Origin of the sequence: Paenibacillus terrae (genome assembly GCF_005217525.1) — a bacterium.
In the GTDB taxonomy this organism is placed as follows: Bacteria; Bacillota; Bacilli; order Paenibacillales; family Paenibacillaceae; genus Paenibacillus; species Paenibacillus terrae_C.
Window position 1 is genome coordinate 153,182 of the sequence record NZ_PNXQ01000002.1, and the last position, 56,380, is coordinate 209,561.

Genomic DNA, 56,380 nt, shown 5'->3' on the forward strand with positions numbered 1-56,380 from the left:
ATGTTTGTCCGGCGAGTCACGAATTGAATTACCGAACCACAGACCGCAAGGGTTACCGGCAGTATGCTTCCGATCCAAACCATTGTAAAGGTTGTCCGTTGCTAAGCCAGTGTACACAATCCCGAAACCACCGAAAGGTGGTGACCCGGCACGTCTGGGAAGACAGCAAGGAATGGGTGCGGAACAACCGACTTAGTAAGTCTGGCAAGAAGTTGTACCGCAAACGAAAAGAGACGATAGAGCGAAGCTTCGCGGACGCTAAAGAGCTCCATGGGTTTCGCTATTGCCGTTTGCGCGGACTTCCGAACGCCAGGGGACAGGCTCTGATGACGGCAGCTGTGCAGAACATGAAGAAGATGGCGATCCACCTGGATCGCCTAGAAAAGCGGGGGTAATCTCCTCGTTTTCCCGATCTTGCATCTGCCTGAACATAAAAAGAAACCCAAGGCCGTAAAATGACCTGGGTTTCTCGACAATCTGAAAGTCTGCCCTTAAGGCAGGCTTTTCAGTTTTTCTTTTTTAGTCGCCTCAACATGGTTTATCTATACATAAGATAGCAAAATAAACTAGAGCTTACAACTCCCACTCTTCCCGCAAAAGCCCCATTCGGATCGAATCATAATACTGTCCATTATAATATCTGCACTTTCGAAGCCGGGCCTCTAAGGTCATCCCCAGCTTTTCCCCAACCTTCATCATCCGGTGGTTTCCTGACCAGGTTGTAAAGCCTACTCTTACTAGAGGCAATGTATTAAACAAATGCGTGATCCATAGTCGGAGTGCCCTCGTACCATAACCACCGCTCCAATACTGCGAATCATAAATGCCAATTCCCATTTCAAGCCATTGGGAAGGTTTATGCTCCCAATAGTAGCTAACCGATCCAATGATCTTACCTTCCACTTCAATGATCCAAAAGTCATCTTGTCCGATTCGCTTTTCCTTCTATTTTAAATAATCGTCAAAAGAAAGTGGCTTATGTTCATAATAAGGCGCATCCCATTGCTTCCATTCCGGTGCTTCTTCTTTATAAGTTAATGTCCAAATAGCCTGTAAGTCTTCTTCTGTAACGGGCCTAATGGTTAAATCCTTATCCGTATACAACGAACACACTCCTTTTATAATAAAATTCATTCTATTTACATTGGGCTATATCGGACTTTATTGTATCTGCTTTTGCATGATTTCGAATTTCTATTTTCGTCCTTCTTTGCAGCAAGATATGTAATTCGAGTTGACAAACAATCCTAAATGATATATCTTAATATCAAGATAATAAATATAGAGGAAAGTTTATGACTGTTTATTTTGCTTTTACTTGCTAATCATATAAAACCAAGGAGGACAATGACATGAAACTGTTAGGATTGCATCACGTTTCGGCGATTACGGCGGCGGCGGCTAAGAATGTTGATTTTTATACTCAGGTAATGGGACTTCGACTCATTAAGAAAACGGTGAATCAGGATGATGTTAGCGTCTATCACCTCTTTTATGGAGATGAGCGTGGAACGGCTGGCACCGAAGTCACTTTCTTTGAGATTCCGCATGCGGGGCAAACTCGTACGGGGAATAACAGCATTTCGGCGCTCTCCCTGCGTGTACCGAATGACAAGGCGCTGGATTACTGGAAAAACCGTTTCGAGCAATTGGATGTAAAACATGGGGAAATTACGGATCAAGCGGGACGTTTGGCGCTTTCGTTTGAGGATTTTGAAGGGCAGCGCTTCTTCCTGGTTTCGGATGAGCATGACAACGGAGTGCGGGGCGGTACGCCTTGGGAGAAAAGCCCTGTCCCTGCTGAATACGGTATCGTCGGACTTGGCCCGGTTCATCTGACCATTCCCAAAGCGGAAAGCACGATCCTCATTCTGGAGCAGGTGATGGGCTTCCGCAAAAAAGGCTCCTATCCTTCCACCGTTGCGGGACAGCCTGATGTGGTCATCTATGAAACCGGCGAAGGCGGTACCGGGACTGAGGTTCATCTGGAAGAACGCAATGATCTTCCACAAGAGCGCCCGGGACGAGGCAGTGTGCATCATGTAGCCTTCCGTGTTGCGACTGAGGAAGAGCTTAGACAGTGGGTTGATCGTATTAACCAACTGCAAATTTCCAGCTCAGGGTTCGTGGATCGCTTTTACTTCCGTTCATTGTATTTCCGCGAGCCGAATGGCATTTTGTTTGAATTGGCAACCGATGGACCCGGCTTTGATACAGATGAAGAACTGGAGTTTCTGGGTGAATCGCTGGCGTTACCGCCATTTTTGGAATCGCGCCGCGCTTCCATTGAAGCCAACCTCAAACCGCTGAACACCAAGATTTAATAGAGCTCTATTTGCTCTAAAATCACACAAAGCCGGGACTTCTACATCATGTAGAGGGTCCCGGCTTTTTCGTGCAACAGCTCTATTTTCACAGAAAAGGACGGCTCATCTACAAGCCTTCCAGCCTTTACAGGTAAGCGAAATGCCCTTTTTGGTTAAGCTTACAGCTTTTTATCATCCACACTGTTCAGCCATGCTTCGATTTCTCCGATTACAGAGGCGATACAGCCATCCCGGAACGGCGAGATTAGTCCAGCCAGCTCAACCAATCCGGTAAAAGATCGACTTCCCCCGGCACGGCACAGCTTCAAATAATCTTCCCATGCAGCTGTCCGGTCGATACTCATGCGCTTCCAGAACTGAAACGCGCAAAGTTGCGCGAGTGTATAGTCAATATAGTAGAACGGGGATTGAAAAATATGCCCCTGTTTGTGCCAGAACCCGCCCTGCTCCAGATACTCATTGCCTGCATAGTCCAAATGCGGTTTATACTTGCGTTCAATGGAGCGCCATGCGCTTTTACGTTCGGCTGGCGTCCAGTCTGGATGTTCATATACTGCATGCTGAAATTCATCCACCGCTACGCCGTAAGGCACGAACAACAACGATGAGGACAAATGTTCAAAGTGATATTTATCCGTATCCTCCTCGAAGAACAGCTTCATCCAAGGCCATGCGAAAAATTCCATGCTCATGGAATGAATTTCAGCCGCCTCCATGGTTGGCCAGTGGTACTCGGGGATTTCAAAATGTCGACTTTCATACACCTGGAAAGCATGACCTGCTTCGTGCGTCAGCACGTCGATATCACCGGATGTACCATTGAAATTGGAGAAAATGAACGGTGTGCCATACTCGCTCAAAAACGTACAATAGCCTCCGCTTTGCTTGCCCTTTTTGCTAGTCAGGTCCATCAACCCACGTTCGATCATAAAACTGAAAAATTCATGAGTTTCCGCTGAAAGCTCCTCGTACATACGGGCTCCATTACGAATGATCCACTCCGGGTCGCCTTTGGGTGTAGGATTGCCTGACAAAAAGTTAAAGCCTTCATCATAATAGCGAAGCTGCTCCACTCCGATTCGCTCGCGCTGGCGTTCCTTGAGCTTGGTTGTCAGTGGAACAATATGCTTCAGTACTTGTTCGCGAAAATTGGCAACCATAGTCGCATTGTAATCCGTACGTCCCAAACGGGCATAACCCAGCTCTACAAAGTTATCGTAGCCCAGCTTGTGCGCTATGCGCGTGCGTACCTTAACCAGTTCATCGTAAATTCGATCCAGCTCATCCTCATGCTCGCTCATAAATTGATACTTGGCCTCAGAGGCCTGTTTGCGTGTCTCCCGGTTTGTAGCCATTTCAAAAGGCAGAAGCTGCGACAATGTACGTTCTTCCCCCTCGAACGGGATCTTCGCTGAAGCAATCAATTGAGAGTATTCGGAGGTCAGCTTATTCTCCTGCTGCATATCCTCAATAATATCCGGGTGGAAAGACTTGAGTGAAACCTCGGCGATACTGAAAAGCTGGCTCCCCCACTGGCTCTCTAGCTCGGATCTGAACGGCGAGTCCACCAATGCCCGGTAGTAATCGGTTACATACTCCTGAATGACCGGTGTGAAATCATCAGCGTACTCTTGCTCTGCTTTGTAAAATGCGTCCTCCGTATCAATGGAATGACGAACCTCCACCAATTGCAATTGCGTTTCCACGTTACTGCGCAGCTTATTAATGGCATGAATGACTTCATTTTGACGCTCTACGCTGTCCGCTTCACGAAACTGCTGCAAAAGCGTTTTAAACCGCTGTTCAATTCCAGCTTGCTCTGGTCGGCTGTAAGCCATTTGGTTGAATACTGTCATTGCTTCGAATCCTCCCTAAATTTAATAAATCTGATGCCTATTATACAGTACGATTAGAGTAAACTGGAAGATATAATTCCAAAAAAATACAACGTCAAAAGCCGCAATACCATGTATTGCGGCTTAAAACTCTAGCCTAACGCTAAATATATCGTAGATGCACTCCCTATAGCAGCCATTTGAGGAGTTTGCAAAATCCTGATTTTATAAATGCATTCATGCTTTACTGATTTTGCAAACGATGTGCCGCATGCAAAGTCGGGCCGACGAAGTCGTTCAGCTTGAAGCTGCCTTCAATCGCCTGTGTAATAAATTTTTTGGCCTGATCCACCGCTTCACGTACGGTCAGCCCCTGGGCCAAGCCAGCCGTTACTGCTGCCGACGTGGTACAGCCTGCACCATGGGTGAAGTTTGTTTTCACAACATCCGCCTCGAACCAGTCGAAGGTAATTCCGTCATATAACAGATCCATCGCTTTACCTGCGCGAATTTTGCCACGGTCCTTGATCAGCACGTGCTTCGCCCCGCGCTCATGTATAATCGCAGCCGCTTCCTGCATCTGTTCCAGCGTCGTAATCGGTCCATTCTTCGCCAATTGCGAAGCCTCGAACAAATTCGGAGTTACCAGATCAGCGCCTGGAATCAGAAATTCCAGCATCGCTTCTGTATTCTCCGGCTGAAGCACTTCATCCGTACCTTTGCAGACCATAACCGGATCTATAACGACCCGTTTAAGATCGTACTTGCGCAGATGGCTGGCAACCAGCTCGATAATATCAACGGAACCGAGCATACCCGTTTTCATAGCGTCAAAGCCAATACCCTCCAATACCGTACGCAGCTGTGCTTCTACCACATCCAGCGCAACAGGATATACAAGATGGTCCCAGGTTTTGGGGTCCATGGCAACTACCGTTGTCAATACATTCATTCCATAAACGCCAAGCTCCTGAAAGGTTTTCAAGTCTGCCTGAATACCAGCGCCGCCGCTGGTGTCGGAGCCAGCTATCGTTAATGTTTTGGGAATCGTCATTTTACATGCTCTCCTTCACTTACTGTGCTGCATTTATCCTAATCCCGCATGCGAAACTTGTCAACGCGCAATGCGTTTAGTAGCATTAAAAAACGAGAACGTTCCCTTTTGATAGAGAACATCCTCGAACGAATAGGATTGATGAAGGTTAGAATTACAAAGATTACATATATCCGCCGGTACTGTGATCATAGGCATGATTCTTTTCATTTTCACGCACGCCCAGGCAAAACTTCTGATACAGATACTGCTGTTCCAGGGTAGAAAAATTCCGGTGCTGCTCAAACAAAGCCATGCAACCGATAATATGCTCAGTGTAGCTATTGTCTACAGACAACTGTAAGCAATGCAGTGTTTGCTCCAGTCCTTCCGCATAATCGCCCTTGCGAAAATGATATTCGGCATACACCTTGCAAAACGAGGCGAAGCGGAATGCATTAAAATGCTTTCGGTAGTGAGTGTCCCATTGATCCGGGGCAAGCTCCCAGAAGCTCTTGAGTTGCTGGCTGAATAGCCCCAGCTCGGCATCCACAAAATAACCGAACCTGTTCGCTGATTCAAGCAGCGTATTCAAGCCTTCCAGCGTTTCGTCCGGATGCTCGCGCAAATACGTAATATATTCATAAATTGCAGAGGTATTGCCCATTTTAATTTCGATACAAAGCCGATTGCCTTGAGCATAAACTCGATGCATGTCCACTACTTTCTGGCCTTCCGCGTCCAATCCTTCAAACCAGCTCAAATCTGCATACCCATCTATCCATTTCTTGGATTCCTCGTACCTGCCCTGAAACTCATAACAGCTGGCCTTGAGTAGATGACCCTGTGCATAATAGTAGACAAGCGGCTTGAGCAACTCCAGATGCTCATCTCCAAAGCGATTCCGATTGCGGTATAGCGCCTGAGCCAATTCTCGCAGCTCGTCTGCATACATTTCCATCTCGGACCATTGCATTTTTAACGCAAACACTTGAGATAGCATATGTAAGCCTTCCAATGCGTATGTTTCCGGCAGACGACTACGGTACAAATGGAATTGCACAGCAGCCTTCAAGCTCCGCTTGTTATCCTTGATCTGAATCTGGAATATACGGAAATAGCTGATCGCTAACCGCTCGGAGTGGGTATATTTCTCACTCTCGATGACGCAATTGTACAGAAGCATGGCGGCTTCATATCTGTTGTCCTCAAACATCGCTTCTGCGGTCTCAAAAATAGCCGGAATGTTCGATAAATCATCCATCAGATAGCCAAGTACGCTGCAAATACATTCCAGCTTGTTCAGCTCTGAACAGCGGAGCAGAAACGGACGTAACCTCCTCCAGTGAGGTAAGGAATGAATAAAACATTCATCCACATACATCTCGAACAAGGCCCCTTCCTCCAATCCCATAGCCCCAGTAATCAGGTCAAGCTGATTAACAGAAATCGGCCGTGGGGGATTCCGATTAAGTATACCGCTAAGTGTACCCGGATTTACCTTGGAAGCGTCTGCGAAACATTGCATGGAAATACCTTCACGCTGAATATACTTTTCAATTTCTGCACGAATCGTGGTGTTTTTTTCCAAAGGGACACCCCCTCCATCAAATGATGGTGACTTTTTCTTTACCTTTTAAACCAAAATTTGTTTAATCAAAGTATATGTCTAATTATAACGGAGGTCAATAACTTAAACTCGACTCAGGGCATATAAAATTACGAGTTTCGTACGATTTCAAATGATCCGTGTGCAAAAAGACCGCCCCCGAAGGGACAGTCTTTGCTCATCATTTGATGCTATAGGCTCATAAAGAATGGAAATTAGTCCGCTTTACCCCGTTGGATATGTTGTCATGTATTTGTTCAAAAAATTCAGGATCGCCCGAAATCCAGGGCAAATTTGGCGTATCCCTCTGCGGTCAATCCTTCATAAAGCAACTCTGGATAGGCTTGCGCGGCATCTGTTGCTTGCGGTGAGGTCAGGAATGTCACGTGCGGGCGGCCCGGCCATGGTGAGAGGGACCAGTGACCGTCTGCTTTGGGCGTCAACGTCTTCATATGCCGCACATATTCAGTCAGCACATGCCGATTTTCATCCGGTGAAGCGAGTACGATTCGTTCCCCACCCGGATTGACCAATGTAGAGGAAAACGCACGATAATTGTTCGTGACAACCAAATAGCTTCGCTGCATATCCATCGGCGCTCCATCCAAGGACATATGAATGATTCTGTGCGCATCCGGTTCCTTCAATATTCCAGCAGCATCATATCTGGCGGGCTGCGTCACATCAATCTGGTACCCAATCCCGTCAATGATATCGAAGTTAAAGCTCGGAAAATCCGAATCAATCAGCTCTTGCTCCTGTTCTGCATAAGGATCAATTTGTCGGAATTGTCCAGCAGACCATTCGAGCCATTCCCGAATTTCTCCCCCGGTCAGTTGGACGACATGCAGCGTGTTTGGAAAATTGTACAGGTCGGCGATATGCTTGATCGCCAAAGTCCCCTCTGGAATATCGGTATAATACGAGGGACCGTATCTGCCGCCTGTTTTAAAAGGAGCTGCTGCCGACAAAACGGGCAGACCTTCGTACTCACTCCCCTGCATCTGCTGCTTCACATACCAAATTTGCGCGTCGTTCACGAGTTGAACGGAAGCATCGTCCATCACCTGGGCAAAAAAGCTGTTTACTGCTAACGTCGTCTGGCCAACAGGTGCGCGAATATAGTCCAGTGTTTCGGCATGCTCTTCCGCAACCGCCTGCTGAATGGCAGTATCCGGCTGCACCAGTGCTTGCTTGCGTACGGGATCATACACCGGACGTACCTCTGCAGAAGAGGCAGCCACTTGCCACGCTCCGTCTATAAGGATCAGGTCCAGATCTATGACACCCAGATGATCTCCCCAAAAGCCCGGCTCTACCGCCGGAATATCATGGATGGTGCCTAGCTCCACGTTAACACCCGTTTTACCAACAAACGAAGGGCCGGGGAATACTTTATGCGCATGACCAAACAAAATAGCGTCGATCCCTTCTACATTGCTCAGATGCAGCACCGCATTTTCCATATATGGCGTTTCAGGAATATCTTCGAAGCCCGCGTGAGGCATGGCAATAATCAGATCGGCTCCCTCGGCCTTCATTTGCGGAATAAACCGTCTTGCGCTCTCCAGCATATCCTTGACGATAATTTTTCCTTCCAGCCATGCCTTGTCCCATTGCATAATTTGCGGAGGCACAAACCCGATAATCCCCACCTTCAACAGGTGTTTGCCGCCTGCTTCATCCTCCACCGTCTTATCCAGTATCAGATAAGGTGTAAAATAATTTCGTTCTTTTTCTACGAATGTATGGCTATCTGTAAAAATATCTGTCTCCACCTGCATATAGATGTTGGCATTGATATATGGAAATTCCGCTCCTTGAATGCAAGTCTGTAAATATTCCAATCCATAGTTAAATTCGTGATTTCCAATATTGCCCGCTTCGTACCCAAGCAGATTCATCGCTTTGTAGGCGGGATGCACGGCGTCCGGATCCTGTTGGAGACGCTGCACAGCATAATCCCCCATCGGATTGCCTTGAATAACATCCCCGTTATCCAGCAGCAGGTGGTTAGGTACTTCGGACCGAGCCGCCTGAATTAGACTGGCTGTTTGCGCAAGACCGTACTGAAGCGTTTCCCGATCCGTATAATAATCGTAATTCCACAAGCTGACATGCAGATCGGTCGTAACCATAATACGAAATTTCACCCTCACAGGACATAGCGTCTGCTGTCGTACCTCTTTATTGATATCTGAAATATCCAATCCTGTTCTCTCCCTCAGCTTCGGTCTTAGAGCTTGAACAAGTCTAACAGGGTACTGTTAAGAGAATGTTAAATGAACAGAAATGAGAGAGTATAAGATATATTTTACATACTTTTTACCAAAGTCAGGAATGGTTTTTACCCTAGTGACCGGACTAACTGTTAAGATTCTGTTTGTCACAGAATTTACAGACTTTTTCAATTTTATTTTCGTTATTACTATTTTAGGGGGAAATTATTTTGTTTAAAAAAGCACTGACCTTGTGCATGACTTTCACACTGGCTGCGGGTCTCGCAGCATGCGGCTCCAATGCGAGCAATAATAACAGCGCGTCTACTCCAGGCACAGATGGCACGAAAAGCGAAAGCACAGCCTATGTTCCTACAGAGTTAAAAGTGCAGTTCGTTCCTTCCCAAAATGCAGATACGCTCGAAGCCAAAGCCAAGCCGCTCGAAAAGCTACTGGGCGACAAGCTCGGAATCCCGGTAAAAGTAACCGTGTCTCCTGACTTCAACACGATTGTGGAAGCCATGTCCTCCAAACAGGTAGATGTAGGTTTCCTTCCACCGAATGCCTATGTTCTGGCACACGATAACCGTAAAGCGGCTGACTTGCTGCTGCAAGCCCAACGCTACGGCATTGAAGACGGTACAGGCAAGGATACAGCTGAAAAAGTAAACTTTTATAAATCCATGATCGTGGTGAAAAAAGATTCTCCGATTCAAAGCCTGGCTGATCTGAAGGGTAAAAAAATTGGCTGGCAAAATGTAACCTCCTCCGCAGGCTATGTGTATCCTGCAGCAGAGCTGAAAAAAGCCGGCGTGGACCCGGACACGGATGTCCAGGGTGTAACGATCAAAGGCCATGATGCCGCTATTCTGGCGCTACTGAACGGTCAGGTTGATGCTGTAGCTGTTTTCCAGGATGCACGCAACACGGTAAAGAAGGAAATTCCGGATGTATTTGAAAAAACACGTGTCATTCATTACACCGCTAAAATTCCGAATGATACGGTCAGCGTACGTTCCGATATGGATCAAGCGTGGAGAGACAAAATCAGCCAAGCCTTTATAGATATCGCCAAAGACCCTGCGGGCGGCGAAATCATTAAAGAAATATACACGCATGTAGGCTATGAAAAGGGCGACGATAAAAACTTCGATTCTGTACGTGAATATGCCGAAGCCGTCGGCCAAGCGATTAAGTAATAGGAGCAAACACGTAATTGTAATGAAGCAACAGCTACGAAACAGGCATTACGAATGACAGGGCAGCACCGTCCATGTATTCATGGCGGTGTTGTTTTCATTCCACCCCATCGGGGGGAGAAAGTTGGGAGCATATGATCGAATTCCGCAATGTATCGAAAACATACTCGAACGGCACCAAAGGGTTGAACAATATTAATCTGACGATTAAAGAGGGCGAAATGGTCGTCATTGTTGGCTTGTCCGGTGCGGGCAAGTCCACTCTGCTGCGTTCTATTAATCGACTGCATGATATTACCTCCGGCGACATTGTCGTGGGCGGCAGGTCTGTCACGTCTGCCGGAAGCAGCGAGCTGCGCCGCATTCGCCGTGATATCGGCATGATTTTTCAAAGCTTCAATCTGGTTAAGCGGTCCACCGTGCTCCGCAATGTACTTTCCGGCCGCGTCGGCTATCATTCGACGCTCAGAACCATTCTTGGCCTCTTCCCGAAGGAGGATGTCGAGCTGGCCCTAACGGCACTGGAACGCGTGAACATCCGCGAAAAGGCCTACAGCCGGGCCGATGAGCTGTCCGGCGGACAGCAGCAGCGCGTATCCATCGCCCGCGCTCTGGCCCAGGAGGCCAAGATTATTCTGGCGGATGAGCCTGTCGCATCGCTTGATCCGCTGACTACCCGCCAGGTCATGGACGACCTCCAGCGGATCAACCGCGAAATGCAGATTACAACCATCGTCAATCTGCATTTCATTGATCTGGCGCGCGAATATGCGACGCGGATTATTGGGCTGCGCGCCGGGGAGGTCGTCTTTGACGGCACGCCGGAGGAAGCTACGGATGACGCCTTTGCGGAAATCTACGGCCGGGCCATCAAGCATGATGAGCTGCTGGGAGTGGGATCATGAAGCCCGACTCTACTACCCAGCCGCTCTCTTCGACGCCGCCGTCACCTCAAGGCGGACCGCCGCATCCATCCAAGCCGCCCGCAGGGCCAGCCCTGCCGGGTCGTTACAAGCGTTACGCCACCTGGATAATCTTTATTGTGGTGCTGGTGGCATGCTCCATTCATACGGATGCCACACCTTACCAGTTGATCGTTGGCTTGCCGGAGATGGGCAAATTGCTGGGCGAAATGTTTCCTCCTGACTGGAGCTACCTGCCCACCATCTGGAAGCCGATGCTGGAAACCATCCAGATTGCCATTGTCGGCACGACACTGGGTGCGTTGCTGGCTATTCCTGTCGCGTTACTGTGCGCCTACAATGTCATGCCGCGCAAGCTGATCTCGCTGCCGATGCGCACAATCCTGAACCTCGTGCGGACCGTTCCCGATCTGCTGTTTGCCTCCATCTTTGTGGCGGTGTTCGGCATCGGGCCGTTCGCAGGGATGCTCGCTCTGCTCTTCTTCTCCTTCGGTATCATAGCGAAGCTGACGTTCGAGGCGATTGAAGCGATTGATCCCGGGCCGCTGGAAGCCATGACTGCCGTTGGCGCGAGTCGCATTCAGGTGATTGCCTTCGGAGTAGTACCGCAGGCATTGCCCTATTTTGTGTCCTACTTGCTGTACACCTTTGAGGTCAATGTACGTGCGGCTTCTGTTCTGGGGCTGGTCGGCGCGGGGGGTATCGGCCTGCTGCTCGACCGTTCACTCGGCCTGTTCCGGTATGACCGGGCAAGCATCATTATTCTACTGACCCTCGTCATCGTTCTGGCGATTGATTATGGAAGTAACCTGCTACGGAGGAAATTATTATGAATGATCCTACGCTTCGCAGACCTGTTGGCTCCCGCCTGCGCCTATGGGCGATAGCTATTCTGCTAATCATTATTTATATTTGGGCTTTCCGTGGGATGCAGTTCGAAGGATTACAGGGAACCGCCAAAAACGTTTCTGTCGCTATTTTGGACGGCTTCCTTCATCCAGACTGGTCATTCGTCTACATCCCTGAGGGAGAGGACTTGCTGCGCGGGCTGCTGGATACACTGGTTATCTCCGTTCTCGGAACCTTTGTATCCGCATTTGTCTGTCTCCCGTTTGCCTTCTGGGCATCCAGCAACATGACTCGGTTACGCCCCTTGTCGGGCAGCGGTAAATTTGTACTCAGCGTCATTCGGGTATTTCCTGAAATGATCGTCGCAATTCTGTTCATCAAGGCCGTTGGACCCGGCTCATTCGCGGGTGTGCTTGCCCTCGGTATTCACTCCATCGGCATGCTGGCCAAGCTTTTTTCAGAAACGATCGAAAGCGTCGATCACGGGCCACAGGAAGCTTTGATCGCCTGTGGCGCCAACCGTTTGCAGGTGATTTTCTTCGCCGTGCTGCCGCAGGTGATTCCACAGTTCCTTTCGTATTCGCTCTACCGTTTTGAAATTAACATTCGTTCCGCTACCACGCTCGGTCTGGTCGGTGCAGGCGGTATCGGTACTCCGCTGCTGTTTGCGCTCCAAATGCGCAACTGGAACCGCGTAGGTGTCATTTTGCTGGGCATTGTGGTCCTGATCATATTAACGGATCTGATCTCCGGCTGGCTGCGCAAGCGGATTGTATAATCGACAAGATTGAAAATGCCAAAATAGCCTCTCCTGTGTATAAGGGACAACATTACGCTCCCGTTACGCAGAAGAGGCTTTTCATATTCATCAAATGGCCGCCAGCTCATCCATCGTCCGCCGGATTTCCCCTGCCGTATTGTAAAAATGCGGAGCCACACGGACCACATCCTTCCGCGCCGAAACGATGATATTTTGGCTTCTCAAACGGCTCTCAATCGCTGGTGCATCAGCTACCTCAACAGCCACAAAACCAGGTAAAGCGCCCTCCCCGGAAGGCAAGCGTATGCTTAACCCTTTGCGGCGTCCATACTCCATAGAAAATTCCAACAATTCGCTCATATACGCCTGAATATCCGTGACTCCGATTTCCAGCAGCAGTTTTAAGGCTGCATTGGCGGCAAAGATACTTATGAATGAAGGCAATCCCGTCTCGAAGCGTCGGGCTCCCGCCGCCAAAACCGGGTGCGCAATATCAAACCGGGAAGCGGCCTCCTGTCCGAGCCAGCCGGTAAGTCTGGGCTTGAAGCGGTCTATCCAATCGTTGCTCACATAAAGAAAAGCGACTCCCGGAATCCCCAGCATATATTTGCGGGCTCCCGCCACCAGAATATCCACGTCCATCGCTTTTACATCCATAGGTATGATTCCCGCAGACTGATAGGCATCCACAAACAGCAACGCCTGATTTTGGTGAGCCACATTCGCCATGGATTTAAGATCCTGCTGAAATCCATTGATATAGTTTACATGGGACACCATAACGAGCGCTGTATTTTCGGTAATGTGTTCCTTATACTGCTGCAAAGTAACCTTACCATGGGTGGAGGGGATACAACGAATGTGCTCACGGAATCTGTCCTGCGCTTGCCAGATGTGCCCTACCGTGGGAAAGTCACTGTCCGCGTACACGATTCCTTCTTTGCCCGATACATAAGGAAGTGCAGTTGCCACCCCTGCAATCGCCTCAGAGGCTGAGGACAGCACCGCAATCTCGTCAGGCTGCGCCCCGATCAGTTTGGCAAAATGTCCCCTGGCTTCCTCCAGCCGTGCCATAGACAGGTCGCCGTTATGCCCATGTTGCAGCAAACTTCGATGGTATTCCTCAATGGCGGCTGAAACCGGCCTGGATATGGCTCCTTGGGAGCAGCTCCCTAAATGAATATGTGAAGACAGCACTGGAAATAGCTGACGGTAGGACTGAAACGGATGTTTCATAATTCCCTTCGCTCCTCTTCGGCACAGCTATGTGCCTTGATATGTCATTTTATTATCCATATAAGCCATCTTAGAACAAGGGCCTCCCTTCCCATCTTATCGTCAAACATCGACAATAGACGCGAAGAGAGACCCTGTGGGATCAAGCACATTCCTTCATTTTATTAATGAATCCGTTTGCGGCCAAACCAGCTTTTAAGCACCAAGGTGGCGAGAGCCAGCAGCAGCAGCAGCGAGGCCACCGCAAAGGATGCCGAGAATTGATATTCGTTATACAAAATTTCCACATGGAGCGGCAGTGTGTTTGTCTCTCCACGGATATGTCCCGAGACGACGGACACCGCCCCGAATTCACCCATGGCTCTCGCATTACACAAAATAATACCATACAGAAGGCCCCACTTGATGTTCGGCAGCGTCACCTTCCAGAAAATACGCCAGCCGCGTGCGCCCAGCATGACAGCGGCTTCTTCTTCCTGCTGTCCCTGATCCTCCATCATTGGAATAAGTTCTCGCGCCACAAAAGGAAAGGTGATGAACAGCGTCGCCAAAATAATGCCCGGCAAGGCAAAAATAATTTTGATATCATGCTCGTCCAGCCACGGGCCAAGCCAGCCCTGTGCGCCAAATACCAGCACATACATCAATCCACCGACGACAGGAGAGATGGCAAAGGGTAAATCAATCAGGGTGACCAGCAAGCCCTTGCCGCGAAATTGAAATTTTGTAATCAGCCAGGCGGCGGCTACGCCAAATACCGTGTTCAGCGGTACCGTGATTGCTGCCACCAGCAGCGTCAGCCGCAACGCCGACATGGCGTCCGGGTCGCGTAACGCTTCAACATATACGCTCCAGCCCTGCTTGAGCGCTTCGGTAAGCACGACGATCAGCGGCAGTACCAGTACCCACAGCAAAGCCAGAAAAGCGGCACCGATCAGCGCCCATTTCACCCAAGGGGCTTCAGTTGTGACCCTGTTGGGCGGTGCAGATGAAGGCACAGGTGCATGGGAAAGCACTTGTCCGGTTATCGCTTGTGACATGATGTTTTTTCCTCCTTAAACTGCGGATGTACCGCTATCGTGTGAACCAAACGCATACTGTCCTGCGTGATAACGTTAGACGGTACGCCGCCGCGACCAACGCTGAATGCTGTTAATCACCAGCAGCAGCAGGAATGAAATAACCAACAGCAGCAAGGCTACCGCCGTAGCTCCTGCATAGTCATTTTGCTCCAGCTTGGACATAATGAGCAGCGGAGCGATCTCGGTCTTCATCGGCATATTACCGGAAATGAAGACGACTGAGCCGTACTCCCCGATGCCACGGGCAAAGGCGAGCGCAAAGCCCGTCAGCAGCGGCGGCACAAGCTCCGGCACAATAACGCTGCGGAAGGTGCGCCATCTGCTGGCACCCAGCGTAGCAGCGACCTCCTCCTCGTCCTTGTCCAGCTCCTCCAGCACAGGCTGGACCGTCCGCACGACGAACGGGATGCCGATAAACATCAGCGCGAGCGTAATGCCCGTCTGCGAGTATGCCATCTTCCAGCCAAGCGGTTCGAACAACGAACCGATCCAGCCATTTTGCGCATATAGAGCCGTCAAAGCAACACCCGCAACCGCCGTGGGCAAAGCAAAGGGCAGATCAATCACCGCATCAAAAATCCGTTTTCCCGGAAATTCATAACGCACCAGCACCCAGGCGATCAGCAGGCCAAGGAACAGGTCAATCAACGCCGCAGCGGCAGCACACAAAAAACTTACCTTATAAGAAGCCAATACCCTGACGTCAGTCGCCACATCCCAAAACTTCCCCCACGTCAATCCAGTTGAGTTCAGCAGCAATGCCGATAAAGGCACCAGCACCACCAGACTGAGGTACAGCACACTATATCCCATCGTTAAACCGAATCCGGGAAGTACGCGTTTTCGGGTGACCTGCACTTGACTCATGTTCTGTCCATCCCTCTCTGCAACCTATTAACTTCCAGGCACATAAATTTGGTCAAAGATGCCCTTGTCGCTAAAATGCTTTTGCTGCGCCTCCTTCCATGTTCCGAATACATCCTTCAAGGTCACCAGTTCCAGCTTGGGAAATTGATCCTTGAACTTCTCCTTTACGCTATCCAGCGTTGGACGATAATAGTTCTCGGCGGCAATGGTTTGCCCCTCTTCGCTGTACAAATATTTCAAGTACGCATCCGCTACCTCACGTGTACCTTTTTTATCCACGACCTTATCAACCACCGCTACCGGAGGCTCTGCCAAAATGCTAATCGACGGATACACGATGTCGAATTTATCCGTCCCCAACTCCTTCACGGAAAGCAGCGCTTCATTCTCCCAAGCGATCAACACGTCACCAATTCCGCGCTCTCCAAAGGTTGTTGTCGCTCCACGCGCTCCACTGTCCAATACCGGCACATGTTTGTACAGCTCCTGTACAAATTGCTGGGCTTTGGCTTCATCGTTATTGTTTTTCTTGAGCGCATACGCCCATGCCGCAAGGTAATTCCAGCGGGCTCCACCTGATGTCTTGGGGTTCGGCGTAATAACCTGCACATCGCCGCGAATCAGATCATCCCAGTCCTTAATTCCTTTCGGATTGCCCTTACGCACCAGCAGCACAATGGTTGAAGTGTATGGAGAGCTGTTATGCTCATATTTATCCTGCCATCCTTCTTTAATCAGCCCTTTTTCCTGTAATGCATCAATATCGTAGCCCAGAGCCAGGGTAACTACATCCGCATCCAGCCCATCCTGCACCGAACGGCTTTGCTTGCCAGATCCTCCATGAGATTGCTTAATCGTGACCTTCTGCCCTTTCTCCTTCTCCCAGTGGGCGGCAAACGCCTTGTTATACGCCTCATACAGCTCACGGGTCGGATCATATGAAACATTGAGCAGCTTTACATCCTTGGAACCCGAAGCAGAGCTGCCATTCGCCTGTGTTTCACCCTTGCTTGCTCCACAAGCACTTAACGTCAACGTCAAAACCAAAGATAGTCCGAGAATAAGTCCACTTTTCCATTTCCCTTTCATCAAGACACCCCTAATTCTATGTAATTTGTAGAAACAAATTCATTTGCGCCTGTTATTTACAGACATATTCAAAAAAAAGAGCGGAGAATTCCCTGATGCAGCCCTGATAGGTCAAACCTGTCGCGTGGACAGTGTCTGCCTGCTGTTCCTAGAGGTTCTCCGCTACAATAGCGAAATCACACTTTAATTCTTTAATTCCTACCTGTTTAATGAGTTATGTAGATATAATACGAGAGTTTACGAGCGTTGTCAAACCTTTTTTTGGCATGGATGATCTGTGCTTCGCTTGCTTGAGGGGATCAGAGGGGGAAATAGTCAGGAACAACAGGATGTTCCCGACTGCTTACAAGCTATTTTCACACACGAGGTACTACTTAATTAGCGACCGTTTCGAGATTGACCGAAAAAACTCCAAAAAGCTTCGGATTATCTGTAGCTCTTCTCAACCACAGCTCGCCCGAGCCAACCATGACTCCCTGATAATTGACAAACAAGTCGTCTGTCTTTTGATTCACCAACGCTTCACGAATTGCGTCTGTAAAAATCTGATCGTACTTGGCAATGAACTCTTTCTTATTCGGAATCGTTAGCGCCTTTTCACTGTCATTGACACGCAGAGGGTAGAAAATGTAATTGGCCACCTTTTCCTTGTCATTGTCGGCAACAGCCTTCTGCAACGCTTTGAACGTGTTCAAAAAAGCCTTAGGGTCCTGAATGCCTGCTGCCTCAAAAGGATTGTGGGATGGATTGGCGGATTTTGAGGAGGAAGAAACATCCGATGAAGTAGCCGGGGCCGATGGAGTTGACTTTTCCGCGCCATTTCCGTTGTTTTCCGCACTCTTGCTCTCTTTCGCTACTTTTTCATTTGGGGCTGAACCACTACGATCCGCATCATTTCCATGCTCTATCGCACTTGTATTGCTTCCAGTCTCAATGGTTTCAGCATTCTTATCCTGACCGCAGCCAGCGAGAGCCACGAATGTAAATGTAAGTAAAATGGCTGTGAGTGACAGCCTCCGTGACATTTTCTGATTACCATATTCTTGGGTATTGGGCACAACGGGTCATCCTTTCTGCTTCTGCTTTCTGCTCTGACCTATTCTGTTCATTAAGTCTTTAACCGTTCTATTGTAACATAAGTAGGCTAATGACCGCATGTCGTGCCCATATGGAAGGAGCTTACAGCGTGATATAAGCGAAGGTTTTGACTGATCCTTTGGAGCCATCGTCCGTATTTACGTCCAAAATCAGCTCAGTTGTGGAATCCTTCGTTGCTTCATGTTGTTCCTCCGGCTTTACCAACAACAGGTCATGCCGTTCTCCCGGCTGCAACGTTCGGCTGGAAAATCCATCTGTCTGACCTGACAAGCCTGACGTACCCGCGCTTCTAAGCTTATATCGTATAGGTTGCTTCCCTGTATTCTTGATGCTGAAATACAGCTTCCGTCCCTCTTCAAACGTAAAGGTTGTTCCTCCCTCTCCCTCAAATTGCATGATCTGGTCATGTACAATGCGTTTCTCTGCGCTTCCTTGCTCACTCTGCGTACTTAACGCAGCAGCCGGGTGTGTCACACTCGCCGTTGATGTAGTATGCGTAGTCGTCGATAAGTTGGCAAAAGCAGCATATCCCACAATTGCCCCTGCAACCCCCATCCAAACCCACTTATCTACCATTTCATTTCCTCCTTCATAGAACTATGCCGAATTCTAAACGATACAAGCCATTCTCCATACCATTTAGTCGTTGCCTGCCTATTCGCTCGTGAGCAATGTTGATAATCCAATCCTCTCCTTCGGTATTCTGGAAACACAAATCCTCACCTAGCATAAAAGTGTCCGCTCGTTCCATAGCATAATCAATCAGCCGTTCATAGGCCGTTCCCCCGACATCGCTGCATAATTGGAACAGGTCTCTCCCCCTGCCTTACCATACAAAAAAAACCGAACTCATATCTATTATGAGTCCGGCTGTCATATTTTTCAAACTTGTATTTTACTCCGTCACCGTTCCGTAGATCAGTACAGGAGCTTCGGCGTGATCCGCAATACGGATGTTCGCGTAGATTTTCTCCAGCACTTGGGCTACATCTTCACGGTTCGCATGGATGGTAACCAGTGAATCGCCCACTTTTACAGCATCGCCGACCTTTTTATTCAGCATCAGGCCAACAGCCAGATCAATCTCGGATTCTTTGGTTGCGCGTCCTGCTCCAAGCAGCATCGCAGCGGTACCGATTTCGTCAGCCACGATTTCAGCCACCACACCATCCTGCTTCGCAGGCACTTCGATGAGATACTGTGCTTGTGGCAAGCGTTCCGGATGATCCACAACCGAAGCGTCACCGCCCTGGTTTGCAATAAACTCTTTAAATTTCTCCAGCGCTTTGCCATTGCGAATGACTTCCTGAAGCTTCTCTTCGGCGTCTTCGAGAGAATTGGCTTTGCCAGCCAAAAATACCATCTGACTGCCCAAGGCCATACACAGCTCTTCCAGATCCTTAGGTCCTTGACCGCGCAGTGTATCAATCGCTTCTTTGACTTCCAGCGAGTTACCAATGGCAAGGCCCAGCGGCTGACTCATATCGGAAATGACAGCCATCGTTTTGCGGCCGACATTGTTACCGATGCTTACCATCGCGTGTGCCAGTTCTTTGGCATCATCAACGGTTTTCATGAACGCGCCTGCACCTGTCTTCACATCGAGTACGATGGCATCGGAACCAGCAGCGATTTTCTTACTCATGATTGAGCTGGCAATCAGCGGAATGGAATTTACGGTTGCTGTAACGTCACGCAAGGCATACAGTTTTTTGTCCGCAGGCGTGAGGTTGCCGCTTTGTCCGATGACCGCGATTTTACTGCGATTGACCAGATCTACGAATTCGTCCTTGCTGATTTCTACGTGGAAGCCTGCAATAGCCTCCAGCTTATCAATCGTTCCTCCGGTATGTCCGAGGCCGCGACCTGACATTTTCGCTACTGGAATGTCCAAAGCCGCTACGAGCGGAGCCAGCACCAGCGTTGTCGTATCGCCCACACCGCCAGTGGAGTGCTTATCGACCTTCACGCCTTCAATCGCGGACAGGTCAATCGTATCACCTGAATGAACCATCGCCATCGTCAGATCCGCGCGTTCGCGTTCAGTCATATCTTTGAAGAAAATGGACATCGCTAACGCACTTACCTGATAGTCAGGAATTTCCCCCTGCGTGTAGCCCTGGATAATAAAATTAATTTCCTCGGTGGTCAGTTCTTTTCCATCACGCTTTTTCTCGATCAAGTCTACCATTCTCATATGTCATTTCTCCTCACTGTGCGTATGATCGTTACAGGGATATCGCTGTATCCAGGGCAACTTCCATCATTTCTTTAAAGGTCGTTTGCCGTTCTTCTGCTGTCGTTTCCTCACCTGTCAGCAAATGATCGCTTACCGTCAGAATCGTCAACGCATTTACGCCAAATTTGGCCGCCAGCGTGTACAATGCCGAAGTCTCCATCTCGACACCCAGTACGCCGTATTCCATCAGCTTTTGTGTAATTGATTTGTCATCACGATAAAAGCTGTCCGAGCTGAACACGTTGCCGACATGCATTTTTAAGCCCTTGGCAACACCGCGATCATAAGCGCCCTTTAATAAAGGGAAACTGGCAATCGGCGAATAGTCGTAGCCGCCAAAGATATGGCGGTTCATGCCGGAATCCGTGCAGGATGCCTGTGCCAAAATAACGTCACGAACATGCACATGCTCCTTCATCCCGCCGCAAGTACCTACGCGAAACAAGTTTTTTACACCGTACTCGCTAATCAGCTCATTGACATAAATACTGATAGATGGCAATCCCATGCCGGTTCCCTGTACAGATAGGCGTTTGCCCTGATACGTTCCCGTAAATCCGAGCATTCCGCGCACCTCGTTGTAGCAGGTCACGTCTTCCAGATACGTTTCAGCAATAAATTTCGCCCGCAACGGGTCTCCGGGCAGCAAAATCGTTTCTGCAATCTCTCCTGGTTTGGCTCCAATGTGTACACTCATATTTTTATTCCTCCGTCCCATTTGTCCGAGCTTATAATCTTGCTTGGGTCCTGATTATTGAAGCTCTGCCAAAAAGCTCGTTCCGTGTTTAGGCAGCTTCACACCAAAGTTATCCGCTACTGTCGCGCCGATATCCGCAAACGTCTTACGTACCGCAAGCTCCTTGCCTCCAGCTGTAAAACGTGGGGAATACGCCAACAGAGGCACATATTCACGTGTATGATCCGTTCCCCGATACGTCGGGTCATTCCCATGGTCTGCGGTGATAATCAGCAGATCCTCATCCGTCATTTTAGCGAATACCTCTGGCAAACGGGCATCATAATCGTCCAAAGCCTGACCATATCCCTGCGGATCACGGCGATGACCGTATACAGCGTCAAAGTCGACCAGATTCAAGAAGCTTAACCCGGTAAAATCCTCATCCAGTGTAGCCACCAGTTTATCCATGCCATCCATATTGGACACGGTGCGCACTGCTTTCGTCACACCCTCACCGTCATAAATGTCGGAGATTTTACCCAATGCGATCACATCCAGACCTGCATCCTTCAACTCGTTCATCGTGGTACGACCAAACGGCTTGAGCGCATAATCATGGCGATTGGAGGTGCGGGAGAAGTTCCCGGCCTCGCCCAGGAACGGACGCGCAATAATCCGGCCCAGCATGTACGGGTCTTCCAGCGTGATTTTACGACAGAACTCGCAAATCTCATAAAGCTCCTTCAAAGGTACAACTTCCTCATGTGCCGCAATTTGCAGCACCGAATCCGCCGATGTATAGATGATGAGCGCTCCTGTCTTCACATGTTCCTCGCCCAGTTCATCAATGATTTCCGTTCCGCTGGCAGGCTTGTTGCCAATGACTTTGCGGCCCGTATGCTCCTCAATGCGCTGAATCAGCTCATCTGGAAAACCATTGGGGAATACGCGGAAAGGAACCGCAATATTCAAGCCCATGATTTCCCAATGTCCGGTCATTGTATCCTTGCCGTTGGACGCTTCCTGCATTTTAGTGTAGTACGCGAGCGGCTTCTCAGCGGCTTGCACCCCTTCAATAGAACGAATGTTGGACAGACCAAGCTTACCCATATTCGGCATGTTCAGACCGCCACGTTCGCGGGCAATATGACCGAGTGTATCTACATCGTAATCATCAAACTGGGCAGCATCCGGCGCTTCGCCGATCCCCACAGAGTCCATGACAACCAAGTGAATCCGTTTGAATTTAGACATGATGAAATTCCTTTCCTAACTCGCTGTTTTTTTACAAAAACAACCCTGCAATAATTGCCGACAGTACGCTAACCAGCGTTGCGCCGTACAACAGCTTCAGACCAAAGCGGGCCACCACATTCCCCTGCTTCTCATGCAGACCCTTCACAGCCCCGGAAATGATACCGATGGAAGAGAAGTTTGCAAAAGATACAAGGAACACCGATACGATCCCGACCGTGCGCTCCGACAAGCCCGTTTGCTTGGTCAGATCCAGCATCGCTACAAATTCGTTGGACACGAGCTTGGTGGCCATAATGCTGCCTGCCTGAACCGCTTCGCTCCATGGAATACCCATGACAAAAGCGATAGGCGCAAACACATAACCAAGCAATGATTGGAAGCTTATTCCAAGCGCCCAAGAGAAAATTCCGTTAACCATGGCAATCAGCGCCACAAAACCGATCAGCATCGCAGCTACCGTAATAGCAACCTTGAAGCCGTCCATAATATACTCCCCGAGCATTTCGAAGAAGGACTGCTTCTCTTCATCCTGAACCTCCAGCAAATCATCTTCCTTCTCAATCTTGTACGGATTAATAATCGAAGAGATAATAAAACCGCCGAACAGGTTCAATACCAAAGCAGTAACCACATATTTGGGGTTCAACATTTGCATGTAGGCTCCCACAATCGACATGGACACCGTAGACATCGCAGACGCACACAGCGTATACAGTCGATGCTTCGGCAGGAGACCAATTTGCTTTTTAACGGAAATAAACACCTCGGATTGACCCAGAATAGCCGAAGCTACAGCGTTGTAGGATTCCAGTTTACCCATTCCGTTTACTTTGCTCAAGACAAGCCCGATATATTTAATAATAAAAGGCAACACTTTGACATATTGCAAAATCCCAATCAGCGCGGATATGAACACGATCGGCAGCAATACACCGATAAAGAACGGCGCCGCCCCTTCATTCGCAATCCCGCCGAATACAAAGTTAATCCCTTCCATAGCGTACCCAATCAGACTGTTAAACCCTTTTGCAAAACCTTTGACCAGAATTTCACCAATCCCTGTATTCAGCAATACAAAAGCAAGTGCCGCCTGCAATACAACCATAACCACCAACGGACGATACCTGATTTTACGTTTGTCACTGCTGGCAACGTAAGTAAGTGCAAATACAACAAGCAGTCCCACCAGAGCGATTACATATTTCATTTTATTTTCCCCCTCATTACATTAAGCGCTTACATTACCCATAAAAAGAATGCGCCCCGAAAGAGGCATTCTTTTTTTATTTCCCCAGATCAGCAGGTCGAAAAGCACCCGGCAGTAGTTGGTCCACCGTCCACTCTTCCGTATTGCCATGAAGGTTGGTCAGATAGACTTTGGTATCTGGTTGAGCAAATTCGGAAATCACCTGACGACAGGCTCCGCATGGAGACACAGGCCCTTCCGTATCTGCTACAATCGCAATGGCATCAATTTTACGGCAGCCTTCGGATACCATTTTAAAAATTGCTGTCCGTTCCGCACAATTGCATAAGCCGTAAGAGGCATTTTCCACATTACATCCTCGATAAATCGTGCCATCGCTTCCGAGAACCGCAGCACCGACCTGAAAATTCGAGTACGGAATATATGCCTGTTTACGCGCCTCAAGCGCTTCCTGAATCAATTGATCCTTCATCGCGAATCCCTCCATGACTTTAAAATGAACTTAGTAGGAAGATGTAGACTGCTGGCCCTCGATGATTGTCACACCGGAACTTGCACCGATACGGCTTGCGCCCGCTTCTACTAATTTCTGTACGTCTTCCAGACTGCGTACGCCGCCGGAAGCCTTAACACCAATCTCAGGTCCTACGGTTTTGCGCATCAAAGCCACATCTTCCGCAGTTGCTCCGCCAGTAGAGAAGCCTGTCGACGTTTTCACGAAATTCGCTCCTGCTTTCACGGACAGCTCAGAAGCCAGTACTTTTTCTTCGTCTGTCAGCAAGCATGCTTCAATAATTACTTTTACCAGTGTACCCTTGGCTGCTTCCACGACTGCACGGATGTCCTGCTCAACGAACTGTAAATCACGTGCCTTCAAAGCGCCTATATTGATAACCATATCAACTTCAGTCGCACCGTTAGCAATAGCATCCTTCGTTTCGAACGCTTTCGTTGCCGTCGTATTCGCTCCCAGCGGGAAACCGATAACGGTGCAAATGTTCACGCCTGTACCAGCCAGTTGCTCTGCGGAGTAAGCTACCCAGGTCGGGTTCACACATACGGAAGCAAACTGATATTTCTTCGCCTCAGCGGTCAATTTTGTAATTTCATCCTTCGTCGCGTCTGCACGCAACAATGTATGGTCGATTAATCCTGCAATGTTCATTATCTAATCGCTCCTTCATTAGAGAGATCGTATTAGGACCGATGTCCTTTACTTCTCTGTGATAAGACCATCATAGCACGGTATTGAACATATGTAAAATACATTTTGAAATTATGTTCAAGCCTGCGCATGAGGCGTTACCTACAGTCCACTTTAGCTTATACAGCCTCACGCTGAGCCATATGTTTACTGTAAAAGTGCCTGTGCCGTAAACTGGTCTGTCACCAAAATATTCGCATACTTACCACGCAGCGACGCCCGGATGGCCTCCACTTTGCGCTGTCCTCCGGCAACGAGAATCGCCTTCTCCTTCTTGCGCAAATCAGGCAAATCAATGCCGACGGTACGACTGTTAATTTCCGGACTGCATATGTTGCCCTCATCATCAAAAAAACGTGAGCAAATATCGCCCTTGCCGATTTTTTGCAGCAGCTTCTGTTCCTCATGGTTAAAATAGCCCAATCTGAACAACAGCGCATCCTCTTTGACCGTCCCCACCGTAAACACAGCAATGTTCGCCTGCTTGCCAAGCTCAATGATACGCTGGATGTGCCGATCCTCCTCAACCATTTTTTTGACAGCATAACTATCAAAAATCACAGGCAGCGGCAAGTATCGTGCAATCGTGTGAAAGGCTTCCGCGAACAAATTCACCGTCTCCACAGCATACGTGTTGACATGCGAATGGCTTACGCCTCCTTTGAGCTGTACGACCTCGACGCCCTTCACCTGCTTTTGCTGCAGATGAAGCGCCACCGCATGCATCGTTGTTCCCCACGTCACTCCAATAATATCTGCATCTTGTACCGTTTCATGCAAATAATCAGCAGCTTTTTTGCTAATATGCTTCTTGATTTCCTGATATTCATTTAACGGCGAATAGCAGACCAGAACAGTATCCAGCCCGTATTTCTTCTTGACATGCTCTCCGAGCTCATCCATATCCTCCATCGGATCAACAATACTGATTCTCACATATCCCTGTTCCTTGGCAGCTTGAAGCAACCGCGATACCGTGGGACGCGATACCCCGAGTCTGACTGCAATTTCTTGCTGACTATAGTCGTTCAGATAGTATAATCTGGCTGCCTCGATACTTAGACGCTGCTTTTCATGTTCCATTCTACCTCAACCCGCTTATCTTAAAATGTAGTGCCACCGGAAACAACTTCAATCTCCTAAAGCATCTCATATCAGGAGAAACTGAGCGCCATGCCTTGCCATTTGGAAGATTTAACTGCTATTTTGTGATATTCTGTGAATAGAACCTGGCTACATAGCACCTTCAACTTTATCTTTCCATTTGTTAAAACGCAATAGTTAACCCATTTTAACGTCACTTCACAACCTGTAGCAGTCTTATCTCAAATGTAAGGAGAAATGGCCTATGTCCGAATTTATTGTGTGCAAACTGGCGAGCAAAACGTTCGCTTTAAACTTTGTAGAAGTGGAAGAAGTCATGAATGCCAGGAAAGGAACACCGCTTCCTTTTTCCGAGTCATGGCATGAAGGAATGGTCACCATTCGTGGTGACGTATTTACGATCCTGAATTTGCGCAAAAAGCTGCAGCTCCCCGCTTCAAACGAGTCCTCCGAGGACAAAATGATTTTGCTCAGCCGGGCAAAAATTGCTCTGCTCGTCGATCAGGTGGAGGATACAGCTTCCGCCCTGGACAGCCAGTTGAAAAGCAACGAGGAAGAGTGGCAGCGCGAGCTGTTTCCTGCCGTACTAGAGCATCAGGGCGCACTCGTTCCGGTGATCGATATGGACGCGTTTCTCGCTTCGACCAAGACGAATTAAGCGTATTGATGTAAAATACCACCCAAAGCTTGAGCCGTCTCGCGCTCATCTTTTGGGTGGTATTTTGCGTTAAGGGACGTGAAACCTACCGCTATCTCTCTATACGGTCCCCTGTCCATCCTTCATGTGAACCAGCGTGTTCAACTGTTCCAGCAGCGTATTCCCGCCAGTCAGTGAAATGGTTCCAATCTTCTCGCAGATTTTTTCCAGAAACTCCAGCTCTTTGAGACGGTAGAGGGTGGCATTTTCATCCATCAGCTTGGCGGTATTCAGCAAACTGCGAGTAGATGCTGTCTCTTCGCGCCGTGTAATGAGATTGGCTTGCGCTTTTTTCTCTGCCAGCAGCACCGTGTTCAAAATATCCTTGATATCCCCCGGCAAAATAATATCCTTCACCCCTGCCGACGTAAAAGTCACCCCATACTCGCCGCTTTGCTCATTCAGACGGGTCAAGACATATTCCGCAATTTCCTGCTTCATTTTCAACAAATCATCCAGCTTCATCGTTCCGACATACTCACGCAGCACCAGTTGGAGCATAATGTACATTTGCTCCTCGAATGCCCGAAATTCCAGCGCCCGCAGCGGGTCAACCATGCGGTACTGACAGACGAAGTTCAGGCGCAGTGTGATTTTGTCCTCAGTCATAATTTCCTGCCCCATCAGGTCCATCTGCTGCTGTCGCAAATCTATCGTTCTGATCTCCGTGTTCACCGTCGACATCCAGAAATAATATTTACCCGGCTTCAGCTCGCCTTGCAGCACGTTATCATAATACAGGAAGCCCAGCTCATAGCTTGCCACCTGAAGCGCCTTCCAGAAGCCCTGTGTCTTGGCCAAAAAGGCTTGCCCCAGCGCCTTATCAATTGCCGGCTGCCGTGTATCCGCATGAACAAAACGATGCTCCTTGAGCACGTTCCAAAAAGCATATTTACCAGCGGGCAGCAGCTCCACGAACCGATTATCCTCATAATGCAGCACATATTCATAATCCTCTACATCGACGACGGTCAATTGCTCCAGTAGAACGGAATCCGTCAAAAACAAACGAATATCGTGATCCGGTACAAAAAATGGTTCAGCAACATTCAAAATCTCAACCGTTTCCTGCTGAAATGTCTTCAATACATAAGTCCCCGGCAGCAGCAGCTTGTGATAGCTTCCCTTTTTAAACAGCAGCCCGCGCTCATCCGATTTAATCGTTATTTTCTTAAACATCGTATCACTCCTAGTATTTAAAATCCTCAGCTTAAAAGTGTGCATTTTTATGTAAGGCGGCTCCGCGATCCATTTGATCTTCCGATCGCTGTTCGCACAATATAGTCAAAACATACTTTTAAAATGAGGATTCTTCATTTTTATTCGTTGTAACAGGTTTAGTAACCCTGGCAGAGCATCCCTTCGGGGTGGCGGGCGGGGCCAAGCTTGAGGAAAAAGGAAGGTTCCGCTTGTTCCCGTGTTGCGAGGATGGAATTTATCAATCCAACATCGACTGTAAATTCGCACTCCCGAAGCCTCGGGGCCTGTCGGCGCTTGCTCTCTCCGGTATCCGCTGGCCGCATAGCCACCTCCCCGACTCCTGTCATGTGGACCAGAAACGGGATACTCTCATCCGGGTCTTTTCATTGGTTTTTCTCGATTTTTTGAATACTCTACCGTGAGTCGCGTGGAAGGCGATTGGGATTCGAACCCTAATTTGGTGGATACATCAGATTTACAGGATACCTCACCCGATCAGGGCAGGCACTGCGGGACCATTTGAAATCCTCACCTCGGTAATATCTTTCTGTATCAGCCTTTATCATTATCACGCACACCCGCACTTACGAACATGGCGAAAGTATTACGACTCCATAAAAAAGTAAAAAAAGACACCTGAGAAGCACATTCGCTTCCCTCGTGTCTTTTGTCATATTGCAATATATGTAAACTTCTTCATTCCCTAAACCATTCACACCATTAGGTGTTCACCCTATGAGTTATTCATCCCATTAACCATTCACCCTAATAAACGTTAAGTATACAAAAAAGAATCTTCCAGGTTTTTTAGCCCTTCAGATCCTCAATCTTTAAGTCTCTAAGTCCTTTTGCCCTTCCCCCATTGCCCTACCCCATTTCGGAAAATGAGTTACTTTGTGGCGGGTAGTAGCGGAGCGGAGGGGTTGAATCTGGAGAAGCGTGAGCGTTCGCCTTTGCAGTGGGATTCTTACCTCTACATATTTTATACAATCCGAAGAATCCCGCTGCAACAGCGATCGGAAGATCAACCCCTTCGCGGAGCGCTTTTCTCCCACCCACAACCTCACTCATTTGTCCCGCCCAAAATACCCTTCTATTTTCCAGTCCACGCCGACCTGCGTTACACTCAAATCCTGCAATGCCACCGCATCGCTCATGGCGGACACGCCTTCTCCCCCGAGAAAGCCCGGTGCTCCACGCCCTCCAACCAGCTTCGGCGCAATGTACAGTACGAGCTTGTCTGCCAGTCCTTGCTGCACGAACGAAGCGTTCACCTCGGCCCCGCCTTCCACGAACACCGAAGACACCTCCGCTGCGCCCAGAATATCCAGCATTTGCGGCAGGTTGACCCGTTCACTGCCTTCATCCTGTGTCGGATATACCTTTACACCCAACTGTTCCAGTTGGCTCCGCTTGTCTTCATCATAAGCACGTCCTGTAAATATCCAGGTAGGTGCCTCACCATCTGTAATGACACGGGCATCCAAAGGAATGCGAAGCGTGCTGTCCAGAATGATGCGAATCGGATTCCGACCTTCTGGCAGACGAGTCGTCAGCTGCGGATTATCGTGAATGACTGTCTGTACACCGACCAGTATCCCTATATGCTCGTGACGAAGGCGATGCACGTCCTCCCGTGCCGCATCGGACGTGATCCATTTACTTTGTGACGTTCGAGTGGCAATTTTGCCATCCAGCGTCACCGCCGATTTGATCGTGATAAAAGGACGCTTGCTCACGATATATTGGTTAAACACTTCATTCATGCGGACAGATTCCTGCTCACATACCCCAGTGATGACCTCAATACCCGCATCCTTCAAGATTTGTACCCCTCTGCCCGAAACCAGCGGGTTCGGGTCCAGCGCTGCAATAACGACCCGACGGATGCCAGCCTTCACAATCGCTTCCGCACACGGGCCTGTCCGTCCATGGTGAGAGCAAGGCTCCAGCGTTACATAAATCGTCGCTCCCCGGGCATGTTCCCCCGCCATACGCAAAGCATGAATCTCGGCATGTGGCTCGCCGGGCTTCAGATGAGCGCCGATCCCGACGATGCGGCCGTTGTTCACAATGACCGAGCCGACGAGCGGATTCGGTTCCGTTTGTCCCTTGGCACTTTTGGCATTTTCCAGTGCCAGGCGCATATATTTCTCGTGAGTGGTCATAGTACCTCCCTGAAATCGAAATCCCGCAAATGGCCGGACCGTTCCACCTTCGTATTCAAATACCGTTCATTATATTGCGACACATCGCCCCACAGCGGCATACGGCCAGCCACGTTCATACCAGATTGCTTCAGAGCTTCCAGCTTCTTAGGATTATTCGTAATCAAGGTTACCGGTTTTTGTCTCAGGTGGCGAAGCACACTAATCGCATCCGCATAATTGCGAGTATCATCTTCAAAACCCAATTGGTGGTTGGCTTCAACAGTATCCATACCGTTCTCCTGCAAAATGTAGGCCATCGCTTTGCTGAACAAACCGATCCCACGGCCCTCATGGTTTGCCAGATAAAACAACGCACCCGTTCCGTGCTCAACAATCATTTTCATGGACTGATGGAGCTGAAATCCGCAATCACAACGCTTGCTACCAAAAATATCTCCAGTATGGCAAATGCTATGCATACGAACAAGCGCATTCTCCGATTGTTGAAGATCGCCGTACACCAATACGCTCGATTGTTGTCCTTCTGCCAAATCCAGCGTGGACAAACGCTTCACAATCGTGTCGGCGGTGGCATTCAGCAGGTCCTGACGATCCTCCTCATCCCGTACAGGCAACCAGCAATACCATTGAAAAACAACTGTTTCCCCTTCCAAATTGACTGGCAGCTTAATCGGCCCTACCAAAATCGTCGAAGATTGCTCTCCGCGAATCGTTTGAATTTTATCATTAAGTAGCGTAGCTACGTCTTTTTGGTTCATCTCTCTGCACCATCCTTTATAAGCTTACTTCTGTATGATCTGGTTTTCTATGGGTGAAAAATGCTCATGAAACGTGGATTCCATCGTAAGCTGTCGTTCCTGAAGCTCAGTGACAGCCTGCCGCCGCTCGTCTTCGAACGCCTTTAGGCCCGCTCCAGTATATCCACCCTGCTGACGCAAACGAAGAAGCTCACTCGCCAATACATCGGCATCCTTCAAGGCTGCGTTCAAGCCAAAAGCTCCGGTAGGTGTCATGGTATGCGCCGCATCTCCAATGAGAACCAGTCCGTTCCGCGACCACGTATCGCTGCGGCTGCTGAAAATATCCAACGGTACAAAGTCCTTCCACGAACGAATCTGATCATGTACGCTATGCTTTAAATCCGGGAAAGTCTCAACTAACAAGTGTATGAACGGTTCAAACGACTGCTTAAACAAGGTATGAAAACTACCTTCATCTACGTTCCAGCCCATTTGAATATAGCCCTCAGCCTGCGAAAATAAAGACAACTGCCGCCCGTTGACCAATGCCAGACGTGTGACAGGCTCCCATCCGACAGGTGCCATAATTTTGGCCCACAGCAGATCATAGCCGTGTCTGATATTCGTCACTGGCATCTGCGCCAGCTTGCGCACGGTCGAATAGCGACCATCTGCCCCGACAATAATAGAGCTGCGAATCGTAACCTCATCGCCGTTCTTATCGCAAGCGATCAAGCCCGTGTATCCCTGCTCGCTATCGCCTTCCAGCGCAGTCACTGTCGTGCCCGCCAAATAACGAAAGGACTCGTACGTTGAAGCCTGCTTGAGCAGAGCCTCCAAAAAACGAGGCTGTGGAATGTGAACCCCCACATTACCTTCCGCTGGCTCAATCGTCTTCACCTGCTGCTGATGCTCCCAATATTCGATTCTCGTCGAAGCGAGGGCGTACTCCTCATGAATTTGTTCAAGCAGCTTATGCTTTTGGATCACTTGCAGACCCTCATCATTTAAAATTTCGCCGCGAAAAGCCTTTCCCGCCACGCTCTGCCGCTCAACCAATATCGTCGAAACACCTTGCTCCGCCAGCAAACAGGATAACAAGGCCCCGGCTGGTCCTCCCCCAACTATGCATACTTCGCATTCCAGCTTCATCTGACTTCCCCCTACACCTAAACCATGACCTCAACAATTAGTCCGTACCTGTCAATTTAATTGCATCGTTATAATATCAAATTTTAAGGATTTATATATGAGCATTTTGCATATATATACGTCCGTATCGAATCCACAAGTTACTTTATGTAACAAAGTATATTTATATCATTCAATTTCGTCAAGTTATAAATTTATGTAAAGTAAATTCATTTACTTTTAACAGTTGATCGTTAATAATAGGATCATGAGGTGATCAAATGAACATTCCGCAAATGTGCCCACGGTTTGAAAAAGCTATGGAGCTACTGAGCAAACGTTGGACGGTATTAATCGTGTTTCAACTAACTAACGGTCCGCAACGATTTGTCGCTATCGAAAATTCAATCCCCAATTTAAGCGGGAAGGTCCTTTCCGATCGCTTGAAGGAGCTTGAAGAAGAAGGAATCATACAACGTATGGTTTATCCTGAAAAGCCGGTTCGGATCGAATACTCCCTTACGGATAAGGGACGCGATTTAGCGCCATTGTTTGACCATATCGGGACTTGGGCTACCCGCTGGATTGAAGTTCTGCCAGCAATTGAGCAGCAATAACCTGGTTAAACCAACACGGACACAGACTGCTAACATGCCAAAGAACGCCTTTGCCCCAAGTACAATTCGTACTCATGACGCAAGGCGTTCTATTTTTCATATGACGGATTGCCCTATGATTTACTTATATATCGCCACGTTGCATTTCCTCGCGTATGGACTGCACCCGCTTTTTTCCCCAATCATACATCATCTCTACAATCGGTAAAATCGTCATCCCCAGCGCGGTCATTGAATATTCCACTTTTGGGGGCACCTCGGGATACACTTCCCGGTGTACAATACCATCCTCCATCAATTCTCGCAGTTGATTGGTCAGCACTTTATGAGACAGCTTTGGAAACAGCCTTTGCAAGTCACTGAACCGGTGCGGCCCTTCCACCCCCAGATGCCATAAAATGACGACCTTCCACTTGCCGCTTAACACTGACAGGGTCAGTTCCTTTTCACAGTTATAGTCTCCGTTGACGATTTTCTCCCGTATTTCTTCTCTCAGCGTATCAGACATATATCGGTTAACTCCTTCTATTCCATCATGATCTTGCACCGTACTTGCTTCATAATAGTAACCTACAGGTAACCTCCGCACTTGAAAGTGCATTCTTCACACCCGGACGAAACCATCCTACAATAATAGATATCGTTTCACATTCAAGGAGGAATGAAGTATGAGTAAAAAGGCTCTTTTTATTATACCCCCGGAACGCTTTAATGAAGATGAATTGTTTAAACCGAAGGAAGCGCTGGAGCAAGCAGGCGTTACTGTGACGCTGGCCAGTACCCAAACAGGCGAAATTACTGGTGACTACAATGGGAAAGCAACCGCGAATCTGGTTATTACAGACGCGGTCCCTACTGATTATGACGTAGTCGCTGTAATCGGCGGATCAGGCACGAATGATCATCTGTGGAACAACGCGGATCTCCAAACCCTGCTGAAACAAACGCATGAGCAAAAAATTCTGTTGTCCGGCATCTGCGCAGGCTCTGTAGCCGTAGCCCAAACCGGGCTGCTATCCGGCAGAACGGCTGCATGCTATCCGGTGGATGTGCAAAAGGATCAGCTCCAGACGCATCAAGTCGAATATGTGACTCAGCATGTGGTTGCCCATAGCGACATCATCACTGCTGATGGTCCAGACGGCGCACAGGAATTTGGCGAAGCCCTCGTCCATGCCTTGCAGTAGGTTCGAGCCGAGTCCCAACATTATAGGTAATACGATCAAGCATTTTCAGGTCCTTTTTTTATTGGACTTGGAGATGCTTTCTTTCTAATACTATAACGTCTCATGGCTCCTGGGACTCCCTTGATTTCCAGCATTCCCTCATAAATCAGGGCTCGAAGCCGATATTCGAAAAATTCATCTCCTATCTGCTGATCCAGGTGTCCCATAGCTTCTCCGATCACTCTTGCTGATTTGATAAAATCAGGCTGTGCTTGCTGCTTGTGCAACTTATCCACCTTACTCAAAATATAGGTGTCATAGTAGTTTTCTTCTACACTAACGATGCTTCCATCCTTCCATATACGTAGCACCTCAGGCTTCATCGCCAGCTCACTCCATTCTTCCGCCATTCGTTCTCTTTCTTCTGGTGTTAAAGAAATACCCTTGTCCTCTCGACTTAGAATGGCTTGTAGTTTGTCAGCAGGTATCTCGCCTGATCGTAAGCCTGTAGCTTCCGGACGTTTAAATAGACGGCTGTAAGCATCTGCTGCATTTTTAATCCGAATATCTTTAGACCTATTCCTCAGCAGGTACATGCTTAAACGAAGCCCCACCTGCTCAGAGGCATTGCTCCCTGTCCAGATCGTAATGTCCGCCTGCGCTGGAATAGCAGCAAACTGCTTCAGCAACAGAAAATCATCCCTTTCAGCATCCTCATCATGCTCATCATAAATATAATCTCTGAACCATTCCCGCCGTTGCCTACGCCCCATTTCCTGCTGAAGCTGCCACAATGGGCCAATGGCATAGTTATCCCGAAAAGAAATAACCCGATGTGTATCTTCCCATCCCAGTTGTTTGAGTGCTATTTTCATACTCCCTGCAAAAGAATCGCCAATCACAATATACACCTGCGTGCCACCCTCGTCAGGCTCCCACCATGAGCGTCTGTTTTGAGTCTCAAGCAAGTAATCATATAACTCTGACACTTGCTCATACAAATCATCTTTAGAAGCTTCGTTCCGTTTCACAGCTTCTGTCACTTGTATGATGTCTATCAGCCATAATCTTTGTTCGCCCGCAGTCATGCTGCGAATTGCCTCCACAAATCCTTTATTCTCCATGACTTCTTCTCCTTTTACACCTGTTTTTTCGTGCCGCAGTGTCCAATGGAATTGTCGAATCAGAATAGTCGTGCTATGTTAAAAGAATCGACGTTGTAGCATAGGAGGCTTATGCCGTGAATATGAAAGGCAAAATCCATTTACATCAAGTAACGTCCGAATCGTTACGACTGGGCGCCTTACTTTCTTTAGTAGGAGGGTTTCTGGACACATACACGTTTGTCGGAAGAGATGGCGTGTTCGCCAATGCACAGACAGGCAATATCGTACTGCTGGCTGTCAAAGCCATTCAGGGAAACTGGGGTCAGGCGTTAGCTCATATCCCGCCCCTGATCGCCTTTTCACTGGGTGTTTTTGTAGCCGAGGGAATTAAGAGAAAATCCACCCACCGTCTGACACCGGACTGGGCCCGTGCCATTCTACTGCTGGAAATTTTCATTTTTTTCATCGTGGGTCTGATTCCGCAGTCGGTTCCCAATACGGTGGTGACGGTGATCGTCTCATTCGTTGCTTCTGTACAAATGACTTCCTTCCGCAAGCTCATTGATGCGCCGTACACCTCCACCGTCAGCACGGGGAACCTCAGATCTGCGACAGAGGCGATGTATATCGCCATTACGACCAAGGACACGAATGCTGCCATTCGTGCCATGCGTTACGGTGTCATCCTGACCACCTTTCTGATCGGAGCTTTTCTGGGAGGATTTTTGACGTTGGCTATTGGAGATAAAGCCATCTGGGGCGCTGTAGTGGCACTCATTTTTTCTTTTATTTTATTTACGGAAAAAGAACATAAGTGGAAGCTACCCCTGAGCCACTAATCCTGCATTAGCCCTGAATAAACTGCCGCTGGGCGGTTTCAAAAAAGTTCAAAAGGTCTTCACGTGACGAAAACGCTGCCTGAGCCGATTGGTTGCTGCCGCCACCCTTTCCCTGAAACGCGCCCAGATGCTCTTTAAAATACGCCCCGCAGGCAACATCCTGTGTGCCGTTATGCGTCAGAATGATTTTGTTTTCTGCTGTGGTGGCTAATATTACAAGTAAATCATGTTCAGATGTCAGCTTGACAGCCATTTGCTGTAATTCCTGAAGGGTTTTTTGTTCAAAAATATGAGCCAAAACGTTCCCCTGAACAGCAGAAAGCAACTCTGCTGCCTGATACGAAGTATTTTCTTCTTGCAGGATGTCCACTTGCGCCTTGAGCTGCTTGTGCTCCTGCTCCCACTTTTCAAAGCGGGTCAAGATATCCTTGCGCCCGGTATTAAACTTCGAAGACAGCACGTCCAAAATCTGAAGACTTTCGTTAAAATCCTGAAGCGCGCGAACGCCGCATTTAAAATGGATTCTCGCCAGCCCCTTTTGCTTCTCCCATTTCAGACATTTGATCATTCCAATTTCTCCGGTTCGGCCGACATGTGTACCGCCGCAAGCATTGTATTCAATACCTTCAATCTCGACAATGCGGATATTCTTCGTTACTTTTGGCATTTTCACAAGTGGAATGTCCTTCAATTGCTCATTCGTTACAACATAACTATGGATGCTGCGGTTACTATAGATTTGCCGATTCACTTCCTGCTCGATGGCGGATAACTGCGCAGGTGTCAGCTCAGAACAGTTTACATCAATTGTGGCGTACTCTTGTCCCAGATGAAAGCTTTCCGTCTGTGCTCCCAGCAATTCCCGACAAATCGCCGACAGCAAATGCTGTCCACTATGCTGCTGCATATGATCAAATCTGCGCTCCCAATCCAACGTACAAGCTACCTTTTCATCTTCTGGCAAACGTTCAACCTGATGCCAAATATCTCCCTCCTCCAGAAAAACATCCACCACCGGAATGCCCTGAATCGTTCCCGTATCACATGGCTGACCCCCTCCATGCGGATAAAAAGCCGTTTCCTCCAGCATAACAAAATTTCCGCCGTCTCTTTCCATGCTGCGAGTAATATGAGTCTCCCACTCCGTAAGGGTCGGAGAAGAGTAGTATAGTTTTGTCGTCATTCAAGGTTCCTCACTTTGGATTTCAATTTTTAAAAAACGTCTCCATTTTTTGAATAAAGGCTTTTGCGGCTGGACCTACATATTTATCTACATGATAAAACATTTCCAAATGTCGGGTAGGTGCATGCTTGATCGGAATCGCGCGAATCCCCAGTGACCCGAAGCTTTCAATCAGTTGGCTCGGCTGAATCGTAGCTCCTATGCCTTCTTTCACCAGTTGAAACAGGGACGTTGCTGAGCCTGTTTCCATCAAAGGATGGATTAAAATCCCCTGATCTTCACACCAACGATCCACCAGATCACGCCCGACAAACCCTTTGGGATACATCACTAAAGGCATGTTTGCCAAGTCTTCCGGTACAATCATATCTTTGTCTGCTAAATCATGTTCTGTATTTACATACAAGCTGTGCGTTTCCGTATAAAAAGGGATGCGGTGCAAACGGTGATCCGAATGAAGCCCCAAGCCTACTCCAATATCCACTTTATTATCGAGCACTTCATTGTAAATATCAATCGAGGGAATGACCTGAACCTTCGTATGAGGAAACTCCTTGTGAAAGCTGATCAGTATAGGAGTCAGTCGATAATCCAGATCAGAGGGCAGAACCGCAACACGTAAATGACCGTTATGGAGATGGGTCAGATCAGATATAGCGTTTTTTGCATTTTCCAATTGCTGAATGACTTGTGAAGCGTAGTGCTCCAAAAGCTCGCCTGCTTCCGTCTTTACGGTTTTCTTGCCGATACGGTCGAACAAAGGGACCCCCACCTCATCCTCTAATACCCGTATTTGCTGGCTCAGCGTAGGCTGCGAAATCCCCAGCTTGTAGGCGGCCTCAGAAAAATGCAGCTCTTTGCACAATCGAAGAAAATATTGCAATTGCCGTATTTCCATAGAATCTCGCCTCCGAATCATAGTTTATAACTATTGTTTATATAGAATAAATAGTATTGATCTATTATAGAGCGAAATCTACAATGAATTCAATGTTAAAGAAAAGAGGCGATTTGTATGCGTTTGGTGTATCTCATCCTTATTATATTTTTTATCTCCTTAAATTTAAGACCCTCCATTACGTCCGTCGGGCCTTTACTGGATATCATTCAAGCTCATTTGGGATTAAGCGGGGTGACCGCCAGTTTAATCACGGCGCTGCCTATTTTTTGTATGGGCCTCTTCTCTCTGTCATCTATCTGGCTCCAGCGTCGCTTAGGTATTGAAAGGTCTTTGCTTGCAGCTATGTTGTTGATCCTCATAGCCACGTTCCTGCGCATGTTCGTTCATCATACTTCCTTCCTGCTCGCTACCGCTATATTCTCTGGAATAGGTATCGGAATCGCAGGCCCCTTGGTTGCGGGGTTTATCAAAAAATATTTTCCCGAGAAACCAGGGTTAACCGGGCTTTATTCCGTTTCCATGGTAATCGGAGCAGCCGTTGCATCCAGCTTTTCTGTCCCACTTTTCCGGCAAATGGACTCTTGGCAGCACGCTCTAAGCTTCTGGAGCATTTTAGCGGTTCCCGCTGTGCTACTCCTTCTTCCCCTGCTTCAAAAAAGAGAAGCACCTGCAAAAAAACTGCGGATTTCATCTTTCTCGATCAGGAATAAACGGGTACATTTATTTACTTTATTTTTTGGCTGTATGGCGGGTATTTTTTACGCTGTGACTGCTTGGCTGGCCCCCATCGCGCAAGCTGCGGGTTTAGACCATGCTCAAGCCGGTATCGTGCTTACCCTATTTACCCTGATTCAAATCCCGGTAAGCTTCTTCATCCCTTTTCTTGCCGGTAAATCAGGAAACAGAACAACATGGCTGCTTCTATGTGGTCTATCTGAATTGATCGGCATTGTCCTGTTGATGACACACTCTTCTCCCTGGGTGGCTGCTATTTTCCTGGGCATCGGCGCTGGTGGACTGTTTCCTTTAGCGCTACTCATTCCAATCGAAGAAGCAGTGCATACAGAAGAAGCCACCTCATGGTCTGCCATGATGCAATTTGGAGGATATTTGCTAGGCTCTCTGGGACCTGCCTTGATCGGGCTGAGCTTCGACCTTTTTCAGACATTTACACCAACCTTGTTCATACTGGCTATGGTCATATGTACGATGATGGTGGTGGGCTTAAAAATAGGGAACAAAGCTAATCTTCCGCTTTCCGATAAAATTTTATAAACTCCGTAAACAAAAAATCTCATTAAAATTTAGCTTGTAATTTAAATATTATTGTATTATGATTAGCCCGCTAACAAAATTTCGAATTGTAATAACTTCCAGCAGAAAGGAGAACCCTATGGATTTTGATTTACGGGATTTGCCCACTCGTGAAACACTTCAAGAATTTTCCAAGCGTATTCCCGAGATTGATATCAAAGCCACAGAAGCCATGCTATTCTTTATGCGCGTATCCTCCAGTGCTTTTAAAGTTAGCTTTGAGGGCTTTGAACAATTCGGTATATCTCATGGAAAATTTTCAATATTAATTCTCTTGTACCGAAACATGAACATAGGGCTGATGGCTACAGAGCTTGCGGAGAAAGTGGGAATAAGCAAACCTACTGTTACCGGACTCATTGACCGCTTAGAGCGCGATGGTTTTGTCCTTAGACAAAGTCACCCTTCTGACCGTCGTATGAGCATCGTTAAACTGACTGATCAAGGGACAGAACTGATGGAGCGGCTGCTGCCTGTACATTTTACAAGCACCTCCAGGCTGATGAGCCACCTATCCACCAATGAAAAAGAGTTATTGCTGACGTTACTGCAAAAAATAGAACTCGGCATTCCCCAAGCACAAGAAATATATAAAAAAGCGAAACCATAATAACTCTAAAATTTACATTTTAGTTAGCCGGGTTACTTTTTAATTTTAAAATAAATAATATCTACATACCCTATTATTTATTCTATCTTCATGCCTAAGCCAATTGATTAACTTAAAGGAGCGTAATTACTCAATGAATCGCACACAAGTCACCAGTCTCATTATTCCTCTAATTTCTATTGCCTGTCTTATTGGCGGAGGTTTTCTGCTTCAAACCAACGGACAAGACCAAGTCAACGCTTCACGATCTGTTAAAGGTACAACCCTGAATTCCGACAGCATTCATGTATCCTTTGAACAAGTAGGCGGAAAAGTCCTCAGCATTCAAGTAAAAGAGGAAACTCCTGTAAAAAAAGGGGCTATCCTTATGACGCTGGACGCCAAAGATGTAGATTTGCAAATTGAGCAACTACGAACACAAATTGCCCAGTTCAATACACAGATCAGCCAACAGCAAAAATCAATTGACTTAGGTTATGCACGAGCTGCAACTCAGGAAAAGCAGGCACAGCTCGATATTGCACAATCCCAAGTAACTCAAAGCAAGAGTCAAGCAGCATTGCAGCGGGCAGAAGCCGCTGAGCGTCAAGCCACAGCAGCGGAAAAGCATGTCAATGATGGTGCTCGACATGAGGACATTCAGCAACAGCGAATTGCAGTAGCCTCCGCAACCAAAAGCGTTCAGACGGCCCAAACTAACTATAATCGTAACAAAGCACTATATGATGCAGGCAGTGTATCCAAAGCTGCATTGGATGATGCCGAGTCATCATTGACTTTAGCTAAGAATCAGTTGAGTCAGCAACAAGAGTCTCTGCAAAAACTGCTCAATGGCGCAACCGCAGAAGAACGAATGCAAGCCAAGGAGCAAACGACACAAGCATCTGTCGCTGTAAAACAAGCAGCGGAAGAAATTCGTGGTGCCCAATTGTCCGTGGATCGTTCCAAAACACAACTGGAAACCATTCAGCAAAGTCGTCAACAGCTAGCAGATCAGAAGCTGACCGTTGATCTTCTACAGCAACAAAAGGAAACACAGGAAGTCCAGCTTAAAACGCTATTACTCAAAAAAGAACGTCTGGTGTTGAAAGCACCGCAGGATGGCAAGATCACTGCTATCAGTACCAAAGTGGGCGAAAATGTGGGACAAGGGTCTCCCGTTATTACTTTAGAAACCAACGAGTTATATTACGATCTCTATGTGAGCGAAGATCAAGTGGGGAAATTTAAAGCCAATAAAGAAGTTAAAACCCACATCTCGGCTCTAAATAAGGATTTGCAAGGTGTTGTACGCTATGTTACATCTGCACCACAATTCGCTAATGTAAAAATGTCTCGTGAAAAAGGTGAGGCGGATACCGCTACATTCCAAGTACGTGTATATGTACCAAAAGAATCTACTTTGCTACCGGGTATGACAGTTGAGGTGAATACTGATGAAATCTCTTCGTGATGAATGGACGCACCTGGTTCATTCCAAGTACCCGATCATAGCTATCATTTTTCCGCTGATTGCAGTGCTGGGATATTCACTGCTACTCCCAAGCAGCCAAATTAACGAAGCTAACGTAGTCGTGGTGGATCAGGATAACACAGCCTATAGCCGTGAGTTCATCCAGAAAATAGATGCCTCCCCTAACATGAACGTGGCTGAGGTTGTTTCATACACTGACAACCCTGAACAATATTTTTATCACGAGAAATTTTTGGCTGTTATTTCTCTGCCGAAGGGGTTAGAGGCCAATCACAATCGCTCCCTTTCCAGTCGTGTGGGGCTGATTCTGGATAATACCAATGCGCAATCTATTACTTTGATTCGCACGGCCATGCAGGAAATTGGCGTATCCGAGAATATGGGACTGTCCGTTCCAGCTATTATGAAAACCGGAATGAACGCGGAACAGGCCCAGGGAGCCCTTAATGGTATTGCTCTGGAAGTACGTTCTCTCTTTAATCCAACCAATGATTATCAGAATACATCAGTGCTTGCATTTACCTGTATGTTCTCCTTTATGATGTTAAACATTAACAGCTTGCCTCTGATCGCCAGACTAAGGGTTTCCCGAAGGCTGGCTGCAGAACTTCAAAATCCGTTCAATATATTGCTGCGTATTCTTCCTTACACGCTGTTTTCGACGGCAGGTTTAATCTTCTCTCTCGGAGTACTTAAAATGTTTGGGGGCAGCCGTTTCGAGGCCAATCCGGTTCTCTTTATCATTCCGGTTGTTCTGTACGTATTCGGTACAGTTTGTCTCAATATTCTGGTAGCATGGGGAGCCGCACATCCGGGAGTAGCCATCGGCAGAATGGTTATTGTACTCATGCCTGCTTTTGTGCTCTCGGGAGCCGTTCTTTCAAGATCGTTATTTCCGTCTTTAGCAATCCAAATCGGTGATTTCTTTCCATTTGCATGGCTGTACAAATTCGTGCGCTCGATGGGACTGCGTGGTGCACCTTTACAAGAAATGCTTCCCGAACTTGGATCCATGTTACTATATGTCGGTGTACTCTCCATGTTGGTCATAGCCAGAGCGCTGTGGGAAAAACAAAAGCTGGCCAAAAATGCTACAGGCGATGCTCCTGGAATGGGAGCAGCTCATTCCGCTGCTCCAAGTATGCCTGGCAGCGGAATCTCTGCACAAGGAGGTGCGTCCGCGCCTATACACAAGCCAATAAAAGGGTAGCTATCCCCACTTCATACTTAAAATAAAAAGCACCTTTGAAATCACTATAACAGTGGTTTTGAAGGTGCTTTGGGATAGCTACCTCAGGTTTACTTATATGCTCGGCCTAATTGATAAGCGTGCTCCAGCAGACCTTCAATGTAGTCCTTCGATTCGGACAGAGTATCATAGAAGAACTCCACCTTGGACTCTCTTACTCTTGCGTAACCAGCAATGGCTTTGTTCAGATAATGAGTAATCATATCGTGGTATTCATACTTGATCAGATGTTCTTTCGTCCCTCCCGCCAAGCACATCCACAAAACCTGCTTTGTCGTAAACTCCTGAAGTAAACCTATGTTCCACACTTTATCCAGATATCCCTTTAGCATGGAAGGGACGCTATACCACCATAGAGGAAACACAAAGACCAGAGCATCCGCAGCCGCAACTCTATCCATTTCTTTCCTTGTTTCAGGAGCATATTGTTTATGAGGTGAATTCCAATCCAATTCATCTGCTGCGCTGTACACCGGATTATACCCGTCCCGATCCAAGTCCAAAATATCTACCTCGTGCTTATTCTCTTTCAATCCCTCTACAAAACGATTCATGACTGCAAGGGTAAGTGAATCCTCTCTGGGATGCGTAACGACCAATAGAACTTTCATGATTCCGTAACCTTCTTTCTCCTCGTGATTGGTGTACCCTGTCTACAGATGCTATTATGGTTGATATATATGAAGGTGTGAAGTACGCACTTCAATGTACCGTAGGTACTTTAAGGTTCCTTAGTGCTTTTTTTGCACTACAGATCCGAGAGGAGAAAAGCAAATGAAAGATAATACCAAAACATATATGCTAGGGACTGAAGCGACCTTTGAGGTCATCGGCGGGAAATGGAAAGCCATTATCCTGTATCATTTAACCAGCGGCAGAAAACGTACATATGAGCTCCGTCAACTCATTCCGAAAATCACCCAAAAAGTGCTTACCCAACAGCTTAGAGAGCTGGAAAAGGACGAAATCATCCACCGAATTATCTATAACCAGGTCCCACCCAAAGTAGAGTATGAGCTTAGTGAATACGGATGGGATTTTAAAGATTTGCTCGATCGTTTTTGCTTATGGGGAGAAGAACACTTAGACAGGGTTTATGGCGATAAAGCAACGGTGCTGGAGGAATATTCTATGGAAGAGCCTTGTAGAGAAAAAAATAAAGCAGACTGAACGGCCTTTTCGCCATCGCTTCATCAGCTGTCCGCAAAAATACAAAACAGTCCTAATGAAGATTTCCTTCAACGGGACTGTTTGTATGACTTGCATGTCGTCATTCTACAAGAATCGAAATTGCACTATATACTAATAACAAAGCCATTATTATATTAAACTGACTTCTATATTTGGATAAGAACTTTTGAAAAACGGAGCCAAACACACTCCAACAGAATGTACTCATAAAACCAACAAAAGCTAGAAATAACGAATACAATATCAAGCTGAAATTTGAATGGTGATATGGAAGGATGAAGGTTGATATAGCAGTGATACCATATAAAATTCCTTTCGGATTGATAAATTGTAAAAGCATACCTGTTAGAAAACTGTTATTCTTGCCCCCATCATTATCATTACCATTCTCTTTACTCATCATTATTTTTACAGCCAGATATAGCATATAGGCTGCACCCAGGATCGTCATCACAAATTGAATTTTGGGAATGAAATTTTCAAGCAACAAATTAAAATAACTACTCAATAACATGATTACAAAGAAACCTGCACCTACTCCTGAACAAAATCGAATTGTCTTTTTAAGCCCGAATTTATTAGCAAAGAGCATGGCCATAATGTTATTGGGGCCTGGCGTAAAACTGGTAACAAAAACATATAACAAAAATGATAATAAAGGCACTTTGGAACCCCCTCTTCGATGTATGCTATAATGTACAAAAAGAACAATATAACGTTTTACGCTTTATTGTACAATACAGACGTTATATTGTACACAGGTGCAGGAGGTATTTATGGAAACCATCAATCTGATCATTGCCAAAAACTTAAAAGCCTTTAGAGAACATAAGAAATTAAGTCTTGAAAGGGTCGCAGAACTCACTGGAGTAAGCAAAACGATGATCGGTCAAATTGAAAGAGGCGAATCCAGCCCTACAATTACAACGATTTGGAAAATAGCCAACGGATTAAAAATTTCCTTTTCCTCACTCATAAATAATCCCCAGCCAGACACAAAAGTGGTTTTAGGAAGTGAGATTCAAACATTAACTGAAGATAACGGAAAATATCGAGTCTATCCCCACTTCCCCTTCGAAGATGATAGACGCTTTGAAGTTTATTCAATCGAGATCGAACAAGATGGCTTCCTAAGTGCTGATTCGCACGGAGAGGGAACAGAGGAGTTCTTGACTGTTTTTGATGGAGAATTAACTGTCCGTGTAAATGACATCGAATATACAGTCAGAAGGGGTGATTCCATCCGATTCAAAGCGGACAGACCCCATACCTATCATAATTCAGGGGAAACATTAACTCGGTTAAGTTTGGTCATAAACTATCCCATTTAAATAAGTCCAAAAATAATATTTCAAATAATGTAAATATACAAATTATGCTAAAATCATATATAGTTTAGATAGGATAGACAGTTACTATTCTTCTTCTAAATGTGAAGGGGTGTAAAAATGAAATGCTAAAGCGTATTAAAAATCTGTTCGTTATCCCTAACTACCCGCTATTTATGACCTGTATGTTATTGCAAGGTATGGCCATATCGATCAGCGCACCTTTTTTGGCTGTATATTTTACAACTACACTTGGCGTATCTGTTGGAACCTTTGGTGTTTTTACGGCTGTGACCTTGATTTGTGGTATATGGATAAGCTCTCTGATTGCCAAGCGTTCTGATACTGGATTAGATCGTAAACAAATTTTGGTTATTTGTACGTTATTTAATGCGATAGCATTTGCAGGGTATCTTTTCATTCAAAATTTTTATGTACTTTTTATATATATGACTGTCTTCACGGCAATGGGAGCACCTGGAATGCCACAGCTATTTGCCAGTGCACGTGAAGCGGTAAATCGCAGTAAATCAGCTGATCATGCCTTTGCCAATTCAACACTTCGTTCTATGTTTTCTCTTGGGTTTATCACTGGACCGCTCTTTGGGTCTTTCCTGATTGCACATACCGGCTTTAAAGGTATTTTTGTAGGGACAACTTCTATTTTTGTATTTATCGCTGTTCTACTATTCTGTTTTATTAAGCAATCCCCTGTTCAGCTCAAAAGTAAGGATCAGACTTCACCTCATCACATTACATTACATAAAAATATTGAAATTCTGATACCGTTCTCAGTTCTCACTCTGCTCTATGTGTCTCACTGGATGAACAGTTTAAATATTTCCTTATTTATCATTCATAATTTAAAAGGGGACACGAATGACGTTGCTCTAGTATCCAGTATTTGCGCGGTAATAGAAATACCTTTAATGATCATGTTAGGCGTACTTGCTGCTAAATACTCCAACCGTCTGCTTATATTTTGGGGAGCTTTAACAGGGATTGTCTATTATCTCCTCGTCCTTATGTCTACGGAGATATGGCAGTTATTAGTGGGGCAGCTTCTTCTAGCCTTCTTTGTTGCAGTGATTTCGGCCATTGGCATCAGCTACATGCAGGATTTGTTGCCATCTCTTCCTGGGTACGCCTCGACGCTGTATTCCAATGCGACAACCATCGGAAGACTGGCGGGGAGCTTAATGGGCGGATTGACCGCTCAATGGATAGGCTATCGAAACTCTTATTGGGTATGCTTGTTCCTGATCCTCTGCTCCCTCGGTCTTCTGGCGATCTCCAAAAAAATAGAGTTTGAAAAATCGGCTGCTCTACAAGAAAGGAATCACAGTCTGTAGTCTGACACCTTATTTTTCTATTGTGGAGAAATGATTCATAATGATATCTGCCGCATATCTGTACCCGCCAGCCTGACGTAATGATTCGCCAATCACATGGGCCTGCTGTTTATACGTTGAATTACTCAAGACCTCTAGTAAGGCAGCTCTCAAAATAGCGGGTGTAAGCTCATTTTTATCCACAACTATACCCGCTCCCAGCTCCTGCACCCGATTGGCCACGATAGGCTGGTCGGATGTTAAAGGGATCATGACCTGCGGCACATTGTAATACAAGGCTTCGCTTGTGCTGTTCATCCCCGCATGTGTAACAAAAGCGTCTACATGCTGCAGCATGTCCAATTGCGGAATATAAGGCTTGATAATAAAATTGTCAGGAATAGATTCCGACAATGGCTCCATATCTGTATAATTGCCTGAAGACAGCACAAACTGCACAGGTAAATCGTGAAATGCTGCAAAGCAAAGCTTATAAAACTCCAGGTCTTTATTCAAAATGGTTCCCATTGAGATGTAAACTGCCTGTGGATGGAGAACACGAAGTTGCTCGAACGGGAAAGAGGGCGCATCTTTACGTGGTACAATAGAAGGACCTGTAAAAATATAGCTGTGATCCAGCTTTTCAGCTTGCGGTTGAAAATAACGGCTTGTATAAACAATTTTCAAGCACCCGGCATGTGGAGCGATCTCATCCATAGCCGGGACGGCAACCTGAAGCTCATTAGCTAATTGCTGCGTTACTTTCATCGTGGCCGTATGCAGCCTTTTTACCTCTGGATCTTTTTCATCCATGCCTTGGCCAGACCCCAGAGGTTCTACGAAAGCAAAAGAAGCGATAGAGCATATTGCGGGTATTCCCAGCTTCTCAGCTATAATCGTACCTCCCCAGCCCATCAAGGAGTCATAGATTAAATAATCATAGGTCCTGTTCTCTATAACTCTCAAAACCTCTGGAATAATCGGCTGAATCATACCTTTAACCATCATGTACACAAATTGATAATGATGTTTGTACTCCGCTGGCTTTAAATCGGCGTCTTTGGAAAAAGCATCATCAACAAAAGGATAGGTTATCAGTTTTGCTCCCGTTGGCTGAATTCTCGTACGAAATTCCTCCGTACATACATAATCCACTTCCTCACCACTGTCGACCAGTTGCTTAACTAATCCTAATGACGGATTAACATGGCCTTCAGCAGGCGTGATCACTACCAACACACGTGCCATCCCTACACCTCCGACATAATAAATTTATACAAACAACATAAAAGATGTAGCTTTTTTCCTAGCAAAAAAATACATCTCACACTTAATATATCGAATATTTTCCATAAAAACAAATGTATTCAATTTTTAAGTTATGTATTTTCCGAATTCAACATTGCTTGCAGACCACACCAATAGGCGAGGTAAACGCTTGGGATTAAGTAAAATACACAAAAAAAACCATACTTCGCTGCAATACATGCAACAAAGTATGGCCTATTACATAGTCATTCTACATCTTTAAGATTCTATGAACTGATTTTCCCATTAAATTTACCGTAATGCTTGGATATCCTGAATCAGCATTTCAACATTGTCTTTCTTCGTAGCCCAGCTGGTACAAAATCGAACGGCACTACGTGTAGCATCAACTTTTTCCCAAAAGGAAAAGGTATATTTTTCGCTCAGTGCTTTTAATGTACGATCTGGAAAAATCGGGAACTGCTGATTGGTTGTAGAATGATATAGAAATTGAACTCCTTGTTTCGTTAGCGAAGTTTGAATCAACATGGCCATATCTATAGCGTGCTTGGAAATTTCATAGTATAAACCATCTTCAAATAAAGTTTCAAACTGTATACCCAACATTCGTCCCTTCGCCAGCAGCCCTCCTTTTTGCTTGATCATGTACCGAAAATCTTTTTTCAAAGCATCATTGATAATGACTACCGCTTCTCCCATCAATGCTCCAATTTTTGTACCGCCGATATAAAATACATCACACATCTTCGCTATATCTGCTAAAGATGCATCGTTGTCCACTGCAACCAGGCCATACCCCAAGCGGGCACCGTCGATAAACAAGGGTAAGCCACATTCCCGGCAGATTTGACTTAACGCTTCCAGCTCGGATTTAGTATAGAGCGTACCATTCTCGGTAGGCTGGGAAATATAAACCATACCAGGCTGTACCATATGCTCAAAAGTGCCATCATTCCAGTGAGCGTCATACAGCTCTTTTACCTGTTCGGCCCGGATCTTCCCATCATCACTTGGCAAAGGAAGTACTTTATGTCCAGTAGCTTCAATCGCGCCGGTCTCATGTACAGCAATATGCCCAGAATTTGCAGCAATAACACCTTGATGCGGACGCAAAATAGAAGAGATCACCGTTGTATTGGTCTGTGTACCTCCAACTAAAAAGTGTACGTCCGCATTTTCGGAGTCACATGCTTTTTTAATATAAGCTCTGGCTTTCTCACAGTGCTCGTCCACACCATAGCCTGGGGTTTGTTCATCATTCGTCTCCAATAGTCGCTTTAATATGCGCTCATGGGCACCTTCGGTATAGTCGCATTCAAATCTAATCATTTTGTATTCTCTCCAATTTCTCTAGTTTGTTCTGAATGAACACCATAGAAGTATGTAGTTCTTTAATCTCTTCCTCGGATAGACCTTGAACTAATTTTATGACTTGTTCGTCAGATCTTTCATCCAGTTGGTGATAAAACGCTTTTCCTTTAGGCGTCAAACGAATCAGATTTGTTCTATTATCCACCGAAGAATTTTCCTTAACAAGAAAGCCCTCTTTGCAAAGTTTAGCAATGATTCTACTCATATAACTACGATCAATTTTAAGAGAATCGACTAACGTATTGGCTATACATGGCTCGATCATACCGATCTCTACAATGACCCGTGCCTCGGTAAAGGAATACCCGCTATCCAGCACATGTCTATCTAATAAACCAAGTATATTGGTATAAAATCGATTGAAATGTCTCATATCTGCGATGATCTTAGCATCTATATTGATTTATAACTCCCCCTATTTAGTGGACTTATGCAACAATTATACTAATGATTTTTGTGGACTCTGTCAACGAAATATGATGCAATTCAGTTTATTAATTAGCCCATAAAATAAAAAACAGTCCCGATCAAAAATGCTCATCAGGACTGTTGGGCGTAGCTATGGTAACTGATCTTCCCTTTAAAAGCTATCATCATTTCGATATAAAAGCTTAATACTTACGATTCTCTGCACGCTGCCTAGTAACATCTACCAGTTGGAACAGCATTGCTGGCGAAGACGGCCGGGTTAGATAACGTTTCGATTCTTGCTCCTGTGGATATGAAGCATCCAAACGAATATGATTTTAAGTCCAACGATATCAAAAAAGTTAATGATGCTGCTATGGTCATTTACTCAGAATATGAACCGTTCATGAAACAAATATTTGAATCGGCTGATGTACCAAAAGAAGATCGTTGTATGGTCGTCACTGAGAATACGCTGGAAACGTTGCGCACACTAATCAGCTCCCTTACAGAAAAAATGGGAACTACAGATAAAACCCTAACACAAGCAGCAGAGCTTGCAACCTTAAAGCCAGCCCTAATTATTTACAATTTCCATTTTCCTCAAGGAACAGAAATTGCAAGTCTAGCAAATGTTTCAGTTGTGGAACTTCGCAACTATCCGGAAACCGAGGAACAAGCATTAGTTCAGCTTATCCAAGACAATGCCAAAAAGCTGGGACTAAAATTGCCTAATTAACGTGCCAACCAACAACTTATTTCTTCCACTTTACATTTTGATTACATAAAACTATCTCTCCCCTCATATACGAATACTAATATTATCTATGTGTTAGCCGATTATCATCGGTAATCTACGAACAAATAATAGGGGGTACTTTATGTTAGGCCATTTTTTCAAAAAAATATTACCTATCGTTATGGTGTCATCAATCACAATTACTGGCATTGTGTCAGGAGGAGCTTCTACACAAGCAGCTTCAGACACAAAAAAAATTAAAAATGTAATTTTTTTAATTGGTGATGGCATGGGGCCATCATATATTTCTGCCTATCGGTATATGAAAGATAACCCGGCAACCCCTCTGATGGAAAAAACAGAGTTTGATCAGTATCTTGTAGGTGCTCAAACGACGTATCCGGAAGATGAGTCTCAAAATATAACAGACTCCGCTTCAGCTGCCACAGCAATGTCTGCCGGTGTTAAAACATATAATGCTGCCATTGCCGTAGATAACGATAAAACTGATGTCAAAACGGTATTAGAGCAAGCGAAGGAAAACGGGAAATCTACCGGCTTGGTTGCAACATCTGAGATCACTCATGCTACTCCTGCAGCATTTGGCGCACATGATGTTAGCCGCAAAAACATGAACGCTATTGCTGATGATTACTTTGATGAAAAGATTAATGGAAAGCACAAGGTGGATGTCATGCTTGGTGGTGGACTAAGCAATTTTGTACGTAAAGACCGAAACTTAACTGAAGAGTTCAAGAAAGTCGGTTACGGTTATGTCACTGATCGGGAAGGATTGCTGAACAATAAAAACGATCAAATTCTCGGTCTGTTTGCCCAAGGTGGACTAGATAAAGCCATCGATCGTGCCAAAGAAACACCTTCTTTAGAAGATATGACTAATGCTGCAATCAGCCGATTAAATAAAAATGATAATGGTTTCTTCCTGATGATTGAAGGAAGCCAAATCGACTGGGCAGGTCATGACAACGACGTGGTTGCTTCCATGAGTGAAATGGCGGATTTTGAAAAAGCATTTAAAGCAGCAATCGACTTTGCCAAGAAAGACGGCAATACATTAGTAGTTGCAACTGCTGATCATTCTACCGGCGGATTTTCGGTCGGTGCAAATGGAGAATACAACTTTAATGTAGCACCCATTAAAGCAGCAACGCGCACACCAGATTTTATGGCTAAAGAAATTGTTGCTGGCGCAAGTGTTGAAGATACACTTAAGAAATATATCTCCTTAGATCTTACAGAAAGTGAAGTTCAATCGGTCAAAACTGCTTCTGCTACAAAGGACGAAGTTAAAATCGATAATGCCATTGAAGCCATCTTCAACACTCGTTCATTTGCTGGCTGGACAACAGGTGGTCATACTGGAGAAGATGTGCCGGTATATGCTTACGGGCCAGGGAAAGAATTGTTTACGGGACTTATCGACAATACAGATAATGCAAAGAACATTTTTGATATTCTGAAAAAAAATAAATAACAAAAGATCCTAGCTATAAGCTGCTTCCGGTACTCGACCGGAGGCAGCTTATTAATCTTCGTTGCGGTCGATGCAATTCTGCCTCTGCGTTCGCCATCAATCATGCCACATATCAACGAGACAAAAATCTCGGTGTCTGTAACTTCAGCATTTATCACCTTAAGGATGTTCTCAATAACCTCAGAAGCTTTCTTGTTTAACATTAGCTCAAGATTTTCTCTTGTTCCGCAAAAGCGGTGCAATGTTGCCTTACTTATGCCTGAGGCTTCCGCTAATTCTTTGATTGTGCTTCTTGGGCTGTCAATTATGGCAACGGCAAGGAGTTTTAGTAAATTGTTTTCATTGTAACTTAATCCCATTTGGGCTTCTCCTTTGTTTTTTATTACGAAATTTGAATCCACATACGTTCAAATGATCCATTTTTGTATCACATGAATTAAAAAACATATAATATCATATGAGTCAATATTGTCTCATTTTTTTGTAAGTATCATATGGCTCAAAACAGAAATCATTGGTGCCGTCAGATACGGTAACTGGTTCACCAATGGCCGTATTGACATTCACCATGTCCTTTAAATGATCTTTCGCCGTTCTGACAAAAGATTGCAATGGATGCTCTGTCATTCCATTCACCTCTCTACAATAGTCCTATTTTGCCACTGTAGTCAGGATTGAAAAAGAATAAACTGCGTATCGTTGCATCAATTGTCTTTGCCCGCATAAAAAACTAAAAAGGCCATCTCTCCACTACATCAGTGGAGGGACGGCTTCAATTAGCAGTACGCTCACTTATCCAAAAAAAGTATTGCAAGCAATCAAAATAATGATAACGCCGCTTAAGGCCGTACTGAACTGACCTAATGTGAAAGAGCCGATACGAATCGCCGACAATTTTTGTCCAAGGATCACACCAAGCCAAACCGTGATATAACTGCCGATTGCCGCTGTCAGAGAGATCGCAATGGGTGACAGTCCTATCAGACCTGCACCGATCCCATTCGTAACGGCATTAGCAGCAAGTGCAACCCCCAGCACCGCTGCCTCAAGGTATCCAATAGTGCCTGATTTGTCTTTATCCACGATTTCGGGATTTTGTAGAATTCCTTCGAGTGATCGGCCTGACACTTCCTCCCCGGCTTCTTCACTGTCCTGTCTGGTTTCCTGCTTCTTACGCGGTACTGCCAGCAGAATGATGCGGGTACCGACAATGAACAGCAACAATGCTCCAATTAGGACGGGTAATATACCCGGAAGAACCCTCGCCAGCCACTGACCGGATATGATCCCTGTCATGCTAAGGATGAAACAGATGACCGCAATGATTAAATTTGATAAATAGTTAATACGTATACCCCGAATCCCATAAGATATTCCAACACCCAAATTATCCAGACTGGATGATAAAGCAAAGCCAAAAATTAAAAGCCACGCAACCATGGGGTCCTCACTCCTTGTTGTCAGTTTACAGTCATACTATTGAGCATATTGCAAAAAGGTGCTCATCATCTCTAAAAATGTTGAGATCCCCTCAACATTTGATTCAACACCAACACAAGGTGAGGTGAACTGCAAATGTCCGATGCGAAGAGAAACGCCACACTGGGTGAGACACTGCTCACCTTGCTGAAAGAACGTTCTTTATCAATGCGCAAGCTAAGCGCTGCTACCGGCATTGATACGGCCACCATATCGCGAATCGTTAACGGGAAGCAAAGAGCCAAGCCTGAACATCTGGAAGCTTTTGCTTTTCATCTTGACGTTCCCTCTGCTCCACTCTTCCAAGCTGCTGGTTATGTCGCCTCCACTCCCCCTACTCATCAGAACCACCCAAACGATATCTACTCCTCCATCAACAGCATTAAAGAAATTCTTCAAGCCTCCAACCTCATTGACCAACAGTTTACTGCCGAGCAGGTTCAAAAAGAACTGAGCAAATACGAACCCTATGTCCTAACCGAAGAAGGAGCTCAGATTATCCACAATGACTTTCCTGGTAAAGTAAAAAGCGTCAACGGCGCGGGACCTTTCATTGAGGAGCTCAAGAGAATGTATCAGCTCTACAGTAGCGATAATATCACCCTGGAGGAGCGCTCGATCCTCGGCAGCGGCTTGTTGTACTTCGTCTCCGCCACAGATATTATCCCCGATTATGTATTTCCTTTAGGTTATCTGGACGATGCGATTGCCGTGCAAATTGTATTGGGTCGTCTCCAGAATACGAGGAGCAGCAAGTCCCAATCGTGACCTCGGATTGTCATACTGACAGGGCAAGAACCTATGCATGGATCGTCAAAAAAAGAGGCTGTCTCCCTTTGCAGAAACAACTCTGCACAGGGGACAGCCTCAACTTCAACTCTAACTCGTTATATCCCCAAGAATCCCTAATCACGGATGTAGGGGTACCCAATCCATAAATCACTTGCTGCTTGAAAGACCCTATCGAAAAAGATAGACCGGCCTATATAACTGGTTTCCCAAAGGAAAACAGCAACAGATTCAAACCCATAGCAAGCATGAAGGAGCCAAGTTGTTTGGTGCGATCCACTACGAGACGGGGCAAGTCCATCACTATGAAGTCGAACAAGCGAATGTGACATCCATCATGCCCGGGCGCTTCAATCCTTTTTACAAAAACACCGTTGTTTGGAGCTTGTATTCTTGCCGCCCTACAGCCCCGATCTCAATCTCATGGAGGGCGTCTGGAAGTGGCTCAAGAGTGATATCATTAACAACGTATTTTTCAAAAAAATTTTACCAGATTCGTCTCCACGTCACGAAATTTATGACTCCCGACTTGACGCTCTATTATTCGCCAGTTACCGCAAATTGTTTAATGCGTTCTCCCACCTGATCACGAACCCGCTGGAAGACGGCCCACTTTTCTTCTTCCGTTCCCTCTGCTTTGGCCGGATCGTCAAATCCCCAATGTTCACGGCGAACTTGTGGAGGTGTGATGGGACATTTATCGGCAGCATCCCCGCACAAGGTCACAACCAAATCCGCGCTGTTCAGCAAGACAGTATCAATGATATCCGAAGTTTGACCAGAAATATCAATCCCTACTTCATTCATCGCTTGTACCGCTTTAGGATTAAGACCGTGCGCTTCAATGCCTGCACTGTACACATTCCAACGATCTCCCAAGTATTTCTTGGCCCAGCCTTCTGCCATTTGACTCCGACAAGAATTACCGGTGCACAAAAAGTAAATTGTCTTTTTTTCCATCATAAACGTCTCCTTTAATGTTCAATTATGAAATAACTAACCACAGATATAAGCCCAGCAGGGTAATAAAAAGTGTAGGAATCGTTAAAATAATGCCTGTTTTAAAATAAGTTCCCCAAGAAATTTTCACGCCTTTGGAGCTAAGCACATGCAGCCACAACAATGTGGCCAATGAACCAATCGGGGTTATTTTCGGCCCCAGATCCGATCCAATCACATTAGCGTAAATCAGCGACTCTTTGATCATGCCGGTTGTATGGGTGGCATTTATAGCAAGCGCATCAATCATGACCGTAGGCAAGTTATTCATCACCGACGAGATAACCGCCGCGATAAAGCCCATGCCCATGGTGGCCACAAACATACCTTGATCAGCAGCCGCTTGAATCACATGAGCCAGCAGATCCGTCAAACCGGCATTACGCAGACCATACACCACAACATACATCCCAATGGAGAAAAACACGATGGCCCATGGAGCGCCCTTAATAACTTCTTTCATTGGGACCGCCGGACTTCTTCTCGCCATTAGCAAGAAAAAGATAGCAACGATGCCGGCTACCACCGAAACAGGAATATTAAAAAATTCGCTTGCAAAGTAGCCAACCAGCAGAACCGCGAGAACGATCCAGGAAATACGGAACATTTTTAGGTCTTTAATCGCTTCTGCAGGCGCTATTAACTGTGCAGCATCAAACTTTTGGGGGATCTTTTTGCGGAAAAAGAGATACAATACCAAGATACTAGCCGCTAAGGAAAATAAATTAGGTACAATCATGCGGCCCGCATATTCCATAAACGTGATGCCAAAGAAATCGGCTGATACAATATTCACCAGGTTGCTGACCACAAGCGGAAGCGACGTCGTATCCGCAATAAACCCACTCGCTATGATGAAAGGAAAAACCATTTTTTCGTCCAATTTCAGTGCCCGAACCATCGCTAGAACAATCGGTGTCAGAATTAAAGCCGCACCATCATTCGCAAAAAAAGCAGCGACAACGGCGCCAAGAACGCTCACATAAACGAACATCCGGGTTCCGCTTCCCCGCGCAACTCGTGCCATGTGAAGCGCCGCCCATTCGAAAATGCCGATTTTGTCAAGCACCAACGAAATCAGGATGATGGCCACAAAAGCCAAAGTCGCATTCCAGACAATCCGAGTAACTTCCCAAACATCATGCAAATCTACGACACCCAACAGTAGAGCAAGTACGGCTCCTCCGCAGGCTGACCAGCCAATAGACAGATTTTTAGGCTGCCAGATCACCAACACTAAAGTGGCTAAAAATATAATGCATGCCAACAAAACCAATGTACAAAACCTCCATATACCATGATGTCCAGTTCTTTATCTGCTCTTTCTACAAATCCTTTCTCTATTTAATCCACCATTCTCACATCATTTTTAAAGCATATACTTATATTATACTTATATTTAAACCAGCATTATCTCCATAGGGAGATAAACTGAACAACCTTTAAGAGGGGCAAGCTAAGCTGAGGAATCCGGTCCACAAGATGCTATGGATCCCTCTTTATTCAGCCAATTTAAAATATGCTTTGAATCTGGCATACATTCAAGCACAGCTTGAATATGAGGCTTGTCGTCTACGTTTAAGGAATAGAATACCCACTGACTTCGTTTTTCTTCTTTTACGATCCCTTGCGACTTTAATTTTCTTAAATGCTGGCTAATGGCAGGCTGCGACATATCGAAGATGTCCACGAATTCGCAAACACACCATTCTCTTTCTCTTAGCAGGGAAAGCATGGCCAAGCGGGTTTTATCCCCCAGTAGCTTTA

56 protein-coding genes and 2 pseudogenes are annotated in these 56,380 nt (G+C 46.4%); 21 read left to right on the top strand and 37 right to left on the bottom strand.

Annotated features, from left to right (window positions below):
- On the top strand, window positions 1-395 hold a 395-nt coding region (locus C1I60_RS25125), incomplete at its 5' end, for a transposase (RefSeq protein WP_252361532.1).
- Window positions 396-573: 178 nt separating this feature from the next.
- Here the strand turns inward: C1I60_RS25125 and C1I60_RS02440 are convergent.
- Window positions 574-1,104 (bottom strand): annotated as a pseudogene (locus C1I60_RS02440) (GNAT family N-acetyltransferase).
- 248 nt (window positions 1,105-1,352) lie between these two features.
- Between C1I60_RS02440 and C1I60_RS02445 the strand changes: the two are divergent.
- A complete protein-coding gene (locus C1I60_RS02445; protein ID WP_137060354.1) occupies window positions 1,353-2,324 on the top strand; it encodes a ring-cleaving dioxygenase in 972 nt (323 codons plus the stop codon).
- Window positions 2,325-2,485: 161 nt separating this feature from the next.
- Here the strand turns inward: C1I60_RS02445 and C1I60_RS02450 are convergent, their stop codons facing one another.
- The 4 genes from C1I60_RS02450 to C1I60_RS02465 form a co-directional block, all read right to left on the bottom strand.
- A complete protein-coding gene (locus C1I60_RS02450) occupies window positions 2,486-4,183 on the bottom strand; it encodes a M3 family oligoendopeptidase (protein ID WP_137060355.1) in 1,698 nt (565 codons plus the stop codon).
- 223 nt (window positions 4,184-4,406) lie between these two features.
- Window positions 4,407-5,216, bottom strand: a complete 810-nt coding sequence (thiD, locus tag C1I60_RS02455) for a bifunctional hydroxymethylpyrimidine kinase/phosphomethylpyrimidine kinase (RefSeq protein WP_137060356.1) — start codon at window positions 5,214-5,216, stop codon at window positions 4,407-4,409.
- Between the two features lie 163 nt (window positions 5,217-5,379).
- Window positions 5,380-6,786, bottom strand: coding sequence for a DNA-binding protein (locus tag C1I60_RS02460; RefSeq protein WP_137060357.1), 1,407 nt, complete (start codon window positions 6,784-6,786; stop codon window positions 5,380-5,382).
- 284 nt (window positions 6,787-7,070) lie between these two features.
- Entirely contained in the window at window positions 7,071-9,014 is a 1,944-nt protein-coding gene (locus C1I60_RS02465; RefSeq protein WP_137060358.1) for a bifunctional 2',3'-cyclic-nucleotide 2'-phosphodiesterase/3'-nucleotidase, read from the bottom strand.
- A gap of 239 nt (window positions 9,015-9,253) precedes the next feature.
- Here C1I60_RS02465 and C1I60_RS02470 point away from each other — a divergent pair, with 239 nt between their 5' ends.
- The 4 genes from C1I60_RS02470 (at window position 9,254) to phnE (C1I60_RS02485) (ending at window position 12,772) form a co-directional block, all read left to right on the top strand.
- Window positions 9,254-10,222: a phosphate/phosphite/phosphonate ABC transporter substrate-binding protein gene (locus C1I60_RS02470; protein WP_137060359.1), complete on the top strand. Its 969-nt coding sequence runs from the start codon at window positions 9,254-9,256 to the stop codon at window positions 10,220-10,222.
- Between the two features lie 134 nt (window positions 10,223-10,356).
- Window positions 10,357-11,127: a phosphonate ABC transporter ATP-binding protein gene (phnC, locus tag C1I60_RS02475; protein ID WP_137060360.1), complete on the top strand. Its 771-nt coding sequence runs from the start codon at window positions 10,357-10,359 to the stop codon at window positions 11,125-11,127.
- Complete coding sequence (phnE, locus tag C1I60_RS02480; RefSeq protein WP_137060361.1) at window positions 11,124-11,978, top strand: phosphonate ABC transporter, permease protein PhnE; 855 nt, start codon at window positions 11,124-11,126, stop codon at window positions 11,976-11,978. Before phnC ends, phnE (C1I60_RS02480) begins: the two co-directional genes overlap by 4 nt.
- On the top strand, window positions 11,975-12,772 hold the full coding sequence (phnE, locus tag C1I60_RS02485; protein ID WP_137060362.1) for a phosphonate ABC transporter, permease protein PhnE: 798 nt from the start codon (window positions 11,975-11,977) through the stop codon (window positions 12,770-12,772). The genes phnE (C1I60_RS02480) and phnE (C1I60_RS02485) overlap by 4 nt, the downstream gene beginning before the upstream one ends.
- 90 nt (window positions 12,773-12,862) lie before the next feature.
- Here the strand turns inward: phnE (C1I60_RS02485) and C1I60_RS02490 are convergent, their stop codons facing one another.
- The 13 genes from C1I60_RS02490 to deoR all read right to left on the bottom strand — a co-directional run bounded on the left by C1I60_RS02490 (window position 12,863) and on the right by deoR (window position 25,795).
- Complete coding sequence (locus C1I60_RS02490) at window positions 12,863-13,990, bottom strand: aminotransferase class V-fold PLP-dependent enzyme (RefSeq protein WP_137060363.1); 1,128 nt, start codon at window positions 13,988-13,990, stop codon at window positions 12,863-12,865.
- A gap of 164 nt (window positions 13,991-14,154) precedes the next feature.
- Window positions 14,155-15,030 (bottom strand): sulfate ABC transporter permease subunit CysW, encoded by an 876-nt coding sequence (gene cysW / locus C1I60_RS02495; protein ID WP_137060364.1) that lies wholly within the window; start codon window positions 15,028-15,030, stop codon window positions 14,155-14,157.
- Between the two features lie 75 nt (window positions 15,031-15,105).
- Entirely contained in the window at window positions 15,106-15,939 is an 834-nt protein-coding gene (gene cysT / locus C1I60_RS02500; RefSeq protein ID WP_137060365.1) for a sulfate ABC transporter permease subunit CysT, read from the bottom strand.
- Between the two features lie 27 nt (window positions 15,940-15,966).
- The gene (locus C1I60_RS02505; protein ID WP_137060366.1) at window positions 15,967-17,028 is read right to left on the bottom strand and encodes a sulfate ABC transporter substrate-binding protein; all 1,062 of its coding nucleotides are present in this window, start codon (window positions 17,026-17,028) and stop codon (window positions 15,967-15,969) included.
- 374 nt (window positions 17,029-17,402) lie between these two features.
- Window positions 17,403-18,086, bottom strand: a complete 684-nt coding sequence (locus C1I60_RS02510) for a hypothetical protein (protein WP_137060367.1) — start codon at window positions 18,084-18,086, stop codon at window positions 17,403-17,405.
- 121 nt (window positions 18,087-18,207) lie between these two features.
- A complete protein-coding gene (locus C1I60_RS02515; protein ID WP_137060368.1) occupies window positions 18,208-18,702 on the bottom strand; it encodes a hypothetical protein in 495 nt (164 codons plus the stop codon).
- 319 nt (window positions 18,703-19,021) lie between these two features.
- Complete coding sequence (locus tag C1I60_RS02520) at window positions 19,022-20,323, bottom strand: pyrimidine-nucleoside phosphorylase (RefSeq protein ID WP_137060369.1); 1,302 nt, start codon at window positions 20,321-20,323, stop codon at window positions 19,022-19,024.
- Window positions 20,324-20,354: 31 nt separating this feature from the next.
- Window positions 20,355-21,062 carry a purine-nucleoside phosphorylase gene (gene deoD, locus C1I60_RS02525; protein ID WP_025686143.1) on the bottom strand — a complete coding sequence of 236 codons (708 nt, stop codon included), beginning with the start codon at window positions 21,060-21,062 and terminating at the stop codon, window positions 20,355-20,357.
- A 54-nt stretch (window positions 21,063-21,116) separates the two neighbouring features.
- On the bottom strand, window positions 21,117-22,298 hold the full coding sequence (deoB, locus tag C1I60_RS02530) for a phosphopentomutase (protein WP_137060370.1): 1,182 nt from the start codon (window positions 22,296-22,298) through the stop codon (window positions 21,117-21,119).
- Between the two features lie 31 nt (window positions 22,299-22,329).
- Window positions 22,330-23,508 carry a NupC/NupG family nucleoside CNT transporter gene (locus tag C1I60_RS02535; RefSeq protein WP_137060371.1) on the bottom strand — a complete coding sequence of 393 codons (1,179 nt, stop codon included), beginning with the start codon at window positions 23,506-23,508 and terminating at the stop codon, window positions 22,330-22,332.
- A gap of 76 nt (window positions 23,509-23,584) precedes the next feature.
- A complete protein-coding gene (locus C1I60_RS02540) occupies window positions 23,585-23,980 on the bottom strand; it encodes a cytidine deaminase (protein ID WP_044644559.1) in 396 nt (131 codons plus the stop codon).
- A gap of 30 nt (window positions 23,981-24,010) precedes the next feature.
- On the bottom strand, window positions 24,011-24,673 hold the full coding sequence (gene deoC / locus C1I60_RS02545; protein WP_137060372.1) for a deoxyribose-phosphate aldolase: 663 nt from the start codon (window positions 24,671-24,673) through the stop codon (window positions 24,011-24,013).
- Window positions 24,674-24,859: 186 nt separating this feature from the next.
- Window positions 24,860-25,795, bottom strand: coding sequence for a DNA-binding transcriptional repressor DeoR (gene deoR, locus C1I60_RS02550; RefSeq protein WP_137060373.1), 936 nt, complete (start codon window positions 25,793-25,795; stop codon window positions 24,860-24,862).
- A gap of 265 nt (window positions 25,796-26,060) precedes the next feature.
- Here deoR and C1I60_RS02555 point away from each other — a divergent pair, with 265 nt between their 5' ends.
- Window positions 26,061-26,474 (top strand): chemotaxis protein CheW, encoded by a 414-nt coding sequence (locus tag C1I60_RS02555; protein ID WP_137060374.1) that lies wholly within the window; start codon window positions 26,061-26,063, stop codon window positions 26,472-26,474.
- Between the two features lie 99 nt (window positions 26,475-26,573).
- On the opposite strand, the gene C1I60_RS02560 is transcribed toward C1I60_RS02555, so the two are convergent.
- From C1I60_RS02560 to C1I60_RS02580, 5 genes are all read right to left on the bottom strand, one after another.
- Window positions 26,574-27,692 carry a slipin family protein gene (locus C1I60_RS02560; protein WP_137060375.1) on the bottom strand — a complete coding sequence of 373 codons (1,119 nt, stop codon included), beginning with the start codon at window positions 27,690-27,692 and terminating at the stop codon, window positions 26,574-26,576.
- A 158-nt stretch (window positions 27,693-27,850) separates the two neighbouring features.
- Entirely contained in the window at window positions 27,851-28,060 is a 210-nt protein-coding gene (locus C1I60_RS02565) for a hypothetical protein (RefSeq protein WP_252361533.1), read from the bottom strand.
- Window positions 28,061-28,780: 720 nt separating this feature from the next.
- The gene (ribD, locus tag C1I60_RS02570; protein WP_137060376.1) at window positions 28,781-29,881 is read right to left on the bottom strand and encodes a bifunctional diaminohydroxyphosphoribosylaminopyrimidine deaminase/5-amino-6-(5-phosphoribosylamino)uracil reductase RibD; all 1,101 of its coding nucleotides are present in this window, start codon (window positions 29,879-29,881) and stop codon (window positions 28,781-28,783) included.
- Window positions 29,878-30,642: a GTP cyclohydrolase II gene (locus tag C1I60_RS02575; protein WP_137060377.1), complete on the bottom strand. Its 765-nt coding sequence runs from the start codon at window positions 30,640-30,642 to the stop codon at window positions 29,878-29,880. Before C1I60_RS02575 ends, ribD begins: the two co-directional genes overlap by 4 nt.
- 24 nt (window positions 30,643-30,666) lie before the next feature.
- Entirely contained in the window at window positions 30,667-31,776 is a 1,110-nt protein-coding gene (locus C1I60_RS02580; RefSeq protein ID WP_137060378.1) for an FAD-dependent monooxygenase, read from the bottom strand.
- A 260-nt stretch (window positions 31,777-32,036) separates the two neighbouring features.
- Between C1I60_RS02580 and C1I60_RS02585 the strand changes: the two genes are divergently transcribed.
- Entirely contained in the window at window positions 32,037-32,372 is a 336-nt protein-coding gene (locus tag C1I60_RS02585; RefSeq protein ID WP_069290443.1) for a winged helix-turn-helix transcriptional regulator, read from the top strand.
- A gap of 124 nt (window positions 32,373-32,496) precedes the next feature.
- Here C1I60_RS02585 and C1I60_RS02590 read toward each other — a convergent pair whose 3' ends face one another.
- Entirely contained in the window at window positions 32,497-32,880 is a 384-nt protein-coding gene (locus C1I60_RS02590; protein WP_137060379.1) for a winged helix-turn-helix transcriptional regulator, read from the bottom strand.
- Window positions 32,881-33,040: 160 nt separating this feature from the next.
- Here C1I60_RS02590 and C1I60_RS02595 point away from each other — a divergent pair, with 160 nt between their 5' ends.
- Window positions 33,041-33,559: a DJ-1/PfpI family protein gene (locus C1I60_RS02595; RefSeq protein ID WP_137060380.1), complete on the top strand. Its 519-nt coding sequence runs from the start codon at window positions 33,041-33,043 to the stop codon at window positions 33,557-33,559.
- A 35-nt stretch (window positions 33,560-33,594) separates the two neighbouring features.
- Here C1I60_RS02595 and C1I60_RS02600 read toward each other — a convergent pair whose 3' ends face one another.
- Entirely contained in the window at window positions 33,595-34,662 is a 1,068-nt protein-coding gene (locus C1I60_RS02600; RefSeq protein ID WP_137060381.1) for a DUF1835 domain-containing protein, read from the bottom strand.
- Between the two features lie 116 nt (window positions 34,663-34,778).
- On the opposite strand from C1I60_RS02600, the gene C1I60_RS02605 reads away from it, so the two are divergent.
- Window positions 34,779-35,483, top strand: a complete 705-nt coding sequence (locus tag C1I60_RS02605) for a YoaK family protein (RefSeq protein ID WP_137060382.1) — start codon at window positions 34,779-34,781, stop codon at window positions 35,481-35,483.
- Between the two features lie 7 nt (window positions 35,484-35,490).
- Here the strand turns inward: C1I60_RS02605 and C1I60_RS02610 are convergent, their stop codons facing one another.
- Together C1I60_RS02610 and C1I60_RS02615 are read right to left on the bottom strand one after the other, a co-directional pair.
- Window positions 35,491-36,666 (bottom strand): alanyl-tRNA editing protein, encoded by a 1,176-nt coding sequence (locus C1I60_RS02610; RefSeq protein ID WP_137060383.1) that lies wholly within the window; start codon window positions 36,664-36,666, stop codon window positions 35,491-35,493.
- A 22-nt stretch (window positions 36,667-36,688) separates the two neighbouring features.
- Complete coding sequence (locus C1I60_RS02615; RefSeq protein WP_137060384.1) at window positions 36,689-37,564, bottom strand: LysR substrate-binding domain-containing protein; 876 nt, start codon at window positions 37,562-37,564, stop codon at window positions 36,689-36,691.
- A 117-nt stretch (window positions 37,565-37,681) separates the two neighbouring features.
- On the opposite strand from C1I60_RS02615, the gene C1I60_RS02620 reads away from it, so the two are divergent.
- The 4 genes from C1I60_RS02620 to C1I60_RS02635 all read left to right on the top strand — a co-directional run bounded on the left by C1I60_RS02620 (window position 37,682) and on the right by C1I60_RS02635 (window position 42,175).
- Entirely contained in the window at window positions 37,682-38,842 is a 1,161-nt protein-coding gene (locus C1I60_RS02620; protein WP_137060385.1) for an MFS transporter, read from the top strand.
- 118 nt (window positions 38,843-38,960) lie between these two features.
- Entirely contained in the window at window positions 38,961-39,491 is a 531-nt protein-coding gene (locus C1I60_RS02625; RefSeq protein WP_137060386.1) for a MarR family winged helix-turn-helix transcriptional regulator, read from the top strand.
- Between the two features lie 133 nt (window positions 39,492-39,624).
- Window positions 39,625-40,944, top strand: coding sequence for an HlyD family secretion protein (locus C1I60_RS02630; protein ID WP_137060387.1), 1,320 nt, complete (start codon window positions 39,625-39,627; stop codon window positions 40,942-40,944).
- The gene (locus C1I60_RS02635; protein WP_137060388.1) at window positions 40,928-42,175 is read left to right on the top strand and encodes an ABC transporter permease; all 1,248 of its coding nucleotides are present in this window, start codon (window positions 40,928-40,930) and stop codon (window positions 42,173-42,175) included. Before C1I60_RS02630 ends, C1I60_RS02635 begins: the two co-directional genes overlap by 17 nt.
- An 89-nt stretch (window positions 42,176-42,264) precedes the next feature.
- Here the strand turns inward: C1I60_RS02635 and C1I60_RS02640 are convergent, their stop codons facing one another.
- Entirely contained in the window at window positions 42,265-42,825 is a 561-nt protein-coding gene (locus C1I60_RS02640) for an NAD(P)H oxidoreductase (protein WP_137060389.1), read from the bottom strand.
- Window positions 42,826-42,988: 163 nt separating this feature from the next.
- Here C1I60_RS02640 and C1I60_RS02645 point away from each other — a divergent pair, with 163 nt between their 5' ends.
- Entirely contained in the window at window positions 42,989-43,384 is a 396-nt protein-coding gene (locus C1I60_RS02645) for a winged helix-turn-helix transcriptional regulator (RefSeq protein ID WP_137060390.1), read from the top strand.
- 100 nt (window positions 43,385-43,484) lie between these two features.
- Here the strand turns inward: C1I60_RS02645 and C1I60_RS02650 are convergent, their stop codons facing one another.
- Window positions 43,485-44,069: a LysE family transporter gene (locus tag C1I60_RS02650; protein WP_137060391.1), complete on the bottom strand. Its 585-nt coding sequence runs from the start codon at window positions 44,067-44,069 to the stop codon at window positions 43,485-43,487.
- A 112-nt stretch (window positions 44,070-44,181) separates the two neighbouring features.
- On the opposite strand from C1I60_RS02650, the gene C1I60_RS02655 reads away from it, so the two are divergent.
- Together C1I60_RS02655 and C1I60_RS02660 are read left to right on the top strand one after the other, a co-directional pair.
- Window positions 44,182-44,736 (top strand): helix-turn-helix domain-containing protein, encoded by a 555-nt coding sequence (locus tag C1I60_RS02655; protein ID WP_137060392.1) that lies wholly within the window; start codon window positions 44,182-44,184, stop codon window positions 44,734-44,736.
- Between the two features lie 122 nt (window positions 44,737-44,858).
- Window positions 44,859-46,085: a sugar efflux transporter gene (locus C1I60_RS02660; RefSeq protein WP_137060393.1), complete on the top strand. Its 1,227-nt coding sequence runs from the start codon at window positions 44,859-44,861 to the stop codon at window positions 46,083-46,085.
- A 9-nt stretch (window positions 46,086-46,094) separates the two neighbouring features.
- Here C1I60_RS02660 and C1I60_RS02665 read toward each other — a convergent pair whose 3' ends face one another.
- The 3 genes from C1I60_RS02665 to C1I60_RS02675 form a co-directional block, all read right to left on the bottom strand.
- Window positions 46,095-47,312, bottom strand: a complete 1,218-nt coding sequence (locus tag C1I60_RS02665) for a macrolide family glycosyltransferase (RefSeq protein WP_137060394.1) — start codon at window positions 47,310-47,312, stop codon at window positions 46,095-46,097.
- Between the two features lie 312 nt (window positions 47,313-47,624).
- A complete protein-coding gene (locus C1I60_RS02670; protein WP_137060395.1) occupies window positions 47,625-48,662 on the bottom strand; it encodes a threonine aldolase family protein in 1,038 nt (345 codons plus the stop codon).
- On the bottom strand, window positions 48,655-49,077 hold the full coding sequence (locus C1I60_RS02675) for a MarR family winged helix-turn-helix transcriptional regulator (protein WP_044644586.1): 423 nt from the start codon (window positions 49,075-49,077) through the stop codon (window positions 48,655-48,657). Before C1I60_RS02675 ends, C1I60_RS02670 begins: the two co-directional genes overlap by 8 nt.
- 294 nt (window positions 49,078-49,371) lie before the next feature.
- On the opposite strand from C1I60_RS02675, the gene C1I60_RS02680 reads away from it, so the two are divergent.
- On the top strand, window positions 49,372-49,851 hold the full coding sequence (locus C1I60_RS02680; protein ID WP_137060396.1) for a zinc ABC transporter substrate-binding protein: 480 nt from the start codon (window positions 49,372-49,374) through the stop codon (window positions 49,849-49,851).
- 142 nt (window positions 49,852-49,993) lie between these two features.
- Window positions 49,994-51,346 (top strand): alkaline phosphatase, encoded by a 1,353-nt coding sequence (locus C1I60_RS02685; RefSeq protein WP_137060397.1) that lies wholly within the window; start codon window positions 49,994-49,996, stop codon window positions 51,344-51,346.
- A 462-nt stretch (window positions 51,347-51,808) separates the two neighbouring features.
- Here C1I60_RS02685 and C1I60_RS02695 read toward each other — a convergent pair whose 3' ends face one another.
- The gene (locus tag C1I60_RS02695; protein WP_252361535.1) at window positions 51,809-51,973 is read right to left on the bottom strand and encodes a GerW family sporulation protein; all 165 of its coding nucleotides are present in this window, start codon (window positions 51,971-51,973) and stop codon (window positions 51,809-51,811) included.
- Between the two features lie 165 nt (window positions 51,974-52,138).
- A complete protein-coding gene (gene ytaF, locus C1I60_RS02700) occupies window positions 52,139-52,786 on the bottom strand; it encodes a sporulation membrane protein YtaF (protein WP_137060398.1) in 648 nt (215 codons plus the stop codon).
- A 135-nt stretch (window positions 52,787-52,921) separates the two neighbouring features.
- Between ytaF and C1I60_RS02705 the strand changes: the two genes are divergently transcribed.
- A complete protein-coding gene (locus C1I60_RS02705) occupies window positions 52,922-53,593 on the top strand; it encodes a DUF1232 domain-containing protein (RefSeq protein WP_137060399.1) in 672 nt (223 codons plus the stop codon).
- A gap of 223 nt (window positions 53,594-53,816) precedes the next feature.
- Window positions 53,817-54,100: pseudogene (locus C1I60_RS25130) on the top strand (transposase); the annotation flags it as partial.
- Window positions 54,101-54,154: 54 nt separating this feature from the next.
- Here the strand turns inward: C1I60_RS25130 and arsC are convergent.
- The 3 genes from arsC to C1I60_RS02725 all read right to left on the bottom strand — a co-directional run.
- The gene (gene arsC, locus C1I60_RS02715) at window positions 54,155-54,574 is read right to left on the bottom strand and encodes an arsenate reductase (thioredoxin) (RefSeq protein ID WP_137060400.1); all 420 of its coding nucleotides are present in this window, start codon (window positions 54,572-54,574) and stop codon (window positions 54,155-54,157) included.
- 25 nt (window positions 54,575-54,599) lie between these two features.
- The gene (locus C1I60_RS02720; protein ID WP_137060401.1) at window positions 54,600-55,889 is read right to left on the bottom strand and encodes an arsenic transporter; all 1,290 of its coding nucleotides are present in this window, start codon (window positions 55,887-55,889) and stop codon (window positions 54,600-54,602) included.
- 180 nt (window positions 55,890-56,069) lie between these two features.
- Window positions 56,070-56,380 (bottom strand): ArsR/SmtB family transcription factor (locus C1I60_RS02725; protein WP_137060402.1); only part of this gene is annotated, 311 nt, incomplete at its 5' end.

Bases quoted from the DNA above. Each gene is read 5' to 3' on its own strand.
- C1I60_RS02655 (WP_137060392.1), top strand. From the start codon at position 44,182: ATGGAAACCATCAATCTGATCATTGCCAAAAACTTAAAAGCCTTTAGA.
- phnE (WP_137060361.1), top strand. From the start codon at position 11,124: ATGAAGCCCGACTCTACTACCCAGCCGCTCTCTTCGACGCCGCCGTCA.
- C1I60_RS02490 (WP_137060363.1), bottom strand. From the start codon at position 13,990: ATGAAACATCCGTTTCAGTCCTACCGTCAGCTATTTCCAGTGCTGTCT.
- C1I60_RS02535 (WP_137060371.1), bottom strand. From the start codon at position 23,508: ATGAAATATGTAATCGCTCTGGTGGGACTGCTTGTTGTATTTGCACTT.
- C1I60_RS02695 (WP_252361535.1), bottom strand. From the start codon at position 51,973: ATGACAGAGCATCCATTGCAATCTTTTGTCAGAACGGCGAAAGATCAT.
- C1I60_RS02670 (WP_137060395.1), bottom strand. From the start codon at position 48,662: ATGATTAGATTTGAATGCGACTATACCGAAGGTGCCCATGAGCGCATA.
- C1I60_RS02450 (WP_137060355.1), bottom strand. From the start codon at position 4,183: ATGACAGTATTCAACCAAATGGCTTACAGCCGACCAGAGCAAGCTGGA.
- cysT (WP_137060365.1), bottom strand. From the start codon at position 15,939: ATGAGTCAAGTGCAGGTCACCCGAAAACGCGTACTTCCCGGATTCGGT.
- deoR (WP_137060373.1), bottom strand. From the start codon at position 25,795: ATGGAACATGAAAAGCAGCGTCTAAGTATCGAGGCAGCCAGATTATAC.
- C1I60_RS02630 (WP_137060387.1), top strand. From the start codon at position 39,625: ATGAATCGCACACAAGTCACCAGTCTCATTATTCCTCTAATTTCTATT.
- C1I60_RS02640 (WP_137060389.1), bottom strand. From the start codon at position 42,825: ATGAAAGTTCTATTGGTCGTTACGCATCCCAGAGAGGATTCACTTACC.
- C1I60_RS02615 (WP_137060384.1), bottom strand. From the start codon at position 37,564: ATGGAAATACGGCAATTGCAATATTTTCTTCGATTGTGCAAAGAGCTG.
- C1I60_RS02620 (WP_137060385.1), top strand. From the start codon at position 37,682: ATGCGTTTGGTGTATCTCATCCTTATTATATTTTTTATCTCCTTAAAT.
- C1I60_RS02705 (WP_137060399.1), top strand. From the start codon at position 52,922: ATGTCCGATGCGAAGAGAAACGCCACACTGGGTGAGACACTGCTCACC.
- C1I60_RS02635 (WP_137060388.1), top strand. From the start codon at position 40,928: ATGAAATCTCTTCGTGATGAATGGACGCACCTGGTTCATTCCAAGTAC.
- C1I60_RS02595 (WP_137060380.1), top strand. From the start codon at position 33,041: ATGAGTAAAAAGGCTCTTTTTATTATACCCCCGGAACGCTTTAATGAA.
- C1I60_RS02590 (WP_137060379.1), bottom strand. From the start codon at position 32,880: ATGTCTGATACGCTGAGAGAAGAAATACGGGAGAAAATCGTCAACGGA.
- C1I60_RS02560 (WP_137060375.1), bottom strand. From the start codon at position 27,692: ATGTTTAAGAAAATAACGATTAAATCGGATGAGCGCGGGCTGCTGTTT.
- deoB (WP_137060370.1), bottom strand. From the start codon at position 22,298: ATGTCTAAATTCAAACGGATTCACTTGGTTGTCATGGACTCTGTGGGG.
- C1I60_RS02565 (WP_252361533.1), bottom strand. From the start codon at position 28,060: ATGACAGGAGTCGGGGAGGTGGCTATGCGGCCAGCGGATACCGGAGAG.
- phnE (WP_137060362.1), top strand. From the start codon at position 11,975: ATGAATGATCCTACGCTTCGCAGACCTGTTGGCTCCCGCCTGCGCCTA.
- arsC (WP_137060400.1), bottom strand. From the start codon at position 54,574: ATGGAAAAAAAGACAATTTACTTTTTGTGCACCGGTAATTCTTGTCGG.
- C1I60_RS02645 (WP_137060390.1), top strand. From the start codon at position 42,989: ATGAAAGATAATACCAAAACATATATGCTAGGGACTGAAGCGACCTTT.
- C1I60_RS02660 (WP_137060393.1), top strand. From the start codon at position 44,859: ATGCTAAAGCGTATTAAAAATCTGTTCGTTATCCCTAACTACCCGCTA.
- deoD (WP_025686143.1), bottom strand. From the start codon at position 21,062: ATGAGTGTACACATTGGAGCCAAACCAGGAGAGATTGCAGAAACGATT.
- C1I60_RS02575 (WP_137060377.1), bottom strand. From the start codon at position 30,642: ATGAACCAAAAAGACGTAGCTACGCTACTTAATGATAAAATTCAAACG.
- C1I60_RS02625 (WP_137060386.1), top strand. From the start codon at position 38,961: ATGGATTTTGATTTACGGGATTTGCCCACTCGTGAAACACTTCAAGAA.
- C1I60_RS02585 (WP_069290443.1), top strand. From the start codon at position 32,037: ATGAACATTCCGCAAATGTGCCCACGGTTTGAAAAAGCTATGGAGCTA.
- C1I60_RS02540 (WP_044644559.1), bottom strand. From the start codon at position 23,980: ATGAAGGATCAATTGATTCAGGAAGCGCTTGAGGCGCGTAAACAGGCA.
- C1I60_RS02505 (WP_137060366.1), bottom strand. From the start codon at position 17,028: ATGAAAGGGAAATGGAAAAGTGGACTTATTCTCGGACTATCTTTGGTT.
- C1I60_RS02665 (WP_137060394.1), bottom strand. From the start codon at position 47,312: ATGGCACGTGTGTTGGTAGTGATCACGCCTGCTGAAGGCCATGTTAAT.
- C1I60_RS02445 (WP_137060354.1), top strand. From the start codon at position 1,353: ATGAAACTGTTAGGATTGCATCACGTTTCGGCGATTACGGCGGCGGCG.
- deoC (WP_137060372.1), bottom strand. From the start codon at position 24,673: ATGAACATTGCAGGATTAATCGACCATACATTGTTGCGTGCAGACGCG.
- C1I60_RS02515 (WP_137060368.1), bottom strand. From the start codon at position 18,702: ATGGTAGATAAGTGGGTTTGGATGGGGGTTGCAGGGGCAATTGTGGGA.
- C1I60_RS02600 (WP_137060381.1), bottom strand. From the start codon at position 34,662: ATGGAGAATAAAGGATTTGTGGAGGCAATTCGCAGCATGACTGCGGGC.
- C1I60_RS02555 (WP_137060374.1), top strand. From the start codon at position 26,061: ATGTCCGAATTTATTGTGTGCAAACTGGCGAGCAAAACGTTCGCTTTA.
- ytaF (WP_137060398.1), bottom strand. From the start codon at position 52,786: ATGGTTGCGTGGCTTTTAATTTTTGGCTTTGCTTTATCATCCAGTCTG.
- thiD (WP_137060356.1), bottom strand. From the start codon at position 5,216: ATGACGATTCCCAAAACATTAACGATAGCTGGCTCCGACACCAGCGGC.
- C1I60_RS02580 (WP_137060378.1), bottom strand. From the start codon at position 31,776: ATGAAGCTGGAATGCGAAGTATGCATAGTTGGGGGAGGACCAGCCGGG.
- C1I60_RS02610 (WP_137060383.1), bottom strand. From the start codon at position 36,666: ATGACGACAAAACTATACTACTCTTCTCCGACCCTTACGGAGTGGGAG.
- cysW (WP_137060364.1), bottom strand. From the start codon at position 15,030: ATGTCACAAGCGATAACCGGACAAGTGCTTTCCCATGCACCTGTGCCT.
- ribD (WP_137060376.1), bottom strand. From the start codon at position 29,881: ATGACCACTCACGAGAAATATATGCGCCTGGCACTGGAAAATGCCAAA.
- phnC (WP_137060360.1), top strand. From the start codon at position 10,357: ATGATCGAATTCCGCAATGTATCGAAAACATACTCGAACGGCACCAAA.
- C1I60_RS02685 (WP_137060397.1), top strand. From the start codon at position 49,994: ATGTTAGGCCATTTTTTCAAAAAAATATTACCTATCGTTATGGTGTCA.
- C1I60_RS02520 (WP_137060369.1), bottom strand. From the start codon at position 20,323: ATGAGAATGGTAGACTTGATCGAGAAAAAGCGTGATGGAAAAGAACTG.
- C1I60_RS02675 (WP_044644586.1), bottom strand. From the start codon at position 49,077: ATGAGACATTTCAATCGATTTTATACCAATATACTTGGTTTATTAGAT.